This window comes from Bartonella tribocorum (assembly GCF_002777915.1).
Taxonomy (GTDB): domain Bacteria; phylum Pseudomonadota; class Alphaproteobacteria; order Rhizobiales; family Rhizobiaceae; genus Bartonella; species Bartonella tribocorum_A.
Window position 1 is genome coordinate 1 of sequence record NZ_NJGE01000001.1, and the last position, 57,671, is coordinate 57,671.

Sequence of the window (57,671 nt, forward strand, 5' to 3'; positions counted from 1 at the left end):
CAGGCGCGTTTCTTTTTACATTAAAAAATTATAATAATGCATTGTTTTTTAATAATTATATCCCATAAAAATAGAAACGCGCCATATGGCGCATATCTTTTTTGCTTTTTGGGTCATTTTTGGTTGATTTTGGAGTCGATTGAACTTTTGGATTGATTTTTTTCAAAGGGTCTTCAAAGGCGGTTTTCTGGGCTTTCACAGACTCTTTAAAAATCTTCAAAGGACTTTCAAAGGCTTTTCTCATTTTTACAATGAAAACGCACTTTTTTCTGATTTTTGGTAATTTTCGCAATTTTAGGTGTCAAAATCTATTTTGACAAAACGCGCATTTAATGCTAAATTTTATGCATAAAAACAACAAATTATCACATATTCCTAACTAATCCCACCTCTTCCCACTTAATCCAAAACCTAATGTCAAACTACATGCATTAAATCTTATACTGATTCGTTTTTTTCAAATCATTTTTTAAAGGATTCTCTAAAGAAGCTTTAGATACCTTTCAAAGTTTTTTTTAAGATTCATAATTTCTTGTAAAGTATCTATTGAATTTGGATTTTAGATCATCAGATAACAATTTCTATCTCAGGCGGAATTTTTCTAGGAGATCCGTATAATCTGCTAGATCGCTAAAGCCTGAAAACGAGATGGACAGTTCCCATTGGTTCATGACATTGTTTGGCAACAATAACTTTAGCTTTGCCAGTGGCATTTTTCCCAAAAGCATTGATCAAAGGTTTCTTGCCATCCCGAGAATAATTTTTTTTAGTACTGGCAGCAGATTTTTTGCGACTTTGTAGGTTATAAAAGCTCATATAAAAGAATTTGCAATTACCTTTGAGCTAACAGATTTTTTTACAGCCCCAATATTAAAAGCCCAATGAATAATGACGAAACAAATTCATAGAATGAAGATTTTTACAATCAATTGTTTGTATCAATCTTTCCACAATGCATAAAAATGGTGAAGCGGTCCTCGCCCTTTCCCTACTTTTAAATCGTTTGAAGCCGTTAAAGCGCCATGTAAATAATCTTTTGCTTGTTTAACGGCGCAGTCCAAAGGTTGTGTAGGTAACAGAGCTGCAATAGCAGCAGAAATAGTACACCCTGTCCCGTGATCATGAGTGGTTGAAAGACGAGAAGCTTCAAGCATAATAAGATTTTTGCAATCACAATAAAGATCTGGACTAGAACAATCGTAATTTTCTGTACTGTTTCTGGTAAACGCGTTCAAATGTCCTCCTTTCAATAAAACAGCATGACACCCTAGCGCCAAGAGTCGTGGAGCATACTGATACATAGTTTCTAAAGACCATTGCACTTCGCATCCCAATAACAGTGCAGCTTCAGGCAAATTTGGCGTGATCAAAGTTGACATCGGCACAAGAACATCACGCATAATTTCAATGGTATCAGGCTTTAAAAGAACATCACCACTTTTTGCCACCATTACTGGATCAAAAACAATGAACCGCGCTTTATGATAAGCAAGACGTTCTGCAATAGCCTGTGCAATCTGAGCATTTGCAACCATACCAATTTTAACGGCATCAACATGGATATCCTCAAAAACCGCATCAATTTGATCCGCAACAAAAGAAGCATCTAATGCCTGAAAAGAACGCACACCCTGAGTATTTTGTGCAACAACAGCTGTCACCACACTCATACCATAAGTTTTCATAGCTGAAAAAACCTTCAAATCTGCCTGCATTCCAGCGCCACCAGAAGGATCTGTTCCCGCAATAGATAAAATCCGTGGAATAAAAAGTTCATCTTTTTGTAATTCCATTAACCTCTTTCCTTCTGTTTTTTAGTATCGGAAAATGAGTTACCAAAAAAATAGATGTTTGAAAAAACATAAAGAAGATGTTTTCTCTTATGAATTATATTATATACGAAGTCTTCTGATAGATATAAAATGGAAAATATAGTGCTCATCCTTCGTTCTATTCTTTTTACGTTCGCTTTTTATACAACAACTCTCATACAAATGATTCTTTACGCTCCAGTTTATTTTTTAATGCCCCGCAAAAAGGCGTGGATTGTCCCTAAAACATGGGCGCGCGTTACACTCTTTTTGCAAAAATATATCGCGGGTACACGTTATGAAATCGAAGGATTAGAAAATCTCCCCAAAGGGGCCTATATCATCGCTCCAAAGCATCAATCTGCCTGGGAAACTTTCAGCCTTGTTCCCTATTTTGATGATCCCACTCTCATTTTAAAACGTGAATTGATGTGGATTCCATTGTTTGGCTGGTATATGGCAAAAACACAAATTATCCCCATTAACCGCACAACGCCCATCAAAGCCTTAAAAGCGATTATACAAAAAGCAAAAGAAAAAGTAAAACAAGGGCGTCAAATCTTAATTTTTCCCGAAGGAACACGCCGACAACCGGGTCAAGAGCCAGATTATAAGTCAGGAATTGTTGCGCTCTATAATGAATTAGGGCTTCAAGTTGTTCCTATTGCGCACAATGCGGGTTTATATTGGCCACGCAATAATTTCCGCCGCTATCCCGGAACAATTCGTGTTCGTATTCTTCCTCCAATAGAAGCTGGTTTAAGCAAACGTGATTTTCTGGATCAACTTGTCCAAAAAACTGAAGAAGCGTGTGATGAACTGCTTCTCTTAGCGGCTCAAGATCCTACCCCTCCTCCTATGCCACCATCTGCCGTTCAGAAGCTTCAAAAACTGCAGCATCATGGCGTAAACTTTGATTGATAAACAATATCACTCTGTATAATTTAATAAAACATATGAAACAAGAATATAGGGGAAATATTTCAAATTTTCTCGTTCAACATCAATAAGACCTGTGTTACATTATCAAAAATGATCAATATATTGATTTTTTTGAAAAAGAATTCTTCCTCTTTTTAAAATTGTTTCAATAACATACAGAATATTGATTGATAACGATATCTTAGCGTTTTTTTTCAACTTGAATGAAAACTCTGAAGACCGTAAGATTCTCTCATTTCAAATTTATGTTGAATCAATCAAAACCATTTTCTTGCACGTTACAAGCGGAAAGAGCCGTGTATATAAAACTGTACAAGAAAGACATATCTCTTATGAGCCATCTCAAGTACTAAGGGCTGTCATAAACATTGTAGGCTGGAAAATTATTATTATAAATCAAATATATTAACGAATAAAATAGTATGCAAAATGTGTGATGATACTAGCTTGTTCCCTCCTAAAAAAATATCAATTTCCTCAAGAGCCTGAAATTTTGTACAATCTTCACTATTTAAAAAGTATTTCTTGAGATCCTTAAGCCATCAAACCAAATTCAAGGGGAAAATAAAGATGAACGTTGGTTTTTATTCCTAAGACATAATTCAATACAGCAATTAACCATCTGTCCTCTCTATCCTAGACTTAAGAGCTTTATATGCTACATTAAAACAATTCTAAATAATGAATAAGAAAGAACTGAATTTAAACTCATGCAACGTCTCTTCTACAATTTATTTTTTTATTTCCTTTTGAGTTTTTCGAGCTCTTTTGCTTTAGCGCAACCTTTTATTTCTGTTGATGTTACAACGGGACATATCCTAAAACATAATCAAGCTTTTGAGCGTTGGTATCCAGCTTCCTTAACAAAATTAATGACCGCTTATGTTATTTTTCGCGCCATGAGTCGAGGAGAAATTTCATCCAACAAACCGATCACCATCAGCGAATATGCCACAAAAGCTCCCTCGTATCGTTCTGGCTATAAAGCTGGTTCTGTTCTCACCCTTGATACAGCCTTAAGTATCACCATGGTTAAATCGACCAATGATTTGGCCATTGCTATGAGTGAAGCTGTTGCTGGTTCACAAAAAGCTTTTGTACAAAAAATGAACAGCGAAGCTAAACGTTTAGGCATGTTTGGCACCCATTTTGCAAATGCAAGCGGTTTACCAGACCCTCAAAACTATTCCACCGCACGCGATATCGCTCTTTTAGCCGTCCAAATACGTCGTGAATTTCCCCAATATGCTCATTATTTTTCTATTCCAGCCATTGATTTTGGTAATAACCGAAAAATCCAGCATAACTCAAACAACCTCATTGGCCGTTTTTATGGCATAGATGGTATGAAAACAGGCTTTATTTGCGCCTCTGGTTTTAATCTTGTTGCCTCAGCCACCCGCAATAAACGTACAATTATTGCTGTTATTTTAGGTGCAAACAACGTAAGTGAAAGGGAAGAAAAAGCAGCACAACTTCTTGAAATAGGATTTTTGCATCAAGGAAGCCGCCAATTAACACTAGCAACATTAAAACCTTATGGGAACAACATAACACAAGCCAACAATATGAAACAACAAACATGCACACCTGAAGCCATAAAAATGCATGCAAATTCATATGATGAGCAAGGAAATATTATTCTCACCTCACCTTTTATCACTGCGCCACCTTCTTTTTCTCATCCTTTAGCAGTGCACCTCATTCGTACGCCACAGACACCTAAAATAACGGTAAAACCACTAAGAAAACCCCATAGCCCGTATAAAAGACCCACAAACTATTCTATAAAAAAGCCATAAGCCATAATCTATGATTTAATTATAATGCATTGATTTTCATGATAGCTAATTATTTTTACCTTATGTCAGAACCATAAATATTGTAAGATTAACTTATTTGAAATCCATATCTGTTGATATCAATTAACATCTGTCTCTTGCACGCCACAAAGTGAATGAGCACATAGTTAAAATAATTAAAGCAAGAAATTAAAACTTTTCCTATAAGGTCTTTCAAGTACCAAGAATTATCATAACATTGGTGCTGAAAAAATGTATGATTATGCCCACACTTACCTTTATAAACGTAAAAATGATGATAAAATCGATTTCATAGGGAATTGACCTTTAATCCCTCACAGGCTCCCTTATGAATAGAGTTGACGTCGTAAGATATGTTTCTTTAAAATAAAACCACGGTTGATGATTAAAATGAAAATAAAGCGCATTCCTCTAACGCTTATTACTGGTTTTTTAGGCTCTGGCAAAACAACTTTGCTCAACCGTATGCTACAAGACCCTCTCCTAGCAGAGTGTGCTATTATCATCAATGAATTCGGTGAAATCAGTATTGACCACCTTCTGGTTGAAAAGACGACAGAAGGAATTATTGAGCTCGCCAATGGTTGCTTATGCTGCAATTTACGCAGTGATCTTATTGATACATTAATTGATTTAATCAATCGCGTCCAAACAGGACAAATTAAACAACTCAATCATATCATCATTGAAACAACAGGGATGGCTGATCCCGCTCCTATTTTACAAATACTTTTAAGCCACCCGTTGTTTATTCAAACATTGTCCATAAACGCTGTTCTTGCAACATTTGATACATTAAGCACACTTTCCATATGTGATCGTTATCCTGAAATATATAAACAATTAATCCTTGCCGATAAAATTATTCTTACCAAAACAGATCTTACGGCTCCACAAACGCTTTCAGATAAGTTTTTTAACACACTCAAAGCGCTGAATCCTACAGCACAAATCATTGACGCCCATTCTGAAGATTTCTGCTCAAATTTATTAATAAAGAACACATTATGGAATGAAAAAGGAGAAAATACACACCTTAGGCAAACTCTTACGACGGATCCACATGATCATCCCCCCCATAAAACCATTCGTACCTTTTCACTAGACTGCGAAGATCTTGTTGATTATGCCACAATTGAAGCTTTTTTAGATCTCCTACAAGACCGTTACGGTACAAAATTACTCCGTATTAAAGCAATTATCGCCTTGCGTGATGATCCTTATCGCCCACTTGTATTACATGGTGTACAAACATTTTTCCATCCACCCATAAGATTGCCAGCATGGCCAAAAGGAATAAAACAAACACGTTTTGTCATCATTGCCGATGGTGTTGAAAAAGAAGCAATACAAAAACTTCTCAATGCTTTTTTTAATAAACCAGCAATAGATACTGCAGACAAAACAGCTCTCTTGGAAAACCCTCTCATCATTCCAGGAATAAAGTTTTAATTCTTCCCTTCAATGATATAATGAAATCCTTTGAGCCATACCCTCTTTACGCTTTTAAAAAAGCAAAATAACCCCCACCATATATTTTTCCAGTCCCCAATGTTTGGAAAACGCTTGGCACTTGAAATGATTCATTAGAAGCATTTTTACTGTACAGCTTTATCCATGCGACGCTTCCTACTTATAACGTGCAAGCGAATGATTTTCATTGATTCATCATAAATAGATTTTAAGATAAAAGGACCTTATGATATTCCGGCTCTCATTCAAACCGAAAAAATGATAAATTATCGTTGTAAATCAAATTATTATTATAAAAATTCTTAATACTCATCAATCTGTCATTAGGTTGTTTTCTCTCGATATACGCTTTATCTGCAAACCACTTCAGGAGGTTCATTTCACAACCCTATTGGACAGATTCTTGGTTTTAAATATTCCGCTCAACTTTATTTCCCCAGCAGATTAAAACAAAATCCTCTTAAAGTTTAGGCAAAAAGCTAAAATCAGACAGAGTCAATATCGTATTTTAGATGTATGCATATAATATCTTATAGACCAGCATGATAAGACAATATTTTACAGCATGAAATAATAGAACCCTTTGAAAATAAAAAGAGAGGCGCATTTTATGTTAAACTTACTCTCCCTCTCCACTAAAAAACCAAGATTGCCACTCATATTGGTCTGCAAACAAGATAACTTCTCTGAGCAAGTGCCTTTTGGCTTCCCTCACTTTATCTGCTTGACTAACATAAAGCTCTATGAAAAAATTCTGCGCTTTAAAGTATGAATGCCCCCTAAAACACCCCATGCATAAAGTTTTTGCATGTCCTGTATCGCCATCATAGACGATAGTGTTTTAAGGTGTAGCAGAATAAAACAACACCTACCTCATTAAGGAAACTGAAGTTTTATCAATATCGTGATTAAAAATGTAACGTTTTTCATAAACTTCAACGGTCGGAGGTTGATGATTCTCTTCAAAAAAATCATAACCTTTCTTAAGCATAACCCAAAATTGATAATGAGGATCATTGCTATGACGTAACATATTATCCTTGGTCATGCGGAAAGGAAAAGCCTGCAACTGAAATGCTCTTTGTCCTCCTTTAAAAGCATCCCGTGCGAACGCATAAATTTGAGCCATGTTTTTATCACTCATAGAGTAACAACCAGCGGAAAAGCAAGAACCATGCACCATAAGATTGCTTCCTGTACGACCATTTTCCTGATCATAAAGGTTGGGAAATCCTATATTAAAAGAAAGATAATATTTTGAATAAGGATTCATTTGGTTTGCGGTAATCGTATAAAAACCTTCCGGTGTCTGAAGATCCCCTTCTTTGTATTTCGGTCCAAGCTTACCAGACCATTTACAAATACCATAGCGAGCAACCAAGATAAAAGGACCTGAACGAGATTGCTTCCAAACTTCAGCAACGTTTTCTTCTTTGAAAAATCGCATCAAAATTGGTGCATAGGGATCAATATCGTACAAAGCCATCCTATTCTGGATTTCCTGCGGAAGAGGCTGCTCAACTTTCGCACGAATAGAAGCTGGCAATCTTCCTTCACAAGCCGTCAATATTCCCATTACAAACAACACACACACAGCGAGGAATCTGTTAAATGTCATCGAAAAAAACTCCAATCCAACACCCCTCACAAAAAAACGACTTATGCTAATGACCGACCAATTTGAAGATATTTTTCTCTTCGCTCTTGTTTAAGAACTTCACCATCTTTTCCAGCCATAGTTTTTAAAGCTTCTGCAATAATCTCTCCCGTTGCATCAATGGCAACCTCTTTATCACGATGCGCTCCTCCTAAAGGCTCTGAAATAATGCCATCAATAATCTTTAAGCGATACAAATCTTGAGCGGTAATACGCATATTCATTGCAGCATCTTTTGCACGAGCTGGATCACGCCATAAAATGGAAGCCGCTCCTTCTGGAGAAATAACGGAGTAAATAGCATGTTCTAACATATAAACTTTATTGGCAGCCGCAATTGCTATCGCCCCCCCAGAACCGCCTTCTCCAATAACAACGGATACAACGGGAATTTTCAAACGCAAAGTTGCGGCTGTTGATTGAGCAATTGCTTCCGCTTGCCCACGTTCTTCAGCGCTTACCCCCGGATAAGCACCTGCCGTATCGACAAAGGTAAGAAGTGGCAAACCAAATCGGTCAGCCATTTCCATAATACGGACAGCTTTACGATATCCTTCTGGACGAGCAGAACCAAAATTATAGCGCAAACGTGTTTGCGTATCGTGACCTTTCTCTTGACCAATGTAAGCAACTGCTTCTCCTTTAAAGCGTGCAAAACCGGCTTGAATAGCCTCATCTTCAGCAAACTTTCGATCTCCTGCCAGAGGTGTAACATCACTCAATAGGCGTTTAGAGTAGTCCATAAAATGGGGACGATCAGGATGACGAGCGACTTGTGTTTTTTGCCATGGCGATAATTTTTTATAAAGATCGTGCAATGCCGTTTTGGAACGTTTTTCAAGACGCGCAATCTCGTCACTCATGTCAAGACTGCCTTTTTCCTGAGAAATTTTTTTTAATTCAAGAATTTTTCCGTCAAGATCAGCAACTGGTTTTTCAAAATCAAGATAATTATGCATTTGTACCAACTCATTCAGTGTCACTTATACACTTATAATTTCCTTTATAAAGTCTTTTTCCAAAACATCACCCTTTCTTTAACGAGCCTTTTGCGCATCGGCAAGGGGATGATGCTCATTGACTAAACGGTACAGTCCCTCTTCCAACACATGGGTATAAATCTGAGTGGTAGAAATATCAGAATGACCTAACAAATGTTGAACAGCGCGCAAATCAGCACCATTTTGCAAAAGATGGCTAGCAAAAGCATGGCGCAACACGTGGGGAGAAAAGCTTTCACTTTTTATTCCAGCCCTTTTAGCAAGATTTTTCAATTCCCGTGCAACAACCTGACGCGCAATATAGCCTGTTTCTGAATGCGCTGGGAAAAGATAAAGACTTTTCGCATCTTTTTCCTGATCACGCAAGTCCAACCACTGCAAAAGAACTTGATAGGCTTTTTTTGATAACAACACCATTCGTTCTTTTTTTCCCTTACCACGAACCAAAATACTGTATGCTTTCCCCCGAACAGCCTGCACAGGCAAACTCACCAACTCACTAATGCGTAATCCTGTTGCATAAAGCATTTCGCTTAACAGCTGAAGACGCAATGCGCGCAGATAATCCTTGGACCCATAATCTGCTTGATTAACCTCCAACTGTGCCAAATCAAGAAATTTTGTCACCGCATCTTCACTGATAATTTTGGGCAAAGGCCGCCCTTGGCGAGGAGCATCAATATCATGGGAAGGATCATCTGCTCTTAACCCTTCTGCATAGAGAAACTGATAAAATTGACGCAACGTCGATAAACGGCGCGCTTGTGAAGTTGCAGCAAAACCAAATGTATGCATGAGCGACAAAAGACCAATTAAATCTTCCTTTTGTGCTGAAAAAAGCGAAACCGAATGTGAAGACAATTCGTCTTGTACCCACTGTAAATCATGCTGATAAGCCGCAAGTGTATGGGCAGAAGCGCCTCGCTCAGCACTCATCATTTCAAGAAAACGCTCTATTACAATGTTACTTTTCATTGATTTATTCTCAAAGAAAGATTCTGCAAATCCAAAGAGACATCAACAGACATATCCACAGTTATGGGTTCAACAAAAACAACAAGAATGATCATTGTACTAAAAAGAATAGCAAACAAAATGAAAAGAATCATCAAAAGTCTGGTTAATGTTGGCATAAAATAATAAACTTTTCCAAAATACTCTATCTCTTATCCTACCGTATAAAGATTAACAGGAATTGACTTTAAAGCAGATAAATGCCGAAATAAGCTATGCAAAGTAATCGACCCCAACATCCGCCTATATCACAAATAAAAAGACAAATCTTATCTTCTCTTGATAATCAAGCTCTTGTATTCGTTGGTCTTATGGGAGCAGGGAAATCAGTCATCGGAAAACGTGTTGCCACCATGCTTGATTTACCCTTTTATGATTCTGATCAAGAAATCGAAAAAGCAGCACAAATGTCTATCGCAGAAATCTTTAAAATCTATGGTGAAGTAGAATTTCGTTCCCTTGAACAGCGTATTATTTTCAAGCTCATAAAAAAACGCCCTCTTGTCTTAGCAACAGGTGGCGGTGCTTACATAAATAAAGATACACAAAAAGCTATTCATCAAAATGGAATATCTATATGGCTCAAAGCAGATCTTGATATTCTTATGCAACGTGTTTCCAAGCGCCCAACACGACCGCTTCTTCAAACAGCAAATCCTAAAGAAACGATGCAAAAACTTATAGAACAGCGTTATCCTCTCTATGCAAAAGCACACTTAACAATTAACAGTCATAAAGAAAGCCCCTACAGTGTGGCAAAAAATGTCATCCGATCTCTACAGCACTACCTCCATACAAAAAATAGATAGAAAGAACGAACATGCACGCCCAAACCGTTACCGTTAAATTAGACAAGCACTGTTACGATATCATCATTGGTCCAGATCTTATTGCACAAGCAGCTTTACGGATTAAGCATTCTCTTAAGCAAAAAGATTTTCATCAAACACGCTTGGCAATTGTTACAGATACCAATGTTGCATCCCTCCATTTGGATACATTGCAAGCAGAATTAACAAAAAATAAAATCCATACTGTCCCTATTATTGTAGACGCAGGAGAACAATCAAAATCATTTTCAACCTTGCAAGTCGTCATCGACCAAATTCTTGCTGCACGCTTAGAAAGAGGTGACTGTGTTATTGCTTTTGGTGGTGGTGTTATTGGAGATCTAGCAGGATTTGCAGCAAGTATGATACGCCGCGGAATGAACTTTATTCAAATGCCCACAACGCTTCTTGCACAAATTGATTCCTCTGTTGGAGGCAAAACGGGCATCAACAGCCGATATGGTAAAAATCTTATTGGTGCTTTTTATCAACCGCAATGCGTTATTGCTGATACATCTGTTCTTGATACACTACCACCACGTGAATTTCGCGCAGGTTATGCGGAAATGGTCAAATATGGACTCATTAACCAGCCTGATTTCTTTGAATGGCTTGAAAAAAACGGACAAGAAATTTTTTCTAATGGCTCGATAAGAATAGAAGCCATTGTTCGCTCATGCCAATTTAAAGCTGCCATAGTCGCACGTGACGAATACGAAATCGGAGAGCGTGCACTCTTAAACTTCGGTCATACCTTTGGGCACATGCTTGAAACAGCAACCGCTTATGATTCAAAACGTTTAATTCACGGTGAAGCTGTAGCAATTGGAATGGTTCTTGCGCATCAATTCTCTGGACAACTAAATCTAGTAGCTCCCACACTCCCAAACCGTATCAAAACACACCTTAAAGCTGTAGGTTTACCTACGCAATTAAAGGATATCCCTGGAGATTTACCAAATGCTGAAACATTAATGAGTCTCATTGCTCAAGATAAAAAAGTTTCACAAAACAATCTGACTTTCATTTTGACACGCGGACTTGGCCAATCATTTATTGCAAAAAATGTTCCTCCAGATTCAGTTTTATCCTTTTTGGAACAAAAATTAACAGAAATCCGTTAATTCGTATTGAATATAATTGATTCGTTTTTATACTTCTATTAAAGAAATAGTTATGATGATGTCTGCGTAGCTCAGTAGGATAGAGCACAGGATTCCTAAAGAAATTGGGCGCCTCGAGGAGAAATTCTCAAAGCGGATCTGCTCAAATTCGGGGAAAGCTTCATAGGCAAAACTATATGCCAATCCCGAGCCAAGCCTCTCCTCACATGAGAGGAAGGTGTAGAGACTGAACGGGCGGCACCTAAAAGGCACAAGCTTCAAGGTGAAGAGACAGTCCAGACCACAAACAGCTTGTAAAGCTGGCGGTGAAAACCGAAGTGGTATGAATCCTGGGGTCGCAGGTTCGAATCCTGCCGTAGACACCATCATATAAGATAAATTACTTTTCATATAGGGAAGCATTATGAAAAAAACTCTACAAATTTTAGGATTTTTTTCCTCTTTATTATTTTTCAATGTCAGCAGTACCTTGGCTGCTGCTTTAGTCATTGAAGTATCAGGTAATCCAGAAACACAAACCATAACCTATCAATGTGATATGGGAGCAAATAAAGAACGCGTTGAAGCAACCTATCACAAAGCTGACAATATTTCATTGGTTGATTTCAAATGGAAAGGCGATCGTATTATCGCTGCAAATGTTATTGCTGCTTCTGGAGCAAAATATGTGGGGGAGCAATATATCTGGTGGGAGAAAAATAAAGAAGTAACACTTTATGATCTTATTCAAGACCCAGAAGAAAAAAAACCCATCCTATGTAAGGATGAATCACTGTTATTATTTTAAATAACTGAGGAAATGTCATGAAAAAAATTGCTTTTATTGTAAGATTTTTTGCTGCTTTAAGCCTACCACTCTTCGGTTCACTCAATGCTTTTGCTGGCTCTTTAGTTATTGAAGTTCCAGATGATCCAGAGCCAAAAACAGAAGTTATAGCCTATCAATGTGAAACAAGTACAAGTAAAGAGCGTGTTGAAGTAACCTATCTCAATGCTGGTAACATTTCGCTTGTTGATTTCAAATGGCAAGGAAAACGCATCATCGCTTCCCGCAGCATAAATGCTTCTGGAGCAAAATATATGGGAGGACCTTATATATGGTGGACAAAAGGAAATGAAGCCACACTTTCTGATCTCATTAATGATCCAGAAGAAAAAAATCTTATTCAATGTGTAGAAGAACAAAAAACAGAATAAAAAAGCTTATTGTATCTTAAAAATCACTCTGGCTCGTATCACATGATATTTCATTGGAAGTAGATGTTTGTTTTTCCATATTACGTGATAAAAGAGCCAGCGGTTTTTCTAATTTATTTTCTGAATAATGTCGATAAGCCGCTGCTTGTGATACCAGCATAGAAGCAACGGGTATTGTTACAAGTAAAAAAATCATCAACAAAAATTCATGAAAAACAAAATGATGATCTACAAAAATTGAATAAAGAAACGACGCTATAAGAATACTTCCAGCACCCCAACTTGTACTCAACGAAAGCATATGTAAACGTCTATAAAAAGTGTGAAGACGCACTAACCCTATTGTTCCAATCAATGTGAGACCAGATCCTAATATCAAAAAAATCGTAACAGCAAGTGCAACAACAAGCGATACATCATCTTTCATTCAATAATCTCCCCCCGCATAAGAAATTTTGCCAACGCAATACTTGATACAGGACCCAATAAGCCAACGATGAGTGCCGCCACAAAATAAATGGTTGTTCCTGAACGGATGTCGAATGTAAGAAACAAAAGAATAGTGATGATATAAAGAGCATCCAACCCCACAATCCGATCTTGCGCCCGTGGTCCACGAATCAAACGAAACAGTGCGAAAATCATTGCCAAACTTAAAAAAAACTGTGAAAGATAAAGCCCCCAATAAAGGATTACCATACTCATTAAAAAATCTCCAAAAGTAATTGCTCATAGCGTTTTTTGATCAATTTCTGATAATCATATCCATTTTTAAAATTTAAGACATGAAGCAAAAGTTCACTATTCTTTCTATTATAGGCAATCCAAACCGTTCCTGGAGTTGCTGAAAGAATACATGCCAAAACAGCTAAAGCCGTACGACTTTCAAGCGAAATGGGCACCACAATAAAACCAGACTGCTGTTTTTTAGATCTTTTGGTTAAAACGAAACAAGCCACAGCGATATTTGAAATGATAGAATCAATAAACACACGAAAAAACAGCTGGAAAACAGCAGGCCAACTTTTAATCGTTATTTTTTCCGGCTCGAGAAGCCGCATCACCCAGCCCCCAAACAAAGCAATGATAACGCCTAAAAGCAATTGACCGAAACTAAAACCATTTAAGATCAGCCACATAAAAATAATTGCCATGCTAGAAAAAGGGAAAAAATAACAATGTTTCACTGATGAATCCTCCTATTTTCGAGAGAAAAATCATCTAAAATGCTGCCAATATAATTTTGAGGTTCATACAAAGTTTTGGCCGTTTCAAGCATATAATGACTAACAGGGCCAGCAACAATTGTAATCAGAAAACATAAAGCAAGCAGAACGGCAATGGGCGCAAATTCAATCGCCTGTACCCGTGGAATCCTCCCTTCAAGAGAAACCCAAAAAGTTCGAATGCCCGTTCGTGTCATAGCAATCAAAGCAGCAAAACCAGACAGAGTGACAAAAATCATAAAAAGCCAATCGTGATAAACAGGTAGAGAGGTAGAAATATTTTCTTTATGGTTTAAAATTGCCACAAACATCATAAATTTAGCAACAAAACCAGAAAAAGGGGGAAGCCCAATAATCAAAAGTGCACAAAGACCAAAACAAGCTCCAAGAATGGCCAAAGTTACCGGTAAATAAGTCCCCACTTCATCTTCTTCTTCCTCTTCATCGTCCCCATAGACTTCCATTGTAACCGTCAAAACATTGGCTGCTACATCTTGACATCGTTCAACCAATTCTACAACAAGAAAAAAAGCACCCAGTGCCAAAGTTGAAGAAACAATATAAAAGAGTGCCCCTGCGACCAGATCTGTATTGCCAATCCCAATTGCTGTTAACAATGTCCCAGAAGAGATTAAAACACTATAAGCTGCCAAACGTACTAAGACTTGGCTTGCCAAGACCCCGATAAAACCAAAAGCCATAGTGGCAAGCCCACCGTAGAACAAAACCGTTTGACCAAAATGACTAAACTGTCCACTTTCTGGTCCAAACCATAACAACGTTAAACGTAAAATAATATAAATACCGACTTTGCTTAAAAGTGCAAAAGAAGTTCCAACAGGCGCTACTGCTGCACTATAAGTTGGCATCAACCAAAAATTCAATGGCCACACCCCTGCTTTAATTAAGAAAGCAATTCCCAAAAGCGCAGCCCCTATTTCGAATAAAGTTATATCGCTAGAAGCGATATATTGTATTTTTACAGCCAAATCAGCCATATTGAGGGTGCCCACGATTCCATAAATGAGCGCCACCCCAATGAGAAAAAACAAGGAAGCCACCAGATTAACCACGACATAATGCAACCCAGCACGCACACGCAATGGACCAGAACCATGCAACGCAAGGCCATAAGAAGCTGTTAACATCACTTCAAAAAATACAAATAAATTAAATAAATCACCTGTTAAAAAAGCACCGTTTATTCCAACTAAGAAAAATTGCATCAATGACTGAAAATGAGGACCCGCTTTATACCAATGTGCCCGTGCAAAAACCAACGCCGCGCTAATCAACAAGCTAGAAAGCAAAAGCATCATAGCACTTAAGCGATCAAGCACCAAAACAATACCAAAAGGTGCAGGCCAATTACCAAGCCGATAAACATCTGCATCTGGAGCAACTTCACGCGCACGCATCACCAGTAAAACAGCAATGACAACTAACAATGCGGCAGAAAAAATACTTATGAGTGATTTCAATTTTGAACGACGTTCATCATAGAACAGAAGAAGGGCGCCAGTACTTAACGGCAAAAGAATCGGTAAAATAAGAAGATAATGCACATAAGCTTCCATCACTGTACCTCACGTCCATCAACGTGATCTGAACCTGTTAAACCGCGTGAAACCAATAAGATAACCAAAAATAAAGCTGTCGTTGCAAAACCGATCACAATCGAAGTTAAAACCAAAGCCTGCGGAAGAGGATCAACATAATTCGCCGGATTGATCACCATCGTAGGATCAACGATTGGCGCTGCATTACTGCGTGGTCTACTCATTGCAAATATGAAAAGATTAACACCATAGGATATCAAAGACAAACCAAGAATGACTTGAAAAGTTCGGGGACGCAAAATGAGCCAAATGCCAGATCCGACAAGAACACCAATAGCCAAAGAAAGAATAATTTCCATTAATTTTCCTTCTCTTTTAAAGCAGGTTTTTTACCGATTCGATAACTGCGTATTGATTGATGTGCAAGTGCAATTAAAATGAGAATCGTTGCTCCTAGCACAAGAGAAAACACACCAAAATCAAACAAAAAAGCAGATGCTATAGGTACCTTTCCAATCAATGGAACATGAATATATTGGAAAAATGATGTTAAAAAAGGATACCCAACAAACAAAGCCCCTGTTCCCGTTACAACCGATAGCAATAAGCCAAAGCCCATCCAGCGTAAAGGCAAAACTCTTAAATGATTTTCTACCCAACGAATATCCCGTGCAAGATATTGCAAAATAAAGCCTATTGCTAAAGTCACACCACCAACAAATCCACCACCTGGAAGATCATGTCCTCGCACAAATAAATAAAAAGAAAAAGCAATAATAACGGAAAAGAGCCACCCCATAATAACAGAAGGTACAGCGAGATAATTCTGTACTGTATCCCCCACATTTCTATCTGGCTGCGCCTTATCAAAAGCTTCCTGAACGCGTTGTTGAAATGGCGGCTCAATACTTTCAGGAGCAGGACGAAATCGACGCAAAAGAGCAAAGACAGTCAAAGAAACAACCCCCAAAACCACAACTTCTCCCATCGTATCAAAACCACGGAAATCAACCAGCAATACATTCACAACATTGCGCCCCCCCGCACTCCAATAAGCATTTTTCAGAAAAAAATTAGAAACCGTTGTCCCTTGAGGACGTGTCATCATCGCAAAAGAGAGCCATGCAACACCAGAACCTCCCATAATTGCTATGATGCAATCACGAGCACGACGCAAACGCACTCCAAAACGCACAGACGTTGGAGCAGGATGATTATACACACGCTTAGGCAACCAACGCAAACCAAGCAATAATAAGACAACTGTCACCACTTCAACAACCAGTTGCGTTATAGCCAAATCGGGCGCAGAAAGCCATAAAAAGGTTGCGCACGTCATCAAACCTGATCCCCCCAAAAGCATGAGTGATGCAAGACGATGAAACTTTGCTTGCCAAGCAACTAAAAGCGCGCATAATCCACCCACCAGCCAAAGTGCAAGAAAAGGAATATCAAGTGGAAAAAGCGGTAATCCCCCTGGTGCAATTAAACCATCACGCCAAAGCAAAAGACCAACAAAAATGAAACACACAATAAAAATCCAGTGCAACTGGATTTGCAAACGGCGTGTTGACAAAACAGATTCCACCGCACGTGCCCATTTCCAAGAAATAATCACAAGAATGCGTTCAAAAATACGCGGTCCTTTCAAATGGCGAAAAAAGGGAGGACCATCATCACAAGATAAAAAATAACGCCGCCCAACAACATAGAGCAAGCCGCCTCCTAATAAAGCCACCAAGCTCATCATTAATGGCGTATTAACCCCATGCCAAACAGCCAAACTATAAGGGATCGTCATCGGTCCTAAAACAGATACAACGGCATTATCTAAAATAGGCCCGATTGTTAAATTAGGAAGAATACCAACAGCCAAACAAATAAACACCAAAAGTTCCATGGGTAAACGCATAAAATGCGGTGGTTCATGGGGCATTTTGGGTAACTCATCTGATTGTGGTCCCCAAAAAACACCATGAATAAAACGTATAGAATAGGTCACACTAAACAGGCTAGCAAGCGTTGCTACATAAGGAGCAATCCAGTCAAGCCATGATTCCATATGTGTTTCAACAGCTTCAGCAAAAAACATTTCTTTTGATAAAAAACCATTGAGCAAAGGAACACCAGCCATCGCTGCACTTGCTACTAAAGCAAGAGTTGCTGTAATGGGCATAGAGCGATAAAGACCTGTTAGCTTACGCATATCACGTGTTCCCGTTTCGTGATCAATAATACCAGCAGCCATAAATAAAGACGCTTTAAAAGTAGCATGATTAGCCATATGAAAAATCGCAGCAACACATGCAAGAGGACTCCCAAGGCTTAAAAGCGTGGTAATCAATCCAAGATGACTAATCGTTGAGTAAGCAAGCAATCCCTTTAAATCTTGCTGAAACATAGAACAATAAGCCCCAAGAAGAAGTGTTGAAAGTCCTGAAAAGCCAACCAACCAAAACCAAGACTCTGTCCCAGCGAGCACAGGCCATAAACGAACCAGCAAAAACAACCCAGCTTTTACCATCGTTGCCGAATGCAGATAAGCCGATACGGGTGTTGGCGCTGCCATCGCATTAGGCAACCAAAAATGAAAAGGAAATTGTGCGCTTTTTGTTAATCCGCCCAATAAAATACAAATAAGGGCAGGGATATAAAGCGAACTTGATCGGATCACATCTCCAGACTGCAAAATTTTATCCAGATCAAAACTACCAACGATATACCCAATCAATAAAACCCCAATAAAAAGGGTAAAACCACCAAAACCTGTAATCGTTAAAGCCATACGCGCCCCTTCACGCGCACTGGCATTATGGTACCAATAACCAATCAACAAAAAAGAAAAAATACTAGTGAGTTCCCAGAAAACAACCAAAAACACGAGATTACCTGATAAAACAATCCCTGTCATTGAGCCCATAAAGGCTAGAAAAAAAGAAAAAAATCGTGGTACAGAATCCGCAGGATCCATATAATAACGAGCATAAACAACAACAAGCAGCCCAATTCCTGTAATGAGCAAGCAAAAAAGCCACGACAGACCATCCATTCGGATGATCAAATCACACCCCCATTCTGAAAGCCAAGGAATATTTAAACGGATAATGTGATTGCCGCGAATTACTGGATAAAGCATGATTGTAAAAAGAAGACTAAAAAGAGCAATGCCCCCAGCAAACCATGCTTCATTATTTTTTGCTGTCGAACGAAAAAAGCCAATGATAGCGCTTCCACCAAAGGGAAGCAAAATGAGCAATATCAACATTGCTTCCCGTGTTGTCATTCTTTCAGCTCCATCCTGCCCTTAATATTTTGTCATTGACAAAACAAAAATTTATATTTCCACCCCCCATTCCACACTTAATGATAATAAGATTTAATAAAACTTAAAAGCATTTAAATTTTAAAAAAAAACAATGCTTGCATGGAAATGCTGCGCACCAGACAAGTTTTCTTTTTATTGTAAGAACAATAACACTCACGACAAGAAGCAATTAAAATTTTATTTAATTATTTCTATCCTTTAAAAAAACGCGATAAACACTGTTTACGAGGCCCATGAAAAGGCTGAAAACTATTATCATTTTTATTATAAGAGCGATAACGGGCACGGCAAGATTCAACATGTTGTTTAAGCATCCATAGCTCTTTTTTTTCTGGCTTTTCTGAAGAAGACGTTAAAAATACCCTTTTAGCATCTGATACATCTTTTAATGATACGCCTTTTGTGCTTAAATGCGGTGATGTAACAAAAGCCGCTTCAGGATACCACCAATTATCTTTATACTTAACATAACCACGCCGATAATGATGATAACCCTTAAAACCATTCAGTTCTCTACGCCCCGTAAAAATCAAAGGCACCGAACTCTCTTGAATAAAGGTCTGAGAGACCAATTTGGCTTTAGCAGCACCTCTATTTTGCTCCAAATGAACCAGAGCTGTTGTTATCATGAAAAGACTGCTGATAAATACAAAAGCTAAAGCATAATATAATTGTTTTTTCATACGCAAAACTCAAAATAATAAATGACAGCTTTTACAGAAAGCTTTTCTATTGCTAGACAGAAACAGATTCTTTTCTTAAGATTCTTTTTTCTTGAGACATTCTGTTACTCTTTGTACTAAACGCTAATCTTAGCAATAAGATCCTTCAAACAAGAATGAATAAATGATGATAAAAACCCCCTACTATCTTATAGACAAATCGAAACTCATCAAAAATATGCAAACAATTTCTCGTTTACGAGAAATATCAGGGGCAAAAGTTTTGCTTGCTTTGAAATGTTTTGCCACATGGAGTGTTTTTGATTTAATGTCTGAATTCATGGATGGAACCACATCTTCATCTCTTTATGAGTTGCGTTTAGGAAGAGAAAAATTTGGCAAAGAAACCCATGCTTACTCGGTTGCTTGGGCCGATCACGAAATTGATGAAGCCTGTGGTTATGCAGATAAAATTATCTTCAACTCAATCCAACAACTTCAACGCTTTTCTGATGCAACAAAAACCATTCAACGAGGTCTAAGATTAAACCCAGGAATGAGTGCATCAGATTTTGACCTTGCCAATCCCTCCCGCCCTTTTAGTCGCTTAGGAGAAACAAACCAAAGTGCTATTAAAGAAGTTCTGCCTCTCATCAATGGCTTGATGATCCATAACAATTGTGAAAATGCTGATTTTGATCTTTTTAACCAAATGCTTGGGGCTATGGAAGAAAAGTTTTCAGAACTTTTTTCTGCTGTTGATTGGATAAGCCTTGGCGGTGGAATTCATTTTACAGCTGAAAATTATCCTTTAGAAGCTTTCGCAGAACGCTTAAAGCATTTTGCAAAAACCCATGGTGTCACTCTTTTTCTAGAACCAGGAGAAGCCGCTATCACCAAAAGCACCACCTTAGAAGTCAGCGTTCTTGACACATTGTACAACGAAAAAAATCTTGCCATCGTTGATAGCTCAATCGAAGCCCATATGCTTGATCTTCTCATTTATCGTGAAAATGCCAAATTAGAACCCAATCAAGGAGAACACGAAATAATGATCTGCGGAAAATCCTGTCTTGCTGGCGATATTTTTGGAACATTTCAGTTTCAAAAACCTCTTAAAATAGGGGATAGACTGTCTTTTCAAGATGCAGCAGGTTATACAATGGTCAAGAAAAACTGGTTTAATGGGGTGACAATGCCTGCTATTGTTCTTAAAGAATGCGATGGTACATTAACGCTGCAACGCCAATTCAGCTACAATGACTATCGGACAAGCCTTTCATAAAGATAACCACAAAAAACGTCATACAACAGTATTAAAAAGGAGATGAACCCACAATGAAAAAAAACGTTCTCATTATTGGTGCTGGAGGTGTTGCACAAGTTGTTGCGCACAAATGTGCTCAAAACAACGATCTTCTTGGTGAAATTCATATTGCTTCACGAACACTCAAAAAATGTGAGGCCATTATTACTTCTATTAAAGAAAAAAATTCTATGAAAAAACCAGGTGTTCTCAATGGCCATTCGCTCAATGCCATGAATGTAGAAGAAACTATAAAACTCATCCAAAAAACCAAATGCGAAATTGTTATTAATGTTGGTTCAGCTTTTCTTAATATGTCTGTTCTTTCAGCTTGTATCGAAACCAAATGCGCTTATATTGACACTGCCATTCACGAAGATCCTCTTAAAATTTGTGAGACTCCTCCTTGGTACGGCAATTATGAATGGCCTCGGCGTCAAGAATGTGAACAAGCGGGTATCACTGCTATTTTAGGCGCAGGCTTTGATCCAGGTGTGGTAAATGCCTATGCAGCGCTCGCAAATGAATGTTATTTTGATAAAATCACAGATATTGATATTATTGATATTAACGCCGGAAATCACGGGCGTTGGTTTGCTACAAACTTTGATCCAGAAATTAACTTCCGTGAATTTACAGGACAAGTATGGTCATGGCAAAATAAAAAATGGATTTCCAATAAAATGTTTGAAGTCAGCCATGAATGGGATCTTCCTGTTGTGGGAAAACAAAAAGCCTATATGACAGGACATGATGAAATTCATTCTCTTTCCAAAAATCTTGATGTCCAAAATATCCGCTTCTGGATGGGGTTTAGTGATCGTTATATCACTGTTTTTACCGTTTTGAAAAATCTTGGTCTCTTATCCGAGCAGCCCATTAAAACAGCAGAAGGACAAGAAATTGTCCCTTTAAAAGTTGTAAAAGCTGTCTTACCTGATCCCTCCTCTCTCGCTCCAGAATACACAGGAAAAACCTGTATTGGAGATCTTATTAAAGGCGAAAAAGATGGAAAACCAAAAGAAATTTTTATCTATAATGTAGCCGATCACACACAAGCTTTTCATGAAACAGGAGCACAAGGCATTTCTTATACAGCTGGTGTACCAGCCGCCGCAACCGCTCTTCTCATTTCCACAGGCGAATGGGATGTTAAAACGATGGTCAACGTAGAAGAATTACCACCCCACCCTTTCCTCAAATATCTTGATCATATGGGGCTTTCCACCTTTATAAGAGAACAAGAAGAGGATAAAAAATTACAATTTTAAATGTATCCGCATTAGGCTTGATCTTTTAAATTATCACAAAACCGCCAAATAAAAAAAACTTAATATTCTTATGAAATTATGTTTTGCCAAAAATTTTAGCTATAGATTGTATTTTGGCAACATTGGGATTTATTAAAAACCTTAAAGAAGATACAGATCATCTTTTTAAGATACAGAAAACACTGATCAAAAATAACAGAGAGGCAAAAACTGTTTTAATCATACTGTATGACTTGCTATTGTCATCAAAAAGAGAGTGTCTCAACAAAAGATATAAAATACCGCTCTTTTAAAAAGAGTGGTATTTTGTAAAATATGTGACATCCTCTTGATTTTAAAGGATGAAGATTTCTAACCCGCACCAATCGTTAAACAATCCTATTTATTTCTTTGAGAAAATTCCTCTTGGATTGCCGCTTCATATGATTCATCATAATGAATAACATATTGATTTATAATCATAAATTATTGTTTCTATAAACAATAGTCTGTAAATAATAAAGCTTCTTATCGACGCCTTCCACTTGGCTTTTCACTTCATTAAACGCGATAAGCAAATTTTTCTCTAAATATACAACAAACTATAAGCATAACTTACTGTTTTGCACATTGAATGAGAGCCCCCTCATACCGTAGGATTCTCTCACTACAAATCTGTTTATATTGAATTAATCAAAACCATTTCTTTTACATATCACAAGCAGAGGAGTCCGTATGAATAAAAGGTAACAGCAAAAAAAATACCTCTTATAAATTCTCTCAAATAGCCGAAAAGTGTATAATTGAAGGTTAGTATATAATTTATAGTGCCGACTTATATCTTTTATTAAACATAAAGATGATGATCTATAATGGGGTTTATATATTTCATGAAAAACTTTACGGTTATACCATTCACGAGCATACTATCGCGAAATAGGCTTGAGATTTTTGAGAGGTGTTTCTTTAAAACAAAGTACGCAAATAGGCTGAGAATCCTATCTTGAATATTTTATAATAGTACAAAAATACCTCATATATAAAACCTTCCATAGACTTAATACGACTAAGCACTCACTCGCTCTAAACGAGTGCGCACAACAAGATAATCAATCAAAACTACACAACTGAGATCTAAAACAACAATTATTGAAAAGCACACAACAAATTAAGCAGAACACCTTATACTATTGGTTTTATTCTTTTTAAAAATGTTGTTGCATGCTTCACAAATATTTGCTGCCTACTGTGCTTTTAAAATGTACTCTTTAAAAGTTTTTTAAATATGAAGTGGTTTAGCAAATGTTGCCAAAGCTGCTTCACGAACTGCTTCTGATAAGGTAGGATGTGCATGACAACAGCGGCCTAGATCTTCTGATGAACCACCAAACTCCATTAAAACTGCAATTTCGTGGATCATTTCACCAGCAGCAAATCCAAGAATATGCCCCCCCAAAACCCGATCTGTTTTTTTATCAGAAAGGATTTTAACAAACCCATCACTCTTTTGCATTGCGCGTGCACGACCATTGGCCATAAAAGGAAATTTGCCAACATTATATTCAATACCGGCGGCTTTCAGTTCTTCTTCTGTCTTTCCTACACTTGCAATTTCCGGCTGTGTATAAACAACACTAGGAATAACATCAAAATTAACATGTCCTCTTTGACCTGCCAAAATTTCTGCCACAGCAACGCCTTCTTCCTCTGCTTTATGCGCTAACATTGGCCCTTTTACGACATCACCAATCGCATAAATTCCCGGAACATTCGTCTGCCAATGGGCATCAATTGCAATAAAGCCGCGTTCATCTAACTGAACACCAGCCTCACTCAAGCCAAGCCCCTCCGTATAAGGAGAGCGCCCAGTCGCAATAAGCACAACATCAGCCTCTAAAGTTTCAGATTCACCACCTTTGACAGATTCAAAGCTCACCTGAGCCGTTGAATCAGATTTTGTAATAGCTGTTACCTTTGCACCCGTTTTATATTCAATCCCTTGTTTTTCCATTAATTTCTGAAATTGACGTGAAACTTCACCATCCATTGAGCCCAAAACTTTATTAAGATACTCAATAATAGTCACTTTAGCCCCTAAACGGCTCCAAACCGACCCAAGTTCTGAACCAATGACACCAGCACCAACCACAATCATATGGGCAGGTACTTTTTCAAGTGAAAGGGCTCCCGTAGAAGAAACAATAGTCTTTTCATCAATTTCAACATTCACCCCTGGAATGCCCGAACTCTCTGAACCTGTAGCAATAATAATATTCTTTGTTTCAATTGTTTGTTTATGACCATCTCTGGCAACAACTTCCACATGACCAGCACTCAAAATTTTGGCTGTCCCAAAAAAAGTATCAACTTTATTTTTTTTCATCAAAAAAGAAACGCCACTTGTATTGGCTGTCACCACAGCTTTCTTATGAACCATCATTTGTTCAAGATTAAGTTTAGATTTGCCAATAGAAATCCCAAGTGTTTCAAAACCATGCTGAGTTTCAGCAAACACTTCTGAAGCGTGCAACAAAGCTTTAGAAGGTATACAACCAACATTGAGACATGTTCCCCCTAATGTTGTACGCTTTTCAATAATCGCTACTTTAAGCCCTAATTGTGCCGCCTTTATTGCTGCTACATAACCACCTGGACCCGCTCCGATCACAGCCACATCATAAGACATCCGTTTCTCCTTTCATCCCGAAAACTGTATTTTACAAATCAAGAACAAGGCGTTCCGGATCTTCTAAGCTTTCCTTAATACGCACAAGGAAAGTTACAGCTTCTTGCCCATCCACAATACGGTGATCATAAGAAAGCGCTAAATACATCATGGGGCGGATGACCACTTGGCCCTCAACAACCATTGCTCGCTCTTTAATCGCATGCATTCCCAAAATACCAGATTGTGGTGCATTCAAAATCGGTGTTGACATCAACGATCCATACACACCACCATTGGTAATGGTAAAAGTTCCGCCTTGCATATCAGAAACGGCTAATTTTCCATCACGCGCAAGACGCCCCAAACGGCCAATCTCCTTTTCAATCTCTGCCAATGACATTTGATCTGCATCACGCACCACTGGAACGACAAGCCCTTTATCCGTTCCAACAGCAATTCCAACATTGACATAGTTTTTGTAAACAATATCTGTTCCATCGATTTCGGCATTAACAGCAGGAAGTTCTTTTAATGCATGACAAACAGCTTTGGTAAAAAATCCCATAAAACCAAGTTTAACACCATGTTTCTTTTCAAAAAGATCCTTATAACGCTTGCGCAAATCCATCACTGCCGACATATCAACCTCATTAAATGTGGTTAACATCGCTGCTACATTTTGCGCATCTTTAAGACGACGAGCAATTGTTTGACGCAACTTCGTCATACGAACCCGCTCTTCACGCGTTTCTGGAATAGGAGCCACTGAAGAACTCGTCGCAGAAGAAGAAGGTGTAGAAGCCTTTGTTCTTTGTTCTAATCCACCAAGAACATCTCCTTTAAGAATTTGTCCACGTTTTCCAGAACCTGAGATATCACTTTTTGCGACATTATTTTCAGCCATCAATTTTGCTGCTGAAGGTGAAGGAGGCATAGTACTGCTCGAAGCAGGCTTCTCCGATTCAGATGAAGCTGCTGGAACAGGTGTAGCAGAAGGCGAAAATGATTGGGAAACACCAGCTTCACCAGCTTCCACCGCTCCTAAAAGAGCATTGACTTCAACCGTATCGCCTTCTTTTGCAATGATTTCAGATAATTTCCCTGCAACAGGAGAAGGAACTTCAACTGTTACCTTATCAGTTTCTAATTCAACCAAAGGCTCATCCATAGCGACAGCTTCGCCAAGTTTTTTAAACCATTTGCCAACCGTTGCTTCGGTAACCGATTCGCCCAAAGTAGGAACACGGATTTCTGTAGTCATAATATTTTTCCATACATCAGAGTAGTAATAAATTAAGAACCTAACGCGTCTTTAAGAAACGCAGCCAGTTGTTCAAGGTGTTTCACCATTAACCCAGAGGCCGGTGACGCACTCGCAGGACGCCCTGCATAACGAGCACGTGAATATTGCGCATTAATATGCGTCAAAACCCATTCCAAATAAGGCTCAATAAATGACCAAGCCCCCATGTTTTTTGGTTCCTCTTGACACCAAAAAACCTCTGCCTGCAAAAAGCGCGACAACACATTCACTAAAACTTTTGCAGGGAAAGGATACAACTGTTCAACACGAAGAAGATAAACATCATCGATACCCTTTTTCTCACGTTCTTCATAAAGGTCATAATAAACCTTTCCTGTACAAAGAACGACACGACGAATTTTATTATCTTTCTGCAATTTCACGACAGAATCTTTGAGACATTCTGCATCATCAAGCAACACACGATGAAAACTTGTTTCTGGTCCCATTTCACTGAGAAGAGAAACGGCCCGCTTATGACGCAAAAGTGATTTTGGTGTCATTAAAATCAATGGCTTACGGAAATCACGCTTAATTTGTCGACGCAAAATGTGAAAATAATTTGCAGGGGTTGTACAATTAGCAACCTGCATATTATCTTCCGCACAAAGCTGAAGAAATCGCTCTAGCCTTGCAGAAGAATGTTCCGGTCCTTGCCCTTCAAAACCATGAGGTAATAAACACACAAGACCAGACATACGAAGCCATTTACGCTCTGCGGATGAAATAAATTGATCAAAGATGACCTGTGCACCATTAGAAAAGTCACCAAATTGTGCTTCCCAAAGTGTTAATCCTCGTGGTTCAGCGAGAGAATATCCATATTCAAAACCAAGAACAGCTTCTTCAGAAAGCATAGAATTAACAACTTCATAAAGCGCTTGCCCTTTTTGTAAATGGTTCAAAGGAATATAACGCGCTTCATTTTCTTGGTCATAAAGAACCGAATGACGTTGTGAAAAAGTTCCCCGTTCAACATCCTCACCGGAAAGACGAACCGGCGCTCCTTCTAAACAAAGCGAACCAAAAGCGAGAGCTTCAGCGGTTGCCCAATCAACGCCCTCACCCGTTTCAAAAATTTTAGCACGATTGTTTAAAAAACGCTGTATCGTTTTATGAACATTAAAATTTGCTGGAACTTCGACAAGTTTCTGACCAATTTCCTTTAAAGTCTTTAACTCAACGCCTGTTGTTCTAGAATGTTGCTCATCAGTATTACTAAAAGCCTTGAGTCCCGTCCAACTTCCATCAAGCCAATCAGCTTTATTAGGTTTATAAGAAGCACTTGCTTCCAATTCATCTTCAAGTTTATCACGCCATAACTTTTTTTGTTGCTCAATTTCTTCTGAAGAAACCATTCCTTCTGCTATCAATTGATCACTATAAAGCTGAAGTGTTGTTTTATGACTACGAATTGCTTTATACATAAGTGGCTGTGTAAAGGAAGGTTCATCGCCTTCATTATGTCCATAACGGCGATAACAAAACATATCAATGACCACCGGTTTATGGAAAATTTGACGAAACTCCATTGCTATCTTTGCAACAAAAACAACAGCTTCAGGATCATCCCCATTCACATGGAAAATGGGAGCATCAATCATTTTTGCAACATCAGATGGATAAGGCGAAGAACGTGAAAAACGTGGCGCTGTTGTAAAACCAATCTGATTATTAATAATAACATGAAGTGAGCCTGCAACACGATAACCTTTAAGACCTGAAAGACCAAAAGTTTCTTGGATAACACCTTGTCCTGCAAAAGCAGCATCACCATGAATAAGCAATGGCAACACTTTTGAACGCTCATTTAATGGGAGTGAATCAGTGTGTGGGGGGCCCACAAGCTGATCTTGTTTAGCACGTGCTTTTCCCATAACAACCGGATCAACAATTTCAAGATGAGAAGGATTAGCCAAAAGTGATAAATGAACTTTATTCCCATCAAAGTCCAAATCTGCAGTCGTTCCTAAATGATATTTAACATCACCTGATCCCTCTACATCATCTGGTTTATAAGATCCCCCTTTGAATTCGTGAAAGATAGCTCTATGCGGCTTGGCGAGAACTTGTGAAAGAACATTTAAACGACCACGATGGGCCATTCCCAAAATAACTTCCCGCACCCCTAAAGCACTACCACATTTAATAATTTGCTCAAGAGCAGGAATCAACGCTTCACCACCATCAAGTCCAAAACGTTTTGTACCTTTATATTTAGTATCTAAAAACTGTTCGAATCCCTCTGCTTCAATAAGCTTATTCAGGATAGCTTTCTTGTCTTGCTGCGTGAAAGCAATTTTTTTATCTCGTCCTTCAATACGCTCTTGAAGCCATGCTTTCTGAACTGGATCAGAAACATGCATATACTCCACACCGATTGTTGAACAATAGGCACGATTGAGAATTTCAAGCATTTGCGGAATAGTTGCATATTCCAATCCTAAAACATTATCAATAAAAATGGGACGTTCATAATCAGCAGGAGTAAAACCATAAGCTTCTGGAGAAAGTTCTTTATAATCCTCAAGCTTTTCAGCCAATTGAAGAGGATCAAGCTTTGCACGAAGATGCCCTTGTGCTCGAAACGCACGAATCATCATAATAGCGTGAACAGAATCACGCGTTGCACGAATAATATCTTGTTCACTGGAAGTCTTTCCCTTTTGAGCAGCCCCTGTTTCTGCTTTTTCCTTTAATTTATCACCAAGATATTTTTCAAGAGAAGACCAATCACCATCAAGAGCAGAAACCAACTCACCATCTGGCTTCAGTGGCCAATGATCACGCTGCCATGTTGCTCCTTCAGCATTTTTGAGAACATCTTCTTTGTTATCATGAAGACCTTCAAAAAAAGCACGCCATTGTGAATCAACACTGGTAGGATCTTTTTCATACTGAGCATAAAGCTGATCTATATAATCTGCATTCCCACCATAAAGAAACGACGTCTGTGCAAAAAGACTATTTATCTCGTCCTGCCTTGCCATATACCTCTCCGGAACATCTATTCCGTCTCCTTATATCTCTTTTCGACCTTTAAATGCTTACAAAGCAGATGAGGGTACGAACATTCAAAAAAGTTTTACCTTTTTATACTCAAGTTTTTTCACCTGAATTAAGAAAATATTCTTACTTCAGATGAAATCTTCTTTTAGCCTTTCAAAACTGACATCAAAGTCTTACCTATCTGTGATGGCGAAGGAGACACACGAATCCCTGCTGATTCCATTGCCGCAATTTTATCTTCTGCTCCACCTTTACCACCCGAAATAACAGCACCTGCATGCCCCATAGTCCGTCCTGGAGGAGCCGTACGACCAGCAATAAAGCCAACAACTGGCTTTTTACGCCCCTTTCTTGCCTCATCTTGGAGAAACTGTGCTGCTTCTTCTTCAGCAGATCCACCAATCTCACCAATCATAACAATAGACTGGGTTTCATCATCCGCTAAAAACATTTCCAACACATCAATAAATTCAGTTCCTTTAACAGGATCACCACCAATCCCTATAGCGGTTGTTTGTCCCAGACCTTCCTGACTCGTTTGAAAAACAGCTTCATACGTTAAAGTTCCCGACCGTGAAACAACTCCAACAGAGCCTTTTCTAAAAATAGAACCAGGCATAATACCAATTTTACACTCATTGGGTGTGAGAATACCAGGACAATTAGGACCAATAAGGCGAGATTTTGAGTTTTCTAATCGCGCCTTTACTTTCACCATATCCATAACGGGAATGCCTTCCGTAATACAGATAATTAAACGAACTTCAGCTTCAATAGCTTCTATAATAGCTGCCGCAGCCCCTGCAGGAGGAACATAAATAACGGAAGCATCCGCGCCTGTTTTTTCTTTTGCTTCTGAAACACTAGAAAAGATAGGAAGAGTTTCACCTTTTGAACCTTCCCATGTCTCTCCACCTTTTTTAGGATTAACACCACCAACCATTTGCGTGCCATGATAAGCAAGCGCCTGTTCTGTATGAAATGTTCCTGTTTTTCCTGTAAGTCCCTGAACCAGAACTTTTGTATCCTTATTCACAAGAATTGACATCACTTAAGCTCCCTTTACGGCTGCAACAATTTTTTGAGCAGCATCATCTAAATCATCAGCGGGAATAACATTCAAACCACTGTCATTGATTATTGTTTTACCCTGCTCAACATTCGTGCCTTCAAGACGAACAACCAAAGGAACCTTTAAACCAACTTCACGCACAGCAGCAACCACACCTTCAGCAATAACATCACAACGCATAATACCACCAAAAATGTTAACCAAAATGCCCTTAACATTTGGATCAGCCGTAATAATCTTAAAAGCAGCTGTCACTTTTTCTTTTGATGCACCACCACCAACATCCAAAAAATTTGCCGGCTCAGCTCCATAAAGCTTAATGATATCCATGGTTGCCATAGCAAGCCCCGCACCGTTGACCATACAACCAATTGTGCCCTCAAGAGCAACATAAGCAAGATCATGCTTTGAAGCTTCAATTTCTTTTGGATCTTCTTCTGAAAGATCGCGCAATTCTAAAATATCTGGATGACGAAACAAAGCATTATTATCAAAAGAAACTTTTGCATCAAGAACGCGCAAATGACCATCTTTCATCACGATAAGCGGATTAATTTCTAAAAGGCTCATATCTTTTTCACAAAACGCCTTATAGAGAATTGGAAAAAGCTTTTCACCATCTTCCCGTGCACTATCGTGCAATTCTAATGCATCACAAAGTCTTGCACAATCAGCAGAAGTAACTCCCTCTGTCTCATCAATGGGCAATGTGAAGATTTTTTCCGGTGTTTCTTCAGCAACTGTTTCAATATCCATTCCACCTTCTGTTGAAACAACAAAAGCAATCCGACCAACGCTACGATCAACCAAAAGTGAAAGATAAAGTTCGCGCTCAATATCAGCACCATCCTCAATATAAAGACGATTGACCTGTTTACCCTCTGGACCAGTTTGTTTGGTTACCAAAGTTTTCCCAAGCATTTCTTGAACATTTGCAACAACCTCTTCAACAGATTGTGCAAGCCGAACACCACCTTTTGCCTCAGGACCAAGTTCTTTAAACTTCCCCTTACCACGACCACCTGCATGTATCTGACTTTTGACCACATAGAGAGGTCCAAGCAATTTTTTTGCCCATTTTTCAGCTTGCTCTACAGAATAAACAGCAACACCATTTGCAATGGGTGCTCCATATTCATGAAGCAGACGTTTGGCCTGATACTCATGGATATTCATGCATTTGTCCTTTTCTTTTATGGATTATTATTAATCCTAAAGTTCTAATATTCTAAACTACTTTATTTTAATGAATGAAATCTTGTTTTATTACTTGAGACTAGGCACAAGAGCAATACAAGCTTCACAAAGCTTTTTAACCGCATTTACGGAATAATCAAAAGCATCTCTTTCCTCTTTATCAAGATCAATTTCAATGACCCTTTCAACACCACCTGCACCAAGTACAACAGGAACACCAACGTAGGTATCATTAATGCCATATTCCCCTGAAAGATAGGCTGCAACAGGCACAACACGCTTAGTGTCCTTTAAATAGGCTTCAGCCATAGAAACAGCAGAAGCAGCTGGTGCATAATAAGCAGAACCTGTTTTTAACAAACCAATAACTTCCGCACCACCATCACGGGTACGTTGAATAATTTGATCAATTCTTTCTTGTGTTGTCCAACCCATTTTAACAAGATCAGGCAAAGAAATACCACCAACTGTCGAATAACGCACCAAGGGCACCATTGAATCACCATGCCCCCCTAAAACAAAAGCCGTCACATCTTTAATAGAAACTTTAAATTCTTCAGATAAAAAATAACGAAAACGCGCAGAATCCAGAATACCAGCCATACCAACCACTTTATGCACCGGAAGACCTGAAAATTTCTGCAACGCCCACACCATTGCATCAAGAGGATTTGTGATACAAATAACAAAAGCCGAAGGTGCATATTTTTTAATCCCAGCACCAACCTGTTCCATGACTTTTAAATTAATACCCAAAAGATCGTCACGACTCATGCTAGGTTTGCGTGCCACGCCTGCTGTTACAATAACAACATCAGACCCTTCAATTGCTTCATAGGCATTTGCACCTTTTAAATTAACATCAAAACCGTCAACGGGAGAAGATTCAGCAATATCAAGAGCTTTACCCTGTGGCATACCTTCTGTAATATCAAACAAAACCACATCAGCAAGTTCTTTAAGCCCAATAATATGCGCTAAAGTACCCCCAATCATACCTGAACCAATGAGAGCTATCTTTTTTCGTGCCATTTTATTTCTCCTAACATTTAGATAATTCAGCGCACATTCATCAGCGCTCATATACTGAATATTTTTGACTTCAACCATATTTAAACAATATCATAAAAAGGAGTAAAGAAATGAAATTTACAAATTTCTCTCCTTACAAAAATAACAACCCTCCGCACAAACAACTATTAGAAAATTATCATGATGTATCGATAAAGTGAATTTCAAAAAAATACAACAGAATTATTACATTTCTTTGATTTCAAAGAGTTATTGTTTTTACAGTTTACGTAAATGTAAAAGTATAATCAATGCTTCTTCTTCAAAAGAAAATGTTCTTCCCAAAACTTCAAATAATCGTAGCTTTGCATTTCAAAAAGACGCGACTGTGTTCTTTGAAATTCAAATGTTTCCGCAGTCTGAGCATGCCCTTTATACAAATCTTCCACCCCTTCTGCTGCCGACATAAATAACCGGATGTGGCGTTCATAAAGAATATCAATAAGTAAAATAAACCGTTTTGTTTCATTGCGACATGTATCATCCATAATCGGTACATTATCGATAAAAATCGTATGATAACGCTCTCCTAATACCAAATACTCAGCTGCAGCCAAAGGCTTTGTACACAAATCTCGATAATCAAAGCGCGCACAACCGGCAGCAAAACGGGGAATAGGAATGAGGCGTCCTCTTATAGAAAGCTCATCAGATATTTCCTTATGTCCCTGCAACACAAATGCCCACGCTTGATCCATGCATTCATCTGCTTTTTTCCCTAATGGTGTTACATACACAGGCTGTAGATTTGATTTTTCAAGACGATAATCTGTTTGTGCATCAAGATTAACAACACGAACATATGCTTTCAAAGTTTGAATAAAAGGCAAAAACAGTTCACGATTTAAACCGTTATAATAAAGATTATGCGGCGCCACATTTGAAGTGGCAATAAAGAAAATTCCCTTATCAAACAAAGCAGAAATAAGCCGCCCTAACACCATAGCATCAGCAATATCTGTTACACTAAATTCATCAAAACAAAGTACCTTTGCTTCTTGTGCAAGATCTTCAGCAACAGCTAAAATAGGATTATCTTGTTTAGATTTTGCACGCCCAGATGCTTGACGATAAAAATTAATACGCTCATGTACATCAGCCATAAAATCATTAAAATGCGCGCGCTTTTTATGGGTCTTCGGCAAACAAGAAAAGAACAAATCCATGAGCATGGTTTTACCCCGTCCTACTTCACCATAAATATACAATCCTTGAAAAGAACCATTTTCATCCCTTTGTTTTGCAACACCAGAAAAACTTTGCCTTTCCTTTTTAAATATTCCTTTTAAAAAAGACCCAAATATCCAAGACCAAGGACGAGAAACATTATGTTCCGAAATTTTTTTTAATAAATGATCAAAGTGCTCTGTCACAGCCAATTGAGCTGAATCAAAACGGACTTTCCCTTTAGAGACCAACTCCTTATAGCGCGTTGAAACGAGAACCATCCAAACAACCTTTTTCCAACCGTTTTCAATGAAAAATACAAATTCTTTTCACGAATCTGCCCATATAGCTTATTTTTTCATAAGCGGTCAAAAATGATCTAACGGCTTAAAACAACAGGATGATCATCAAGTGTACGTCCCTCAAAACGATCAACATTTGAAGAATAAAGCGCAATGATAACACGTCCAGAATTATTATAAAAATATAATCTTTTTCCTTTAACTGCCCACGATCTCACTTGAGAAGCAATTCCTGGACAATGTAAAGGACCAGCGCGGTAACCTTGTCCAAACTTTGTTTGTGGTGTTGCAATCCGACAAACTTTACCCCCTATAGAAAGATTCCATACCCCAGCAATACTTGCAGGAAATAAATCATTGGCATTGCTTGGCAATTCGAGACTAGCCATTCTTCCATCACTCTGAGAATCTCCTTTCTCATACATCGAAGCGTTTGCATCTTCAGATATCGACGAAGAAGCATACGATGAATCAGTCACTTCTAATGTTGTCATTTGTTGAGATGGATAAAAAACTTCTAATGCGTTACTGTTATCATTACTGTTAAACCGCGTTGTTGAACATCCCCCTAAAAGCATTACAGTTGACATTGCAACGAAAAACGAATTTTTTGAAAACGACATATCTGTACTCTCTCCCACGACAATAAATAAACTCACTAAAAAATTAAGTGAATATTCGTTATAATTACAAAGATAAATTAACAAATTAAAAAAACAGGATTAAAATTACTCCATTTTAAACGAAATAATTTATGTACCTAGTTTTATATTTTATTAAACACTAGAAATTTATAAGATTTTCAGTCATATATCCCTTGATAAGTAATTATATAGAGAAACTTCATGAAAACGCCATTTAGCAAAATGGATGGTCTTGGAAATCAAATTATTGTTGCTGATATGCGCGAAAGCACACAGGCTCTCACAGTACAAGCAATCCTTGCTTTATCGGCAGATCCTGCAATGCATTTTGATCAAATCATGGCTATCCACAAACCAACAAAGAACAAAGCTGACTTCCGTATTGAAATATGGAATGCTGATGGTTCAAAAGCTAAAGCTTGTGGCAACGGTACGCGCTGTGTTATTGCATGGCTCACAGATCACGATTTGGGTGAAAATTTTTGTTTAGAAACACCTGCTGGAATTATTGAAGGAAGCCGGCAGTCCGACAACCTCATCTCTGTTGATATGGGATGCCCAAATTTCAATGCAAAAGAGATGCCTGTTTCACGTGAAATAGTTGATACCAATCACGTAGAAATTACAGCTGGCCCCCTAAAAGATGCTTGCCTTATATCTATTGGTAATCTCCATGCGATCTTTTTTGTTGAAAATGATCTTCAACATATTCCATTAGAAAAATATGGACCAAAACTTGAACATGATCCCCTTTTTCCAGAACGGTGCAATATTTCCATTGCTTGCATAACGTCAAAGAAAAGTCTAAATTTACGTACATGGGAGAGAGGAGCAGGGTTAACACAAGCATGTGGGAGTGCTGCGTGTGCCAGTGCGGTAGCCGCTTATCGACGTGGTCTGACACAGCGCCATATCGATGTGAATTTACCAGGGGGAATACTTAATATTTTTTACCGAGAAGACGATCATATTATTATGACGGGACCAATAAAATATCAATTTAGTGGTTTTTTAAATCCTTTAACAGGCTGCTACAAAAAGGATCTCTCTTAATGGCAGTAGAAATTGTAACTTTTGGTTGTCGACTCAATAGCTACGAATCGGAAATCATTCGCAAAGAAAGCACTTCTTCAGGGCTAGACCAACTTAAAGATGGTGCTATTATTTTCAATACCTGTGCTGTCACAGCAGAAGCCGTACGACAAGCAAAACAAGCTATCCGCAAAGCGCGACGTGAAAATCCTCATGCCCGCATTATTGTTACAGGATGTGCTGCTCAAACAGAAGCACAAAATTTTGCCTCTATGACAGAAGTCGATCTCGTTTTAGGAAACGAAGACAAACTTCATGCCCATTCTTATCGTCAACTTCCTGATTTTGGTATTAACCATTCTGAAAAGGTGCGCATCAATGATATCATGGAAGTGAAAAAAATTGCTCCCCATATGGTCAGTGCAATGCAAGAACGCACCCGTGCTTTTGTACAGGTGCAAAACGGATGCGATCATCGCTGTACATTTTGCATTATTCCTTATGGACGTGGACCCTCTCGTTCAGTTCCCATGGGAGCTGTCATAGAGCAAATCAAAAAGCTGACAGGTGAGGGGATTCAAGAAGTGGTCCTTACAGGTGTTGACCTTACAAGTTATGGTCACGATCTGCCCGGAAAAGCGACTCTAGGAAAATTAACTTCAGCCATTTTGCATCATGTCCCTGACTTAGCCCGATTACGCCTCTCATCTATTGATTCCATTGAAGCAGACGAAGAACTCATAAATCTTTTAGCCTATGAAAAAAGGATCATGCCCCATTTGCATCTATCTTTGCAAGCAGGCGATAATATGATTTTAAAACGGATGAAACGTCGGCATTTGCGTGAACATGCTATTCAATTTTGCCAAGAATTGCGTGCCAAACGTCCTACAATGGTTTATGGTGCCGACTTAATTGCTGGTTTTCCTACGGAAACAGAAGAGATGTTTCAAAACAGTCTTTCTTTAATCAAAGATTGTCATTTAACCCACCTTCATGTTTTCCCCTTTAGTCCAAGAGAAGGTACACCTGCCGCACGAATGCCACAAGTCAACCGTAAAATAGTTAAGATGCGTGCTGAAAAATTGCGTAAAGCAGGTGAGGAAGCTTACCAAAAACATCTTGCTCATTTACAAAACAGCCAACAAACAATTCTTGTTGAAAAAGATGAAATTGGACGGACAGAAGATTATACTCTTGTACAAATTAAAGGTGCAAAAGCAGGAACAATTGTTCAAGCCCTTATCATTGACCATGATGGCGATAAATTAATTGCTGTCCTTCCAAAATTAAACGCTGCTTGAGCCGGAAAACCCTTATGACGAAATCTTTTATAAAAAAAATATTCTCTTTTAACAAATCTAAAGAACAGGAAATGGAACAAATTCCTATTCCTGATAAAAACGATATAATAGAAGAAAAGGAAAAAAATAATCAAATCTCTACAGACGCAGAACAAGAAGAAAAGGTAGAAAATCAAAAGTTAAAATCTTTAGAATGTGATAAAAAATCCCAATTTTTAGAGTCCAATTCAGATAGCGCTAAAATTCCTCCTTATGGCAAAGTTATTGTCACAGACACCATCCGTGAAAAAAAGAGCGAAAAAACTTTACCTGAATCCTCTGTTGAACAAAAAAAGACAGCGTGGTTTGGGCGTCTTAAAAAAGGTTTAACCCTTTCTTCACAACGCCTAAGCGGCTCAATTGGCGACCTCTTTGTTAAAAGAAAACTTGATGAAGAGACATTGCAAGAATTCGAAGATATTCTTATTCAAGCTGACCTCGGTGTAGAAACAGCAACACACATCACGAATACTTTAGCTTCCAGTCGTTATGAAAAGGATCTCTCCCCAGATGACATTCAAACGATTGTTGCTAATGAAATCAAAAAAGTTCTGGAACCTGTAGCAATACCATTAGAACTTGATCTCAGTCATAAGCCTCATGTTATTTTGTTAGTAGGTGTAAATGGTACTGGAAAAACGACAACAATTGGAAAGCTTGCAGCCAAATTAACTGAAGGGGGACTAAAAGTTATGCTTGCTGCTGGTGACACTTTCCGAGCTGCAGCGATTGAACAATTACATATTTGGGGGCAACGTACCGATTCTCCTGTTATTTCAACCAAATTGGGTGCCGATGCCGCAAGTTTAGCCTTTGATGCTTTTGAGAAAGCAAAAACAGCAAACAGTGATGTATTAATTATTGATACAGCAGGGCGTTTACAAAATAAATCTGAATTGATGGATGAGTTAGCGAAAATTATTCGTGTTTTAAGAAAACATTCCCCCCAAGCGCCCCATACAATCCTTCAAACTCTCGATGCAACCACCGGACAAAATGCACTCAGCCAAGTAGAGACTTTCCGTGATATTGCCGGTGTTAATGGTTTAGTCATGACAAAGCTAGATGGGACTGCACGAGGAGGAATTCTTGTCGCTATCGCAGCAAAATATAAATTACCTATTTATTTTATCGGTGTAGGAGAGAATATTGAAGACCTTCAGCCCTTTTCTGCTTCTGACTTTGCCGAAACTATCGTAGGAAAACATGCATGAAACAGCCTTTATCTAACCCTAATTCACACAATAATTTTAATTCTGAGAAAAATATGAATGATAATAAAAAAACTTCCCTCTCACCAACACTTAAATTCCTCTTAGAAATGGGCCCTTTGGTCACCTTCTTTTTTGCCAATTATAAGGGAGAATGGTTGATAAAAAACATTGGATTTTTTCAAAATTTTAGTAAGCCCATTTTCCCTGCAACAGCTATTTTTATGGTAGCGATTGTTATTTCTTTAAGCTTATCATGGATTCTTGCAAGACAAATTCCTATTATGCCTCTTATTTCGGGAATATTTGTTCTCATTTTTGGCTTTCTAACGCTCTGGCTTCATAATGAAACTTTCATAAAGATGAAACCAACAATCATTAACAGCTTATTTGCTTTTATACTTTTTGGTGGGATGTTTTTTAAAAAACCACTTTTACGGTATGCTCTTGACTCTACCTTAAAACTTGATGATTTAGGCTGGCAAAAACTCACCTATCGTTGGGCGTTTTTTTTCGTTTTTCTTGCTCTTTTGAATGAAATCATTTGGCGCAATTTTAGTGATAATTTTTGGACAAGTTTCAAAGTTTTTGGCGTGATGCCTATAACGGTTCTTTTCATGCTTACCCAAATGCCCATCATTATAAAACACTCACAAGGGCTTTTTACAGAAGAGGATAAATCTAATTCTTAAACAAATTTACGACGACAGATTACTTTATATATTTATTGACAGATAAACTGTTCAGGAGAAAAAGACATGTTGATTGAGCAGTTTATCTGTCGAGAAGATAATTTTGGTATACTCATTCATGATGAAAAAAGCGGTACGACAGCTGCAATAGATGCTCCTGAAAGCAAAGCAATTCACAATGCTTTAAAGCGTCATAATTGGACACTTCACACTATTTTTGTGACTCACCATCATTATGATCACGTAGAAGCCGTAGCAGAATTAAAACAAGTGTACAACGCTATGGTTATCGGACCAGAAGCAGAAAAAGAAAAAATTCATCATCTTGATCAAACACTTCAACCTGATGAGAAATTTCTCTTTGGTTCTCACTCGCTCTTAGCTCTTTCAACACCTGGCCATACTTTGGGCGCATTATCCTATTATTTTCCTGAAAAGAAATTACTCTTTGCTGGAGATACGCTTTTCTCACTTGGCTGTGGACGCTTATTTGAGGGAACAGCAGTACAAATGCTAAATTCTTTAAAAAAGCTTCGAGAACTTCCTGATGAAACACTTCTTTATTGTGGACACGAGTACACAAAAAACAATGCTCTTTTCGCATTGACACTTGATCCACATAATCAAAAACTTCAACAAAGAGCAGAAGAAGTTTTCTCATTACGCGCAAAAAATGCTATGACTCTCCCTGTCACTTTAGGGCAAGAAAAAGCAACAAACCCCTTTCTTCGCTGGAATGATCCAGCAATCAGACAAAAACTTTCAATGAACGACGCTACAGATGAAGAAGTTTTTGCTGAAATTCGAAAAAGAAAGGATAATTTTTAGTTATGTTTAAACTTGCATTTTTCTTTATCTTCCTTTTTCCTTTTGTATCATATGCTCAAGAAAAAAAAACGGATAAGTCTTCTCTTATATCACCAATTACTAAAAATTATCTCTTAACAGAAGATTTTCTTTTAAAGTTAGAAAAAATTGAAAAAGAATGTAAAAATCTGCTTCCAGAAATAGAAAATAATACTTACACTTATGACTCTAATATCTTTTCTAGTGTTGAAAATTACACCACCTATATTTCTAGTAAACCAAAGTTCTTGAATATTTTAAAAGAAAACAACCTCACAGCAAAATCTTTTGCTGCTGGAACCTTAACGCTTGACATCATATTAATGCTTCTTGTATTTGCATTCGAAAAAGAATATTCATCTGAGAAAAATATTATATTTTTAAAAAATCTTGAATTTGTTAAAAACCATTTTTACAAAACAATGAATATTTCAGGAAACTGTAAGCGACTCATTTTGAAAAACTAGTCAATTACGAAACGTTGAAAAATATCATCCCATTGCTATAATAAGTTAATATATTGATTTATAATGATAATTTACTATTTTATATGTTGAATCAATAAAAACATCCGCTTACACATCACAAGTGAGGGCAGTTTTGTGGAGTAAAACTCTACAATAAGAATACCTTTGATGAATAGTCTCAAGTACCAAAAACTTCCCCGCACATTGAGAACTGGCGAAATGTATGATGATGCGGCTTGCTTTTTCATAAGCCATAAAAATAGAGGAGCTCTATAATTTTATATTATTCATGGAGCTTTAGAGTTATACTATTTCACGGACATCATCTCGAAATGAACTCCAGACTATTGAAAAAAGTCTTTTAAAACAAGCATATGAATTAGCTATCCAATGGAGTTCTATTCTTCGTGAGAGATATGTCTCTATCAAAAAATCATCGTATTTTAACCATTCCCAATAATTACCTTATATTCCTATTATATTTACAAATGATTTTTATAAAAACAAAGAGCAATAAACAGAAAGTTTTTTATTAAAATTCACAAAAGAAAGGATAATTTTTAGTCATGTTTAAACTTGCATTGTGCCTTTTGTTCCTTTTTCCTTTTGTATCATACGCTCAAGAACAAAAACAAGAGACAGATAAGCTTTCTTTTACATCAGCTCTTATTGCAAATTACCTCTTGACAGAAGATCTTCTTGTGAAGTTAGAAAAAATTGAAAAGAAATGTAAAAATTTATCTCAAGATCCAGAAAAAATAAGCACAAAAAAGTATAGCACCACTGATAGCGATAGTATTGAAAATGACATTGCCTATATTTCTAGTAAACAAGGACTCGTAAATATTTTAAAAGAAAATAATCTCACACCAAAAGATTTTATTATTGCTCTCCATTCTCTTCAAGAAACCTTGATTGTGCTGACAAATGGAGAGAGTTCTACTTATGAAAAAAACGCCATATCTTCAAGCAATATAGAATTTGCTAAAAATCATATGTATAGAATGATCAAAATTTTAAAAGGGAATTGTTAAAAAAACTCTTTTTAAAATAATTGATTAACTTTGTAAACGACGGCAAATTTCATCTAATTGTTCTAATGAAGAATAACGTATTTTTAAATCGCCACCTTTTTTACCATGACGAATAATAACTTTCATTCCAATAACATCTGCAAGTAATTTTTCTAAAGATTTTGTTTCTGCATTTTTTTCCACAGTCGTACGTTTTTTAGTCTTAGGATTTGCCTGTTCATATGCAAGTATTTCTGTTTGACGTACAGAAAGCCCTTCACGGATAATTTTTTCAGCTAAATCTTGTGGATTATCAACGGTTATAAGACAACGAGCATGTCCCGCAGAAAGTTGCCCATCTGTTAAGAATTGTTGTACTTTTTCTGGAAGTTTTAGCAAACGAAGCGTATTTGCAACATGACTACGACTTTTTCCAATAACTTGCGCTAAATCCACTTGTGTATAATCATGTTCATTCAACAGCATCTCATATCCTTTTGCTTCTTCAATAGGATTAAGATCTGCCCGCTGAACATTTTCAATAATAGCCAATTCCAAAGCGGTTTTATCATCCACATCACGAATAATAACGGGTAATTGACTTAAATTTGCACGTTGTGCTGCACGCCAGCGCCGTTCACCAGCGATCAATTCAAACCGATGAGAATGATCTCTTAAAGGCCTTACAATAACCGGTTGAACCACACCGTGCTGACGAATTGATTGAGCCAAATTATCAAGCTCTGTTTCAGTAAAATGACGTCGTGGATTATGAGGATTACATGAAATAGATTCAATAGGTATAAATCGTTCAGAAAAGCTACCGGATTCCGTTAATTTATCAAAGCTTGATGAACGTGCAAGATTATTGTTTAAATTGATATCTCCAATCAATGCCGCTAATCCACGTCCTAGTCTTTTTTTTGAGAGATCATCATTCATAATTTTTCTCTTTGAATTTTTAGATTATTTTTTATATTTCTAAGCAGCAGCGCGTGCTTGTTTTTCACGTTGAATCACTTCTGATGCTAGACGCAAATAAGCTTGGCTTCCAGCACATTTAAGATCATAAAGTAATACAGGTTTACCAAAAGAGGGTGCTTCTGATACTCTTACATTTCGTGGAATAACAGTACGATACACTTTATCTCCCATAAAAGAACGTACATCTTCAACAACTTGATTTGAAAGATTATTCCGCCCATCATACATTGTTAGAACAATACCCTGAATTTCTAGGGATGGATTAAGAACAGATCGCACTTGTTTTACTGTTTCAAGCAATTGGCTTAAACCTTCAAGCGCTAAAAATTCACATTGCATAGGTACCAAAACAGAATCGGCAGCCCCCATAGCATTCAATGTAAGAAGATTAAGTGACGGTGGACAATCAATTAAAATATAATTGAATTTTTTTTCCATTTCCGGATCATCATAGAGAGCTTTACGTAAACGTTGGATACGATCTTGTGATGAAGAAATTTCCATCTCCACACCTAAAAGATCAAGTGTAGAAGGAACAATATGAAGATTGGGTACGGCTGTTTTTAAAGCTGCTTGTGTAATCGAAACGCCTGAAACCAAAACATCATAAGACGATAAAGGTCGGCTATTACGATCAATTCCTAAGCCTGTACTTGCATTACCTTGTGGATCAACATCCATAATAAGAACATTTTCACCAATGGCAGCTAAAGCTGTTGCAAGATTAATTGCTGTGGTTGTTTTTCCCACTCCACCCTTTTGGTTTGCAATAGCGATAATTCGTGTTTCGCTCATTTTGCTTTACCCTCTAATATGATCGAATATGAGAAATTTCTAAAATAACAGAATTTTCATCAACTTTACTTGTATGTTTTAACAGATCAAAGTGCCAATTGGCAGAGGCATTTTTTATTTCTGTAGCGTAATCCCGACCTTTTTGCAAAAGAGCGATTGTTTTTTCTGTTAATAAAGGAAAAATAAGCTGTAAAAGCTCATTGAGCGGCGCTAATCCCCTTGCCGTTATAATATCGGATGTGGGGATTTTTTTATATATATTTTCAATTCTAGTATGATAAACCGTTGCAGGAAGGTTGAGTTGAGCAATAACCGTTCGCAAAAAAGCAACTTTTTTTCCATTACTTTCAACAAGATTAATATGTCCTGCTTTTTTTTCTTTCAGAAAGATAGCAATCACAATTGCAGGAAATCCCCCTCCTGATCCTAGATCACACCACTGTAAAGAATGACTATACAAAGGAAAAATTTGTGCTGAATCTAAAATATGCCGTGTCCATAGATCTGGTATTGTTGCCGCAGATATCAAATTAATATGCGCATTCCATTGAAGTATTAAAGACTCAAACTGAATTAAATTTTCCATCGTTTCACGTGAAACAGAAGGAACAATATTCAATAATTGCTGATATTTTTGTTCTGTAGAAAAAAACATTAAGCTATTTTAGCCTTTTCACGTCGTTGACGTTGAATATATGTAATAATAAGCGATAACGCGGCGGGTGTCATACCATCAATTTTTTGTGCATCAGCAATTGAACGCGGCGACACTTCTTGAATTTTTGATTTAAGTTCGTTTGAAAGACCTGAAATTGCCTGAATATCAAGAGATGAAGGAATTTCCAAACGCTCATCTCTTTGAAGAGAGGCAATATCTTGTGCTTGTTTATCTAAATAAACTGCATATTGTGCCTCGATTTCTAAAGATTCTACTGTTTTAGAATCAATTGTTTGTAATTGTGGCCAAAAATGTGAAAGACGTTCTAAAGTCATATGAGGATAAGCGAGAAAATCATAAGCCGAACGCCGAATTCCATCATGATTCACATGTAATCCGTGAGCAGAAGCTTCATTAGGTGTTAAAAAAAGATTTTGACATATTGATCGTGCTTGATCAAGCCGTTGTTGCTTTTTCTGATAATACTCCCAACGTACTTTACTGACAATCCCCCATTCGTGTGCCAAAGGTGTTAAACGTGTATCAGCATTATCAGATCGTAAAGACAAACGGAACTCAGCACGTGATGTAAACATTCTATAAGGTTCATAAACACCACGTGAAACCAAATCATCAACCATAACACCAATATAAGCGGTAGAACGACTTATAAATATTTCATCTAATTTACCCACTTTACGTGCTGCATTTAATCCAGCTAAAAGTCCTTGTGCTGCAGCTTCCTCATATCCTGTTGTACCATTAATTTGCCCCGCTAAAAACAATCCTGGTAAAGAGCGTAATTCTAAACTTCTTGTTAATTGTTGTGGATTAACAAAATCATATTCAATAGCATAACCAGGTTGCAAAACTGTAGCATTTTCCAATCCTTCAATGGTTTTCAATAGGGAAATTTGTACGTCTTCAGGAAGAGAAGTAGAAAGACCATTTGGATAAACCGTATCATCATTTAAACCTTCTGGTTCTAGGAAAATCTGATGCCCATCACGTTCCCCAAATTTAACAATCTTATCTTCAACTGAAGGACAATAACGAGGTCCTAATCCTTCGATATTTCCAGAATATAAAGCAGAACGGTGGATATTATCACGAATAATTTTGTGTGTTTGTGCATTTGTACGTGTTATTGCGCATTCAATTTGTGGCTGTTCAATTTTCTCTGTTAAAAGAGAAAAAGGAACAGGATTTTCATCTGCTTGTTGTTTTGGAAGACGATCCCAATCTATTGTTTTTTTACTCAAACGAGCAGGGGTTCCAGTTTTTAATCGCCCAAGTTTTATATGATATTTTTTTAAACGTTCAGCAAGTTGCACACTTGCCGGATCTCCCATACGGCCAGCAGCCCATGTTTTATCACCAATATGAATAAAGCCATTTAAAAATGTTCCTGTTGTTAAAACAACAGCACCAGAAAAAATTGTTCCTTGTTTTTTTAAAACAACACCTGATACACAATGATCTTTAACAACCAAATCAATAACCTCATCTTCAATGAGAGTCAGATTTTCTTGTTCTTTTAAAAGTTTTTGAATGGCTTCTTTATAAAGTTGTCTATCAGCTTGTGTCCGTGGACCTCTCACTGCTGGTCCCTTACGTCGGTTAAGGAGTCTAAACTGAATTCCAGCAGCATCTGCTGCTCTTCCCATAAGACCATCTAAAGCATCTACTTCACGAACCAAATGCCCTTTCCCAAGCCCCCCAATAGCAGGATTACATGACATTGTTCCCAATACTGATATTCTATGTGTCACAAGTACTGTTTTTGCTCCTACACGTGCCGAAGCTGAAGCTGCTTCACAGCCCGCATGACCACCACCAACAATGATAACATCATATGATTGCATTTAATTCATTCCATAGAAAATATTCTAGAGTTTCACGTGAAACAGGGTATAAATTGCATAATCTTTTAAATCTGTCTATGAAATAATCAATGTTTCACGTGAATCATTATTTACCAACACAAAACTCTGAAAAAATAATATCAAGCAAATCCTCAACATCAATATCTCCCGTAATTTTTCCAAGAAAATCACTTGCACAACGGAGATGTTCTGCACGTAAACTGAGATCAAGAGAATAATAATTGAGAGAATTTTCAATCTCCTCAACAGCTTCCTTTAATAATTGAAGTTGTCTTTTACGCGCCGGAACAAGATTCCCAATTTCAGAAGCACGATGATGACAAAATTCTTCAAGTTCTTTGATAAAACAATCAAAATTTAAACCCGTTAATGCAGAAAATTGTATGGACCAGCATGGATCATTTTTCTCATAAAGATCAAGCTTATTACCAACACGCCATATTTCAGCCGATGTTTCTGGTAAATCAATTTTCTCAGGATTTCCTATATCATAAACCAAAATAACCAAATCAGCTTCTCTAACATGCTGTTTAGCAACTTCTATTCCCAATTGTTCTATTTTATTTTCTGTTTTTCTAAAACCAGCAGTATCCGTTAAAAAAATAGGTAAACCGCCAAAAACAAGTCTCATTTCTAAAGCATCACGGGTTGTCCCTGCTTCTTCTGTCACAATAGAAACAGATCTCCCTGCAAGACGATTCATAATACTTGATTTTCCAGAATTTGGAGCACCCGCAATAACAATTTTTAATCCATCACGCAAAATACTGGCACGTTCTCCTTCAAGAATATGTTCTCGAAGAGAAGTACAAAGATCTTCCACATCTTTCCAAATTTTATCAGATATTGCATTGGGAATATCTGCTTCATCGACAAAATCAAGTTCTGCTTCAATAAAAGCACGTGCCCTCATAAGCTTTTGGCGCCAATCACGATAAAGTTTTGTTAAATGTCCACTTGCCCCCATAACCGCTAAACGCCGTTGGCTTTCTGTTTCTGCTTCTATTAAATCAGCAAGACCTTCTGCTTGAACAAGATCTAATTTTCCCTCCATAAATGCACGACGTRAAAATTCACCCGCCTCTGCAATACGGCATCCAGAAAATGTCGATAATTCATCGAGAAAACGATTAACAACCGCTTTTCCGCCATGCAAATGAAATTCTGCACAATCTTCTCCCGTAAAACTATGAGGAGCAGGAAAAAAAACAGTTAAAGCAGAATCTAAAAAACTGCCATCACGAGCAATGAGATTTCCATAATGCATAAAGCGTGCTTTAGGTAAACAACCACAAAGTGTTTTAACGATATGCACAACATGAGGACCAGAAAGCCGAATGACTGCAACCCCTGAAGGTAACAATCCACTCGAAACAGCAAAGATTGTATCCACAGGTTTTATCCTAATAAAAAATTGAATGACTCTAAGTATTCATTGAATCAAAAAATTCACTATTGTTTTTTGTTTGCTTCAATTTATCAATCAAAAATTCAATTGCATCTGTTACATTCATAGGCGCTAAAATACGACGAAGAACAAAAATTTTGTGCAAATCTTGTCGCGCAACCAAAAGTTCTTCTTTACGCGTTCCTGACTTCAAAATGTCCATAGCAGGGAAAATACGCTTATCAGCAACTTTTCTATCAAGAACGATTTCCGAATTACCAGTTCCTTTAAATTCTTCAAAAATAACCTCATCCATACGGCTTCCTGTATCAATCAAAGCCGTTGCAATAATGGTTAAAGATCCACCTTCTTCAATATTACGTGCGGCACCAAAAAAACGTTTTGGACGTTGCAAAGCGTTTGCATCCACACCACCTGTCAAAACTTTACCTGAAGAAGGAACAACCGTATTATATGCACGTCCAAGACGTGTAATCGAATCCAGAAGAATAACAACATCACGTCCATACTCAACGAGACGTTTAGCTTTTTCAATAACCATTTCTGCCACTTGTACGTGACGTATTGCGGGTTCATCAAAAGTAGAAGAAACAACCTCTCCCTTCACTGAACGCTGCATATCCGTAACTTCTTCTGGTCGCTCATCAATCAAAAGAACAATAAGATAACATTCAGGATGGTTAGTAGTAATAGAGTGAGCAATATTTTGTAGGAGAACTGTCTTTCCTGTCCGTGGTGGTGCGACAATTAATCCTCTTTGTCCTTTTCCTAATGGAGATATTAAATCGATCACGCGTGATGACATATCCTTCTCTGTAGGATCTTGTATTTCCATTTGGAAACGTTCATTTGAATAAAGAGGTGTAAGATTATCAAAATGAATTTTGTAGCGAATCTTTTCAGGCTTTTCAAAATTAATCGTATTAATTTTAAGAAGAGCAAAATAACGTTCCCCATCTTTTGGGCTCCGTATAGGACCTTCAATGGTATCGCCTGTTTTTAAAGAAAATGATTGAATTTGCGAAGGTGAAAGATAGATATCATCAGGTCCAGGAAGATAGTTAGCATCAGCAGATCGCAAAAACCCGAATCCGTCTTGTAAAACTTCAACAACGCCTTCTCCTATAATCTCTACATCTTGTAGAGCAAGTTTCTTCAAAATCGCAAACATTAATTCTTGTTTGCGCATAAGGGAAGCATTTTCAACTTCTAATGTTTCAGCAAAAGAAACAAGTTCAACGGGATTTTTGCTTTTAAGTTCTTGTAGTTTCATTTTTTGCATGAAATATGCTCTTTTAATTTAAGGAGAGAATTACTCTGAACAATTTTTGGAGATTTTATAGAACGAAATATTCTCAAGAAAAAAATATTTTACACTCAATTTTTTCAATCTGCAAGTACCATATTATATGAAATTTATTCGGTAATATTAAGAATATTATACAAAAAAATTAAAAGAATATAAAATCTTAACAGTATTTTATTATTTCATAATAAAAATATGAAATAAACCTATAGCATTAATGGAATATTATTCAAAAGCTTTTTTCCAGAACTTTTTATTAATAAATTTATATTAAAGATAGGGATTCTTCTTATTTAAAGCTGTGTTTAGTGTGAATTATTATTTATACTTCATTTATCCTCAATTTTATCCACAAAAGAGAAGAAAAAAAGAATAAAAATAACACTGTCTTAAAGCTATTATCCCCTCTTTTTTCTCATAAGAGGTCTTTGATTATCACAGGGGATTCATTTGTGCATAATAATGGAAAATTTCTTCCAAGTTTTGGTTTCATAAAAATTACCGAGGATATATACACATCTCTTAACAAGGAGTTAAAATTTTTGTGACAAAAGAAAAAAAATCCTTTCATTTACACATGCTTTCTGATGCAACAGGGGAAACATTAATCTCTGTTGGAAGAGCTGTAGCATCGCAGTATACAATGAGTCAGGCAACAGAACATATCTATCCTATGATTCGTAATAAAATACAGTTACAAAAAGCTCTTGATGAAGTACAACAAGAGCCAGGGATTGTTCTTTACACGATGATTGATGAAGAACTTAAGCTTTTTCTTCAAAAAAGATGCGAAAAAATAAAAGTTCCCTGTATTGATATATTATATCCTGTTTTAAATGCTTTTCAGTCTTACCTTGGAATGCCAACTCACTTACGTGTGAGTGCACAACATGATCTTAATGCAGATTATTTTCGTCGTATTGAGGCATTGGATTTTACAATAGAGCATGATGACGGACAGTCTTCCAGTAGTTTATACAAAGCCGATGTGATTCTTGTAGGAATTTCAAGGACTTCTAAAACGCCAACAAGTATCTATTTAGCAAATCGGGGAATCAAAACAGCCAATGTCCCCCTTATTCCTAATATTGATTTGCCAGAATTCCTTTTAGAGGCAAAAAATTCTTTGATTATTGGTTTAATTGCTTCAGCTGAAAGAATCTCACATATTCGTCAAAATCGAGATTTGGGAGAAGGTTTTGCTCTTGAGAGTTATACGAATCGTATTAACATAGCTGAAGAATTAATCTATGCAAAACGCATTTGTGAACGTTTTGGTTGGCCTATTATTGATGTCACAAGGCGCTCTATTGAAGAAACTGCTGCTGCAATATTTGAACTTTTATCGCGATTTCGTGAAGGAAAATGAGAGAAAATTCTTATGAACACAGAGACATTAATATTAGCATCTCTTAGTTCTTATCGTGCACAATTATTGAAAAAAGCAGGTTTAAATTTTTTTATTGAAGGCGCTTCTTTTGATGAAAGAGAAATAGAAAAAAAAACAAAAGAAAAAACACCCAAAGAACTCAGCTGTTTTCTTGCGAGTGCAAAAGCAAAAAATGTTTCAGATCGTTTTCCTGATGCTTTCGTTATTGGTTGTGATCAAGTGCTTGATTTGGAAGGTAAAGTTTTTCATAAAGCAACAAATATTAAGCAAGCATATCAACGTTTATGTGAGTTATCAGGAAAAACGCATTCTCTTCATAGCGCGGTAGCTTTATTTAAAAATGGTCAAAAAATTTGGATTGAAGCTTTTAGTGCACATATGTCCGTACGTTTACTCTCGCCAGAATTTATTCAACATTATTTAGAACGCGTAGGAGAAGATGTTCTAAACAGTATAGGAGTCTATCAAATTGAAGGGGAAGGAATCCATCTCTTTGAAAAAATTGATGGAGATTTTTTTACCATTATTGGTTTACCTTTGCTACCTCTACTTACAAAATTACGTCATTTAGGGGTTATTGATGGTTGATTTAACAATAGAAAAGACAAAATACCCTCGCGCTTTTGTTGTTGGTTTTCCTATTCATCATTCAAAATCGCCAAGAATTCATAATTTTTGGCTTAAACAATATGGTTTACAAGGGGAATATCTTGCACAGGAAGTAACTTCTGAAGAATTCAGTCATTTTATTACTTCTTTACAAAAAAGGGGTTTTTGTGGAGGAAATGTTACTTTACCTTATAAACAAGAAGCCTTTCGTTTAGCAGATTATAAAGATGAGACAGCAACAATGATTGGTGCTGCTAATACACTTTGGTATGAAGGAGATAAACTTTGTGCCACAAATAGTGATGCCTATGGTTTTAGCGCTAATCTTGATGATTTTGCATCTGATTGGGGAAGGGAAACAGCTCTTGTTTTTGGGGCAGGTGGTGCTGCACGCGCTATCCTATATGCTTTAAAAAAACGCGGATTTGAGCAGATTTATTTAGTTAACCGTACAAAACAACGTGCTGATAATTTAGCTCAGCATTTTGGAAAAACCATTAAAGTCTACGATTGGCATAAAATCCATGAAATACTTTATCAAGCTGATTTGATTGTTAATACAACTTCCATTGGTATAAAAAATTCAAAAGAAAAGAGTGATTCTTTTTTTTGTGATTTTCATAAAGCAAAAAAAACGGCATTAGTAACAGATATTGTTTATACACCCTTGATAACCCCTTTTTTACAACAGGCAAAAGCTTGTGGTCTAAGGATTGTTGATGGATTTGGAATGCTTCTACATCAGGCTGTTATAGGTTTTGAACAGTGGTTTGGAATAAGACCACAGGTAACAAAAGCGTTACGGACAGCTATTTTAGAGGATATGAGTGAAGAAAGAGAATGAAGATCATAGGATTGACGGGATCAATTGCTATGGGAAAATCAACGGTTGCTGATTTTTTCAAGAAAGCGGGTATTTCTGTTTTTAGTGCTGATGAGGCAGTACAACAGCTTTATAAAAGTGAGCCAGCTTTATCACGCATAGAGCGTATTTTTCCTGGTGTTGTCGAAAACGGTGAAGTTAATCGTTTAAAACTTTTTGAAATTTTGATTGATGATAAGGAAAAATTACAAACATTAGAAAAAATAATTCACCCTCTAGTGCAAGAAAAAGAAAAAGAATTTATTAATACAGCGCGCCATCAGGGGAAAAAGTTAGTTATTCTTGATATTCCACTTCTATTTGAAAAAAATGGTGAAAGTCGTGTAGATAGCGTTATTGTTGTTTCTGCTCCACCAGAAATACAAAAGGAACGTGTAATGATTCGTCAAGGTATGAATGAGAAAAAATTTGCCTTTATCAATGCTCAACAAATGTCGGATGAAAAAAAACGAGAACGTGCTGATTTTATTATTGATACAGGGAAAGATTTAGAAAATACACGTCAACAGGTTTTTGATGTAATAAGAAAATTGCTAAAGAATTGAAGTTATGCGGGAAATTATTTTTGATACAGAAACAACAGGTTTAGATAAAGAGAAAGACCGCATAATCGAAATTGGTTGTGTCGAAATGGTTGATCGTTATCTTACGGGACGCCAGTTTCACGTTTATTTAAATCCTGAAGATGTTATTATTCCTGATGAAGTTGTAGCAATTCACGGATTAACCAATGAGCGCCTAAAAAACGAGAAAAGTTTTAGTGATATTGTTGATGAATTTTTAGAATTTATCAATGGTGCGACCATGATTGCGCATAATGCGAGTTTTGATATAGGTTTTATTAATGCAGAATTAAAACGCGTCAATAAGCCACTTATCAGTGTTGATAATATTCTTGATACATTGGCTATGGCACGGCGTAAATTTCCTATGGGCCCAAATTCTCTTGATATTTTATGTAAACGTTTTGGAATTGATAACAGTCATCGTGTTCTTCATGGTGCTCTCCTTGATGCAGAGATTTTAGCCGATGTTTATATTGAACTGATTGGTGGAAAGCAGGGCGTCTTGGGGTTTGATAGCAAAAGGAATGTTGATGAACATACAAAAAATGATCAAGATACATCTTATACAGCTAAATCTCGTCCACAGGCTTTACCTTCAAGATTGAGCATACAGGAAAAAAAGTTACACGCTGATTTTATTAATGAAATGGGTGAAAAAGCTCTGTGGAATAACTTCAAAATTCATGAATAACATTCTTATCGTTTCTCTAAAAAATGACTTAAGATTAAAAATAGAGAATATAAGAGAATACAGATGCCAAAAAAACGGTCGTTGTGGGGAGGGGAACACCACAACGACCTTGTCGCTACATCGTACCTCAGCTATCATAGGAGGAGCAAAATGAAAGCTATTAATCCTGTAACAGCAAAGAAAAGCTCTAGGTACGCAATATAAAGTGTAACGACTTCATGTCTTATGGAAAGAAAAAATGGCTTTTTAGAGGCAAAGTTAAAAAAATTAAAATAAAAGTGAAAAAAATATATAAGGGTAATATATTTTTTTAGCTGAAATGGAGAAATAAAATTGTCATGAAGGCAACAGATCATCTTTTGTTGGTTGACGGATCAGGCTATGTTTTTCGTGCTTACTATGCTTTACCGCCTTTAAAACGTAAAAAGGATGGACTTCCTGTAGGAGCAGTAGCTGGTTTTTGTAATATGTTATGGAAATTACTCTGTGATGCTCGTAACGCGGCGACAGGTATTGTTCCAACACACTTTGCTGTTATTTTTGATTATTCATCGGATACTTTTCGGAAACAAATTTACCCTCAATATAAAGCGAATCGCATTGAACCTCCCGAAGATTTAATTCCTCAATTCGCGTTAATACGCCAAGCAACAAAGGCTTTTAATTTGCCTTGTATTGAAAAGAAAGGCTTTGAAGCGGATGATTTGATAGCGACCTATGCACAGTTGGCAACAAAGGTTGGTGCAAAAACAACCATTATCTCTTCTGATAAGGATCTTATGCAACTCGTCAATAAGCATGTATCCTTGTATGATGGAATGAAAGACAAGCATATAGGGATCTCAGAAGTTATAGAAAAATGGGGTGTTGCTCCTGAAAAGATGATCGATTTACAAGCGTTAGTTGGAGATTCGACAGATAACATACCCGGTATTCCAGGAATTGGACCAAAAACTGCTGCTCAGTTGTTAAATCAGTTTGGTTCCCTTGATCTTTTATTGCAACGTGTGACTGAAATTAAACAAACAAAACGACGTGAAAACATACAAGCGTATAGTGAACAGGTTAAAATTTCTCGTGAACTTGTTAAGCTTAAAACAGATGTTCCTATAGACAATGATTTAGATGATTTTATTTTAGAGCCACAAGATGGACCACGCTTAATTGCTTTTTTGAAAGCGATGGAATTTTCAACATTAACGCGTCGCGTGGCAGAGGCGACGGCATGCGATGCAGCTGTTATTGATGCACTTGATATAGATGTTGAATGGGAAAAATTGAGCAATGAATATGATACTGATACCAAAAATATTGAGAAAGCATCTCTTCATAATTTTTCTGAAAATTCTCCACAATTTTTTGCACAAAAACGTAAAGATCAAGTACTTAATCAAAAAATTACAAGAGATATTTATACAACAATTCTTGATGAGGAAATTTTAAAAGAGTGGTTATCACAAGCACAAGAACAGGGTTTTTTTTCTTTTGATACTGAAACAACTTCTCTTGATCCAATGCAAGCAAAGCTTGTTGGTTTTTCACTTGCATTACAGCCAGGAAAAGCGGCCTATGTACCTCTTGAACATTTTGATGAAGGAGAAGAGGACCTTTTGAGAGGGGGGCGCATTGCTTCACAGATTGAAACCCGAAAAGCTTTAGCACTTTTAAAACCGCTATTAGAAGATTCTGCGGTGTTAAAAATTGGTCAGAATATAAAATATGATTGGTTAGTGATGAAGCAATATGACATTGTGATACGTTCTTTTGATGACACCATGCTTTTGTCATATGTTTTGGATGCTGGAACTTTAACCCATAATATGGATGATTTATCTGAACGTTGGCTTGAACACAAACCAATTGCCTATAAGGATTTAACCCATAACGGAAAAAAAATTACTTCTTTTGCACAAGTAGATTTAAAACAAGCAACCCTTTATGCAGCCGAAGATGCCGATATAACGCTGCGTCTTTGGCAAGTATTGAAACCACAACTTGTTGCTCGCGGTATGACAAGAATTTATGAGCGCCTTGATCGACCCCTTGTAGAAGTTCTTGCAAGAATGGAAGAACGTGGAATTCTTATTGATAGGCAGATTTTATTGCGTCTTTCAGGAGAATTGGCGCAAGCTGCTTTGATTTTAGAAGAGGAAATTTATAAACAAGCAGATGAAAAATTTAATCTTGCTTCGCCAAAGCAATTAGGAGATATCCTTTTTGGCAAAATGGGATTGCCTGGAGGCGCTAAAACCAAGGGCGGACAATGGTCAACTTCTGCACAGACCTTAGAAGAATTGTCGGCTGAAGGTCATATTTTACCGCGTAAAATTATTGAGTGGCGCCAACTTGCAAAGCTAAAATCTACCTATGCCGATGCTTTGCCTTCTTATATTTTATCAAAAACAGGGCGTGTTCATACGAATTATTCTTTGGCAATAACATCAACAGGGCGATTATCATCATCAGAGCCAAATTTGCAAAATATTCCAGTACGAACTGCTGAAGGACGTAAAATTCGAACAGCTTTTATTGCTCCAAAAGGTCATGTTTTGCTTTCTGCTGATTATAGTCAGATAGAATTACGCATTCTTGCACATATTGCGGATATAAAAGCATTAAAAGAAGCTTTTGCTAAAGGACATGATATTCACGCTATAACGGCGTCACAAATGTTTGGCGTTGCGATAGAGGGAATGCATTCAGATATACGACGGCGTGCAAAAGCGATTAATTTTGGTATTATTTATGGTATTTCAGCTTTTGGATTAGCCAATCAATTAGGGATTTCACGCCAAGAAGCAGGTCGTTATATTCAACTTTATTTTGAAAGATTTCCAGGAATTAAAGATTATATGGAAAAGACCAAAAGCTTTGCGCGTGAGAATGGTTATGTAGAAACAATTTTTGGACGTCGTATCCATTATTCAGAAATAAAAGCAAAGAATGTAAAAATTCGTTCTCTTAATGAGCGAGCAGCAATCAATGCACCAATTCAAGGTTCTGCGGCCGATATTATTCGCCGTGCTATGATACAGATGGAAAATGCTTTAGAAGAAGAAAATCTATCAGCAAAAATGTTGCTACAAGTACATGATGAATTGATTTTTGAAGTACCAGAAGAAGAGAGTAAAAAAACCATGGCTGTTGTTAAAAATGTCATGGAAAATGCTACAATGCCGGTTTTATCTTTATCTGTACCCCTTGAAGTGAAAGTCATGACGGCTCAAAATTGGGATGAGGCACATTAGCCTTTTTTATTTGTTTTTAAGGATGTTTATTGCATTGGCAAGATTAATATAGGCTTTGATCGGCAAATGATCTGAGGCAATGCGCGCAAGTGGTGAATGGTGGTTTTCAAGCTTTGTTACCAATTGGTGAGGAAAGGCAAAAACGCGATCAAGGGCTAAAAAGGGAAAGCGAGAGGGAAAGCTTGGTACGACTTCAAGCGTGCTATCAAAATAGGGATAAAAATGGTTTAAAGATGAGCCCTTTCCCATCCGCCATTCATTAAAATCTCCAATGAGAAGCGTAGGCATAAGAGAGCGTTTTTGCAAAATTGCAAGGAGCATTTTAGTTTGTTGTTTACGAGAATAACGCAGTAAGCCAAAATGAGCCGCAATAATACGAATAGGGCCTGCTGCCATTTCTAACTCTACAATGATAGCCCCTCGTGGTTCAATACCAGGAAGAGTGACTTGTAAAGTGTCACGTACATATCCCTTTCGTAAAAAAAGAGCGTTTCCATGCCAACCATGACCATGAGGTGACATGGTATTGAGAGGTACAGGGGTCAAACCAGTTTCAGCTTTTAACAGCTGAAGATTAATCAAACCAACGCGTTCTCCAAAACGTTTATCTGCTTCTTGAAGAGCAAGGATATCGACTTGTAATTCAGTAATAACACGAACAATCCGTGTAGGATTAAAAATTTTATCAACACCTACACATTTATGTACATTATAGGAACCAACGATCAGGTCATAATGATTATTTGGATTTAGGATATTTGATTGATGATGAGAGCGACTATGGATTGCTTTTAAAAGGGAATTATGGAGCTTTTGTTGAATAAAACCGGTAAACCAAGAGAATTTTTGCTTATAAGGTATTTTTGTCATTTTGCGAAAAGAATAGTCCCGAAAAGGCAAAGAGTAAAAACGTGCACTCAAAACAAAAGAACCTTGTCTCTTTTAGAAACAAGGTCCTTTTATTAAGCGATAATTTTTGCAATCAATCACGGTTCGAGCCAAGAAATTGCAGCAAGAAGACAAACATATTGATGAAATCAAGATAAAGACTCAATGCACCCATAATAACTTTACGTCCTTTGGTGTCCCCTTCATCTCCTTCATAATACATCAACTTAATATTTTGAGTATCGTAAGCTGTTAAACCAGCAAAGATAAAAACACCAATAACGGAGATAGCAAACTGCAAAGCACTTGACCCAAGAAAAATGTTCACAATCATAGAAAGCAACAAGCCAATCAATCCAATAAATAGGAACGAACCAATTGCTGTAAGATCACGCTTTGTTGTGTATCCATAAAGCGAAAGAGCTCCAAAAGTTGCAGCGGAAATGACAAAGGTTTGTACAATACTCTCTGTCGTATAACGCAAAACAATAGAAGACAATGAAAGCCCAATCAGAGCAGCATAGCCAAAAAAGAGGCTACGAGCAGCATTTGTACTCAATGTATGAATTTTAAAACTGAGGAAAAAAACTGCAATGAGTGGTGCAAACATAACAATATAAGCAAATGGAGATGTATAAAATGTTACTCCAAATGATGTTAAATAAACACTGCTATTGATCTGAGCTGCTGCTTGGCTCATATCTGTTGTCGTTGCTAATGATACAATTGCATAAGCGGCAGCAGCTGTAATAAGCAAACCAATGGCCATTGTATTGTAGACACCCAACATATAGTCGCGCAATCCCTGATCAATTGATGCATCGGCATGAGAGACAGGCGCCGAACGTAAATTTTTAAAATTAGCCATAATATAAAATCCTTTAGCATATGTTCCGCCAGATATTGCTTTTTCTAAAGTGTCTCTCTCATTACAGAGACGAGTTTTGTAAAAGCTTTAAATTGACAAATACAAAAACCCTTCAGAATCACTGACGAAATTCCAGCATATTCCCCTTTATTATGGAGATTTATTTAAAAATTACAAGAGATTTATCGAAGCAAAGAACCTTACAAATTAGTAAGGAAAAGGTTCATTTTCATGAAAAATATTTCCATTTTTTT

General features: G+C 37.2%; 50 protein-coding genes and 1 pseudogene. 22 read left to right on the top strand and 29 right to left on the bottom strand.

Annotated features, from left to right (window positions below; all coding sequences use genetic code 11):
- Positions 1 to 55: 55 nt before the first annotated feature.
- The 3 genes from CER18_RS00005 to thiD all read right to left on the bottom strand — a co-directional run bounded on the left by CER18_RS00005 (position 56) and on the right by thiD (position 1,793).
- The gene (locus CER18_RS00005; RefSeq protein ID WP_100128070.1) at positions 56 to 244 is read right to left on the bottom strand and encodes a hypothetical protein; all 189 of its coding nucleotides are present in this window, start codon (positions 242 to 244) and stop codon (positions 56 to 58) included.
- A 386-nt stretch (positions 245 to 630) separates the two neighbouring features.
- A complete protein-coding gene (locus CER18_RS00010; RefSeq protein WP_100128071.1) occupies positions 631 to 816 on the bottom strand; it encodes a hypothetical protein in 186 nt (61 codons plus the stop codon).
- A 122-nt stretch (positions 817 to 938) separates the two neighbouring features.
- On the bottom strand, positions 939 to 1,793 hold the full coding sequence (gene thiD / locus CER18_RS00015; RefSeq protein ID WP_100128072.1) for a bifunctional hydroxymethylpyrimidine kinase/phosphomethylpyrimidine kinase: 855 nt from the start codon (positions 1,791 to 1,793) through the stop codon (positions 939 to 941).
- Positions 1,794 to 1,922: 129 nt separating this feature from the next.
- On the opposite strand from thiD, the gene CER18_RS00020 reads away from it, so the two are divergent.
- The 3 genes from CER18_RS00020 to CER18_RS00030 all read left to right on the top strand — a co-directional run bounded on the left by CER18_RS00020 (position 1,923) and on the right by CER18_RS00030 (position 6,028).
- A complete protein-coding gene (locus CER18_RS00020) occupies positions 1,923 to 2,732 on the top strand; it encodes a lysophospholipid acyltransferase family protein (protein ID WP_100128073.1) in 810 nt (269 codons plus the stop codon).
- A 731-nt stretch (positions 2,733 to 3,463) separates the two neighbouring features.
- Positions 3,464 to 4,555, top strand: coding sequence for a D-alanyl-D-alanine carboxypeptidase family protein (locus CER18_RS00025; protein WP_100128074.1), 1,092 nt, complete (start codon positions 3,464 to 3,466; stop codon positions 4,553 to 4,555).
- 411 nt (positions 4,556 to 4,966) lie between these two features.
- Positions 4,967 to 6,028, top strand: coding sequence for a CobW family GTP-binding protein (locus tag CER18_RS00030; protein ID WP_180299358.1), 1,062 nt, complete (start codon positions 4,967 to 4,969; stop codon positions 6,026 to 6,028).
- A gap of 889 nt (positions 6,029 to 6,917) precedes the next feature.
- Here the strand turns inward: CER18_RS00030 and CER18_RS00035 are convergent.
- The 3 genes from CER18_RS00035 to CER18_RS00045 all read right to left on the bottom strand — a co-directional run bounded on the left by CER18_RS00035 (position 6,918) and on the right by CER18_RS00045 (position 9,682).
- Complete coding sequence (locus tag CER18_RS00035; protein WP_100128076.1) at positions 6,918 to 7,667, bottom strand: L,D-transpeptidase family protein; 750 nt, start codon at positions 7,665 to 7,667, stop codon at positions 6,918 to 6,920.
- Between the two features lie 41 nt (positions 7,668 to 7,708).
- On the bottom strand, positions 7,709 to 8,665 hold the full coding sequence (locus CER18_RS00040) for an acetyl-CoA carboxylase carboxyltransferase subunit alpha (protein ID WP_100128240.1): 957 nt from the start codon (positions 8,663 to 8,665) through the stop codon (positions 7,709 to 7,711).
- Positions 8,666 to 8,743: 78 nt separating this feature from the next.
- Complete coding sequence (locus tag CER18_RS00045) at positions 8,744 to 9,682, bottom strand: site-specific tyrosine recombinase XerD (protein WP_100128077.1); 939 nt, start codon at positions 9,680 to 9,682, stop codon at positions 8,744 to 8,746.
- Positions 9,683 to 9,936: 254 nt separating this feature from the next.
- Here CER18_RS00045 and CER18_RS00050 point away from each other — a divergent pair.
- The 4 genes and pseudogenes from CER18_RS00050 to CER18_RS00065 all read left to right on the top strand — a co-directional run bounded on the left by CER18_RS00050 (position 9,937) and on the right by CER18_RS00065 (position 12,872).
- Positions 9,937 to 10,567, top strand: a pseudogene (locus tag CER18_RS00050) (shikimate kinase).
- Complete coding sequence (gene aroB / locus CER18_RS00055) at positions 10,542 to 11,675, top strand: 3-dehydroquinate synthase (protein WP_100128079.1); 1,134 nt, start codon at positions 10,542 to 10,544, stop codon at positions 11,673 to 11,675. Before CER18_RS00050 ends, aroB begins: the two are co-directional and overlap by 26 nt.
- Positions 11,676 to 12,078: 403 nt before the next feature.
- Positions 12,079 to 12,462, top strand: a complete 384-nt coding sequence (locus tag CER18_RS00060; RefSeq protein WP_100128080.1) for an MliC family protein — start codon at positions 12,079 to 12,081, stop codon at positions 12,460 to 12,462.
- Between the two features lie 17 nt (positions 12,463 to 12,479).
- Positions 12,480 to 12,872: an MliC family protein gene (locus CER18_RS00065; RefSeq protein WP_100128081.1), complete on the top strand. Its 393-nt coding sequence runs from the start codon at positions 12,480 to 12,482 to the stop codon at positions 12,870 to 12,872.
- Positions 12,873 to 12,888: 16 nt separating this feature from the next.
- On the opposite strand, the gene mnhG is transcribed toward CER18_RS00065, so the two are convergent.
- From mnhG to CER18_RS00100, 7 genes are all read right to left on the bottom strand, one after another.
- Positions 12,889 to 13,299 (bottom strand): monovalent cation/H(+) antiporter subunit G, encoded by a 411-nt coding sequence (mnhG, locus tag CER18_RS00070; protein WP_100128082.1) that lies wholly within the window; start codon positions 13,297 to 13,299, stop codon positions 12,889 to 12,891.
- Positions 13,296 to 13,577, bottom strand: coding sequence for a K+/H+ antiporter subunit F (locus CER18_RS00075; RefSeq protein WP_100128083.1), 282 nt, complete (start codon positions 13,575 to 13,577; stop codon positions 13,296 to 13,298). The genes mnhG and CER18_RS00075 overlap by 4 nt, the downstream gene beginning before the upstream one ends.
- Entirely contained in the window at positions 13,577 to 14,059 is a 483-nt protein-coding gene (locus CER18_RS00080) for a Na+/H+ antiporter subunit E (protein WP_100128084.1), read from the bottom strand. Before CER18_RS00080 ends, CER18_RS00075 begins: the two co-directional genes overlap by 1 nt.
- Positions 14,056 to 15,675: a monovalent cation/H+ antiporter subunit D gene (locus CER18_RS00085; protein ID WP_100128085.1), complete on the bottom strand. Its 1,620-nt coding sequence runs from the start codon at positions 15,673 to 15,675 to the stop codon at positions 14,056 to 14,058. Before CER18_RS00085 ends, CER18_RS00080 begins: the two co-directional genes overlap by 4 nt.
- A complete protein-coding gene (locus tag CER18_RS00090; RefSeq protein ID WP_012232609.1) occupies positions 15,675 to 16,016 on the bottom strand; it encodes a Na+/H+ antiporter subunit C in 342 nt (113 codons plus the stop codon). Before CER18_RS00090 ends, CER18_RS00085 begins: the two co-directional genes overlap by 1 nt.
- Positions 16,016 to 18,940 carry a monovalent cation/H+ antiporter subunit A gene (locus CER18_RS00095; protein ID WP_100128086.1) on the bottom strand — a complete coding sequence of 975 codons (2,925 nt, stop codon included), beginning with the start codon at positions 18,938 to 18,940 and terminating at the stop codon, positions 16,016 to 16,018. The genes CER18_RS00090 and CER18_RS00095 overlap by 1 nt, the downstream gene beginning before the upstream one ends.
- A gap of 233 nt (positions 18,941 to 19,173) precedes the next feature.
- The gene (locus CER18_RS00100) at positions 19,174 to 19,671 is read right to left on the bottom strand and encodes a BA14K family protein (RefSeq protein ID WP_100128087.1); all 498 of its coding nucleotides are present in this window, start codon (positions 19,669 to 19,671) and stop codon (positions 19,174 to 19,176) included.
- Positions 19,672 to 19,831: 160 nt separating this feature from the next.
- Here CER18_RS00100 and CER18_RS00105 point away from each other — a divergent pair, with 160 nt between their 5' ends.
- The gene (locus CER18_RS00105; protein WP_100128241.1) at positions 19,832 to 20,929 is read left to right on the top strand and encodes a carboxynorspermidine decarboxylase; all 1,098 of its coding nucleotides are present in this window, start codon (positions 19,832 to 19,834) and stop codon (positions 20,927 to 20,929) included.
- 53 nt (positions 20,930 to 20,982) lie between these two features.
- Positions 20,983 to 22,221, top strand: coding sequence for a saccharopine dehydrogenase family protein (locus CER18_RS00110; protein ID WP_100128088.1), 1,239 nt, complete (start codon positions 20,983 to 20,985; stop codon positions 22,219 to 22,221).
- A 1,258-nt stretch (positions 22,222 to 23,479) separates the two neighbouring features.
- On the opposite strand, the gene lpdA is transcribed toward CER18_RS00110, so the two are convergent.
- The 8 genes from lpdA to CER18_RS00150 all read right to left on the bottom strand — a co-directional run bounded on the left by lpdA (position 23,480) and on the right by CER18_RS00150 (position 34,612).
- Positions 23,480 to 24,886, bottom strand: a complete 1,407-nt coding sequence (gene lpdA / locus CER18_RS00115) for a dihydrolipoyl dehydrogenase (RefSeq protein WP_100128089.1) — start codon at positions 24,884 to 24,886, stop codon at positions 23,480 to 23,482.
- Between the two features lie 31 nt (positions 24,887 to 24,917).
- Positions 24,918 to 26,129 carry a 2-oxoglutarate dehydrogenase complex dihydrolipoyllysine-residue succinyltransferase gene (gene odhB, locus CER18_RS00120; RefSeq protein WP_100128090.1) on the bottom strand — a complete coding sequence of 404 codons (1,212 nt, stop codon included), beginning with the start codon at positions 26,127 to 26,129 and terminating at the stop codon, positions 24,918 to 24,920.
- A 32-nt stretch (positions 26,130 to 26,161) separates the two neighbouring features.
- Positions 26,162 to 29,161, bottom strand: coding sequence for a 2-oxoglutarate dehydrogenase E1 component (locus tag CER18_RS00125; protein ID WP_100128091.1), 3,000 nt, complete (start codon positions 29,159 to 29,161; stop codon positions 26,162 to 26,164).
- Between the two features lie 164 nt (positions 29,162 to 29,325).
- Positions 29,326 to 30,228 carry a succinate--CoA ligase subunit alpha gene (gene sucD / locus CER18_RS00130; protein WP_100128092.1) on the bottom strand — a complete coding sequence of 301 codons (903 nt, stop codon included), beginning with the start codon at positions 30,226 to 30,228 and terminating at the stop codon, positions 29,326 to 29,328.
- A 3-nt stretch (positions 30,229 to 30,231) separates the two neighbouring features.
- Positions 30,232 to 31,428, bottom strand: coding sequence for an ADP-forming succinate--CoA ligase subunit beta (sucC, locus tag CER18_RS00135; protein WP_100128093.1), 1,197 nt, complete (start codon positions 31,426 to 31,428; stop codon positions 30,232 to 30,234).
- 90 nt (positions 31,429 to 31,518) lie between these two features.
- The gene (gene mdh / locus CER18_RS00140) at positions 31,519 to 32,481 is read right to left on the bottom strand and encodes a malate dehydrogenase (RefSeq protein WP_100128094.1); all 963 of its coding nucleotides are present in this window, start codon (positions 32,479 to 32,481) and stop codon (positions 31,519 to 31,521) included.
- A gap of 287 nt (positions 32,482 to 32,768) precedes the next feature.
- On the bottom strand, positions 32,769 to 33,968 hold the full coding sequence (zapE, locus tag CER18_RS00145; RefSeq protein ID WP_100128095.1) for a cell division protein ZapE: 1,200 nt from the start codon (positions 33,966 to 33,968) through the stop codon (positions 32,769 to 32,771).
- A 98-nt stretch (positions 33,969 to 34,066) separates the two neighbouring features.
- Positions 34,067 to 34,612: an AprI/Inh family metalloprotease inhibitor gene (locus tag CER18_RS00150; protein ID WP_100128096.1), complete on the bottom strand. Its 546-nt coding sequence runs from the start codon at positions 34,610 to 34,612 to the stop codon at positions 34,067 to 34,069.
- Between the two features lie 222 nt (positions 34,613 to 34,834).
- Between CER18_RS00150 and dapF the strand changes: the two genes are divergently transcribed.
- From dapF to CER18_RS00185, 7 genes are all read left to right on the top strand, one after another.
- Positions 34,835 to 35,686: a diaminopimelate epimerase gene (dapF, locus tag CER18_RS00155; protein WP_100128097.1), complete on the top strand. Its 852-nt coding sequence runs from the start codon at positions 34,835 to 34,837 to the stop codon at positions 35,684 to 35,686.
- Entirely contained in the window at positions 35,686 to 36,969 is a 1,284-nt protein-coding gene (gene mtaB, locus CER18_RS00160) for a tRNA (N(6)-L-threonylcarbamoyladenosine(37)-C(2))-methylthiotransferase MtaB (protein ID WP_100128098.1), read from the top strand. Before dapF ends, mtaB begins: the two co-directional genes overlap by 1 nt.
- Before the next feature lie 14 nt (positions 36,970 to 36,983).
- Positions 36,984 to 38,222 (top strand): signal recognition particle-docking protein FtsY, encoded by a 1,239-nt coding sequence (gene ftsY / locus CER18_RS00165; RefSeq protein WP_100128099.1) that lies wholly within the window; start codon positions 36,984 to 36,986, stop codon positions 38,220 to 38,222.
- Entirely contained in the window at positions 38,219 to 38,911 is a 693-nt protein-coding gene (locus CER18_RS00170; RefSeq protein WP_100128100.1) for a septation protein A, read from the top strand. The genes ftsY and CER18_RS00170 overlap by 4 nt, the downstream gene beginning before the upstream one ends.
- A gap of 66 nt (positions 38,912 to 38,977) precedes the next feature.
- Positions 38,978 to 39,739: a hydroxyacylglutathione hydrolase gene (gloB, locus tag CER18_RS00175; protein ID WP_100128101.1), complete on the top strand. Its 762-nt coding sequence runs from the start codon at positions 38,978 to 38,980 to the stop codon at positions 39,737 to 39,739.
- A 2-nt stretch (positions 39,740 to 39,741) separates the two neighbouring features.
- A complete protein-coding gene (locus CER18_RS00180; protein ID WP_100128102.1) occupies positions 39,742 to 40,224 on the top strand; it encodes a hypothetical protein in 483 nt (160 codons plus the stop codon).
- 566 nt (positions 40,225 to 40,790) lie between these two features.
- Complete coding sequence (locus CER18_RS00185; RefSeq protein WP_100128103.1) at positions 40,791 to 41,258, top strand: hypothetical protein; 468 nt, start codon at positions 40,791 to 40,793, stop codon at positions 41,256 to 41,258.
- Positions 41,259 to 41,282: 24 nt separating this feature from the next.
- Here CER18_RS00185 and CER18_RS00190 read toward each other — a convergent pair whose 3' ends face one another.
- From CER18_RS00190 to rho, 6 genes are all read right to left on the bottom strand, one after another.
- The gene (locus CER18_RS00190) at positions 41,283 to 42,179 is read right to left on the bottom strand and encodes a ParB/RepB/Spo0J family partition protein (protein WP_100128104.1); all 897 of its coding nucleotides are present in this window, start codon (positions 42,177 to 42,179) and stop codon (positions 41,283 to 41,285) included.
- 39 nt (positions 42,180 to 42,218) lie between these two features.
- Complete coding sequence (locus CER18_RS00195; protein WP_100128105.1) at positions 42,219 to 43,016, bottom strand: ParA family protein; 798 nt, start codon at positions 43,014 to 43,016, stop codon at positions 42,219 to 42,221.
- Between the two features lie 13 nt (positions 43,017 to 43,029).
- Positions 43,030 to 43,671 (bottom strand): 16S rRNA (guanine(527)-N(7))-methyltransferase RsmG, encoded by a 642-nt coding sequence (gene rsmG / locus CER18_RS00200; protein ID WP_100128106.1) that lies wholly within the window; start codon positions 43,669 to 43,671, stop codon positions 43,030 to 43,032.
- Positions 43,671 to 45,539 carry a tRNA uridine-5-carboxymethylaminomethyl(34) synthesis enzyme MnmG gene (gene mnmG / locus CER18_RS00205; RefSeq protein WP_100128107.1) on the bottom strand — a complete coding sequence of 623 codons (1,869 nt, stop codon included), beginning with the start codon at positions 45,537 to 45,539 and terminating at the stop codon, positions 43,671 to 43,673. The genes rsmG and mnmG overlap by 1 nt, the downstream gene beginning before the upstream one ends.
- Positions 45,540 to 45,645: 106 nt before the next feature.
- On the bottom strand, positions 45,646 to 46,953 hold the full coding sequence (gene mnmE, locus CER18_RS00210) for a tRNA uridine-5-carboxymethylaminomethyl(34) synthesis GTPase MnmE (protein ID WP_100128108.1): 1,308 nt from the start codon (positions 46,951 to 46,953) through the stop codon (positions 45,646 to 45,648).
- Between the two features lie 31 nt (positions 46,954 to 46,984).
- The gene (rho, locus tag CER18_RS00215; RefSeq protein ID WP_100128109.1) at positions 46,985 to 48,250 is read right to left on the bottom strand and encodes a transcription termination factor Rho; all 1,266 of its coding nucleotides are present in this window, start codon (positions 48,248 to 48,250) and stop codon (positions 46,985 to 46,987) included.
- 568 nt (positions 48,251 to 48,818) lie between these two features.
- On the opposite strand from rho, the gene CER18_RS00220 reads away from it, so the two are divergent.
- From CER18_RS00220 to polA, 6 genes are all read left to right on the top strand, one after another.
- Entirely contained in the window at positions 48,819 to 49,643 is an 825-nt protein-coding gene (locus CER18_RS00220; protein ID WP_100128110.1) for a pyruvate, water dikinase regulatory protein, read from the top strand.
- Between the two features lie 12 nt (positions 49,644 to 49,655).
- On the top strand, positions 49,656 to 50,252 hold the full coding sequence (locus tag CER18_RS00225; RefSeq protein ID WP_100128111.1) for a Maf family nucleotide pyrophosphatase: 597 nt from the start codon (positions 49,656 to 49,658) through the stop codon (positions 50,250 to 50,252).
- Positions 50,245 to 51,117, top strand: coding sequence for a shikimate dehydrogenase (locus CER18_RS00230; protein ID WP_100128112.1), 873 nt, complete (start codon positions 50,245 to 50,247; stop codon positions 51,115 to 51,117). Before CER18_RS00225 ends, CER18_RS00230 begins: the two co-directional genes overlap by 8 nt.
- On the top strand, positions 51,114 to 51,701 hold the full coding sequence (gene coaE / locus CER18_RS00235) for a dephospho-CoA kinase (protein WP_100128113.1): 588 nt from the start codon (positions 51,114 to 51,116) through the stop codon (positions 51,699 to 51,701). The genes CER18_RS00230 and coaE overlap by 4 nt, the downstream gene beginning before the upstream one ends.
- Before the next feature lie 4 nt (positions 51,702 to 51,705).
- The gene (gene dnaQ, locus CER18_RS00240) at positions 51,706 to 52,413 is read left to right on the top strand and encodes a DNA polymerase III subunit epsilon (RefSeq protein ID WP_100128114.1); all 708 of its coding nucleotides are present in this window, start codon (positions 51,706 to 51,708) and stop codon (positions 52,411 to 52,413) included.
- 338 nt (positions 52,414 to 52,751) lie between these two features.
- Entirely contained in the window at positions 52,752 to 55,661 is a 2,910-nt protein-coding gene (gene polA, locus CER18_RS00245; protein WP_100128115.1) for a DNA polymerase I, read from the top strand.
- A 6-nt stretch (positions 55,662 to 55,667) separates the two neighbouring features.
- On the opposite strand, the gene CER18_RS00250 is transcribed toward polA, so the two are convergent.
- Together CER18_RS00250 and CER18_RS00255 are read right to left on the bottom strand one after the other, a co-directional pair.
- Positions 55,668 to 56,531, bottom strand: a complete 864-nt coding sequence (locus CER18_RS00250) for an endonuclease/exonuclease/phosphatase family protein (protein ID WP_100128242.1) — start codon at positions 56,529 to 56,531, stop codon at positions 55,668 to 55,670.
- A 112-nt stretch (positions 56,532 to 56,643) separates the two neighbouring features.
- A complete protein-coding gene (locus CER18_RS00255) occupies positions 56,644 to 57,417 on the bottom strand; it encodes a Bax inhibitor-1/YccA family protein (protein ID WP_100128116.1) in 774 nt (257 codons plus the stop codon).
- Positions 57,418 to 57,671: the final 254 nt, after the last annotated feature.

Coding starts and splice junctions, on each gene's coding strand:
- CER18_RS00005 (WP_100128070.1), bottom strand. CDS start 244: ATGAGAAAAGCCTTTGAAAGTCCTTTGAAGATTTTTAAAGAGTCTGTG.
- CER18_RS00010 (WP_100128071.1), bottom strand. CDS start 816: ATGAGCTTTTATAACCTACAAAGTCGCAAAAAATCTGCTGCCAGTACT.
- thiD (WP_100128072.1), bottom strand. CDS start 1,793: ATGGAATTACAAAAAGATGAACTTTTTATTCCACGGATTTTATCTATT.
- CER18_RS00020 (WP_100128073.1), top strand. CDS start 1,923: ATGGAAAATATAGTGCTCATCCTTCGTTCTATTCTTTTTACGTTCGCT.
- CER18_RS00025 (WP_100128074.1), top strand. CDS start 3,464: ATGCAACGTCTCTTCTACAATTTATTTTTTTATTTCCTTTTGAGTTTT.
- CER18_RS00030 (WP_180299358.1), top strand. CDS start 4,967: ATGAAAATAAAGCGCATTCCTCTAACGCTTATTACTGGTTTTTTAGGC.
- CER18_RS00035 (WP_100128076.1), bottom strand. CDS start 7,667: ATGACATTTAACAGATTCCTCGCTGTGTGTGTGTTGTTTGTAATGGGA.
- CER18_RS00040 (WP_100128240.1), bottom strand. CDS start 8,665: ATGCATAATTATCTTGATTTTGAAAAACCAGTTGCTGATCTTGACGGA.
- CER18_RS00045 (WP_100128077.1), bottom strand. CDS start 9,682: ATGAAAAGTAACATTGTAATAGAGCGTTTTCTTGAAATGATGAGTGCT.
- aroB (WP_100128079.1), top strand. CDS start 10,542: ATGCACGCCCAAACCGTTACCGTTAAATTAGACAAGCACTGTTACGAT.
- CER18_RS00060 (WP_100128080.1), top strand. CDS start 12,079: ATGAAAAAAACTCTACAAATTTTAGGATTTTTTTCCTCTTTATTATTT.
- CER18_RS00065 (WP_100128081.1), top strand. CDS start 12,480: ATGAAAAAAATTGCTTTTATTGTAAGATTTTTTGCTGCTTTAAGCCTA.
- mnhG (WP_100128082.1), bottom strand. CDS start 13,299: ATGAAAGATGATGTATCGCTTGTTGTTGCACTTGCTGTTACGATTTTT.
- CER18_RS00075 (WP_100128083.1), bottom strand. CDS start 13,577: ATGAGTATGGTAATCCTTTATTGGGGGCTTTATCTTTCACAGTTTTTT.
- CER18_RS00085 (WP_100128085.1), bottom strand. CDS start 15,675: ATGGAAGCTTATGTGCATTATCTTCTTATTTTACCGATTCTTTTGCCG.
- CER18_RS00090 (WP_012232609.1), bottom strand. CDS start 16,016: ATGGAAATTATTCTTTCTTTGGCTATTGGTGTTCTTGTCGGATCTGGC.
- CER18_RS00095 (WP_100128086.1), bottom strand. CDS start 18,940: ATGACAACACGGGAAGCAATGTTGATATTGCTCATTTTGCTTCCCTTT.
- CER18_RS00105 (WP_100128241.1), top strand. CDS start 19,832: ATGATAAAAACCCCCTACTATCTTATAGACAAATCGAAACTCATCAAA.
- CER18_RS00110 (WP_100128088.1), top strand. CDS start 20,983: ATGAAAAAAAACGTTCTCATTATTGGTGCTGGAGGTGTTGCACAAGTT.
- lpdA (WP_100128089.1), bottom strand. CDS start 24,886: ATGTCTTATGATGTGGCTGTGATCGGAGCGGGTCCAGGTGGTTATGTA.
- odhB (WP_100128090.1), bottom strand. CDS start 26,129: ATGACTACAGAAATCCGTGTTCCTACTTTGGGCGAATCGGTTACCGAA.
- CER18_RS00125 (WP_100128091.1), bottom strand. CDS start 29,161: ATGGCAAGGCAGGACGAGATAAATAGTCTTTTTGCACAGACGTCGTTT.
- sucD (WP_100128092.1), bottom strand. CDS start 30,228: ATGTCAATTCTTGTGAATAAGGATACAAAAGTTCTGGTTCAGGGACTT.
- sucC (WP_100128093.1), bottom strand. CDS start 31,428: ATGAATATCCATGAGTATCAGGCCAAACGTCTGCTTCATGAATATGGA.
- mdh (WP_100128094.1), bottom strand. CDS start 32,481: ATGGCACGAAAAAAGATAGCTCTCATTGGTTCAGGTATGATTGGGGGT.
- zapE (WP_100128095.1), bottom strand. CDS start 33,968: ATGGTTCTCGTTTCAACGCGCTATAAGGAGTTGGTCTCTAAAGGGAAA.
- CER18_RS00150 (WP_100128096.1), bottom strand. CDS start 34,612: ATGTCGTTTTCAAAAAATTCGTTTTTCGTTGCAATGTCAACTGTAATG.
- dapF (WP_100128097.1), top strand. CDS start 34,835: ATGAAAACGCCATTTAGCAAAATGGATGGTCTTGGAAATCAAATTATT.
- mtaB (WP_100128098.1), top strand. CDS start 35,686: ATGGCAGTAGAAATTGTAACTTTTGGTTGTCGACTCAATAGCTACGAA.
- ftsY (WP_100128099.1), top strand. CDS start 36,984: ATGACGAAATCTTTTATAAAAAAAATATTCTCTTTTAACAAATCTAAA.
- CER18_RS00170 (WP_100128100.1), top strand. CDS start 38,219: ATGAAACAGCCTTTATCTAACCCTAATTCACACAATAATTTTAATTCT.
- gloB (WP_100128101.1), top strand. CDS start 38,978: ATGTTGATTGAGCAGTTTATCTGTCGAGAAGATAATTTTGGTATACTC.
- CER18_RS00180 (WP_100128102.1), top strand. CDS start 39,742: ATGTTTAAACTTGCATTTTTCTTTATCTTCCTTTTTCCTTTTGTATCA.
- CER18_RS00185 (WP_100128103.1), top strand. CDS start 40,791: ATGTTTAAACTTGCATTGTGCCTTTTGTTCCTTTTTCCTTTTGTATCA.
- CER18_RS00190 (WP_100128104.1), bottom strand. CDS start 42,179: ATGAATGATGATCTCTCAAAAAAAAGACTAGGACGTGGATTAGCGGCA.
- CER18_RS00195 (WP_100128105.1), bottom strand. CDS start 43,016: ATGAGCGAAACACGAATTATCGCTATTGCAAACCAAAAGGGTGGAGTG.
- rsmG (WP_100128106.1), bottom strand. CDS start 43,671: ATGTTTTTTTCTACAGAACAAAAATATCAGCAATTATTGAATATTGTT.
- mnmG (WP_100128107.1), bottom strand. CDS start 45,539: ATGCAATCATATGATGTTATCATTGTTGGTGGTGGTCATGCGGGCTGT.
- rho (WP_100128109.1), bottom strand. CDS start 48,250: ATGCAAAAAATGAAACTACAAGAACTTAAAAGCAAAAATCCCGTTGAA.
- CER18_RS00225 (WP_100128111.1), top strand. CDS start 49,656: ATGAACACAGAGACATTAATATTAGCATCTCTTAGTTCTTATCGTGCA.
- CER18_RS00230 (WP_100128112.1), top strand. CDS start 50,245: ATGGTTGATTTAACAATAGAAAAGACAAAATACCCTCGCGCTTTTGTT.
- coaE (WP_100128113.1), top strand. CDS start 51,114: ATGAAGATCATAGGATTGACGGGATCAATTGCTATGGGAAAATCAACG.
- dnaQ (WP_100128114.1), top strand. CDS start 51,706: ATGCGGGAAATTATTTTTGATACAGAAACAACAGGTTTAGATAAAGAG.
- polA (WP_100128115.1), top strand. CDS start 52,752: ATGAAGGCAACAGATCATCTTTTGTTGGTTGACGGATCAGGCTATGTT.
- CER18_RS00250 (WP_100128242.1), bottom strand. CDS start 56,531: ATGACAAAAATACCTTATAAGCAAAAATTCTCTTGGTTTACCGGTTTT.
- CER18_RS00255 (WP_100128116.1), bottom strand. CDS start 57,417: ATGGCTAATTTTAAAAATTTACGTTCGGCGCCTGTCTCTCATGCCGAT.